The sequence below is a fragment of the Microbacterium sp. NPDC028030 genome (assembly GCF_040637855.1).
In the GTDB taxonomy this organism is placed as follows: Bacteria; Actinomycetota; Actinomycetes; order Actinomycetales; family Microbacteriaceae; genus Microbacterium.
In genome coordinates this window covers 55839-111323 of the sequence record NZ_JBEZXF010000004.1, presented here as the reverse complement: position 1 = coordinate 111323, position 55485 = coordinate 55839, and the positions used below count along the sequence as shown (strand labels likewise).

Annotated in this window: 56 protein-coding genes and 1 tRNA gene (2 of these 57 running past the window's edge); 31 read left to right on the top strand and 26 right to left on the bottom strand. The window is 68.6% G+C overall.

All coding sequences use genetic code 11. The annotated features are described in order from the left end of the window. The 3 genes in view from AB0E56_RS18635 to AB0E56_RS18625 are tightly spaced (at most 27 nt apart) and all read left to right on the top strand, a layout consistent with a single transcriptional unit that may run on beyond the window. Positions 1–35 carry the end of an adenosine deaminase gene (locus AB0E56_RS18635; RefSeq protein ID WP_359801473.1) on the top strand. The gene continues 1081 nt to the left of window position 1, outside the view, so only the last 35 of its 1116 coding nucleotides appear in the window; the start codon falls outside the window, past its left edge; it ends in the stop codon at positions 33–35. A 2-nt stretch (positions 36–37) separates the two neighbouring features. After that, positions 38–1144: a polysaccharide deacetylase family protein gene (locus AB0E56_RS18630; RefSeq protein WP_359801472.1), complete on the top strand. Its 1107-nt coding sequence runs from the start codon at positions 38–40 to the stop codon at positions 1142–1144. A gap of 27 nt (positions 1145–1171) precedes the next feature. Beyond that, positions 1172–2044 (top strand): PfkB family carbohydrate kinase, encoded by an 873-nt coding sequence (locus AB0E56_RS18625; protein WP_359801471.1) that lies wholly within the window; start codon positions 1172–1174, stop codon positions 2042–2044. 3 nt (positions 2045–2047) lie between these two features. Here AB0E56_RS18625 and AB0E56_RS18620 read toward each other — a convergent pair whose 3' ends face one another. The 10 genes from AB0E56_RS18620 to AB0E56_RS18575 form a co-directional block, all read right to left on the bottom strand. Then, positions 2048–2794, bottom strand: coding sequence for an alpha/beta hydrolase (locus AB0E56_RS18620; protein ID WP_359801470.1), 747 nt, complete (start codon positions 2792–2794; stop codon positions 2048–2050). Between the two features lie 9 nt (positions 2795–2803). Continuing rightward, positions 2804–3769: an SDR family oxidoreductase gene (locus AB0E56_RS18615; protein ID WP_359801467.1), complete on the bottom strand. Its 966-nt coding sequence runs from the start codon at positions 3767–3769 to the stop codon at positions 2804–2806. Then, the gene (locus AB0E56_RS18610; RefSeq protein WP_359801465.1) at positions 3769–4719 is read right to left on the bottom strand and encodes a bile acid:sodium symporter family protein; all 951 of its coding nucleotides are present in this window, start codon (positions 4717–4719) and stop codon (positions 3769–3771) included. Before AB0E56_RS18610 ends, AB0E56_RS18615 begins: the two co-directional genes overlap by 1 nt. After that, the gene (locus AB0E56_RS18605) at positions 4716–6008 is read right to left on the bottom strand and encodes an NAD(P)-binding domain-containing protein (protein ID WP_359801462.1); all 1293 of its coding nucleotides are present in this window, start codon (positions 6006–6008) and stop codon (positions 4716–4718) included. Before AB0E56_RS18605 ends, AB0E56_RS18610 begins: the two co-directional genes overlap by 4 nt. An 88-nt stretch (positions 6009–6096) precedes the next feature. Next, positions 6097–7254 carry a mannitol-1-phosphate 5-dehydrogenase gene (locus tag AB0E56_RS18600; RefSeq protein WP_359801461.1) on the bottom strand — a complete coding sequence of 386 codons (1158 nt, stop codon included), beginning with the start codon at positions 7252–7254 and terminating at the stop codon, positions 6097–6099. After that, a complete protein-coding gene (locus tag AB0E56_RS18595) occupies positions 7251–7685 on the bottom strand; it encodes a PTS sugar transporter subunit IIA (protein WP_359801459.1) in 435 nt (144 codons plus the stop codon). Before AB0E56_RS18595 ends, AB0E56_RS18600 begins: the two co-directional genes overlap by 4 nt. Beyond that, positions 7682–9316 carry a PTS mannitol transporter subunit IICB gene (locus AB0E56_RS18590; RefSeq protein ID WP_359801458.1) on the bottom strand — a complete coding sequence of 545 codons (1635 nt, stop codon included), beginning with the start codon at positions 9314–9316 and terminating at the stop codon, positions 7682–7684. Before AB0E56_RS18590 ends, AB0E56_RS18595 begins: the two co-directional genes overlap by 4 nt. Further along, the gene (gene ptsP, locus AB0E56_RS18585; RefSeq protein WP_359801455.1) at positions 9313–10998 is read right to left on the bottom strand and encodes a phosphoenolpyruvate--protein phosphotransferase; all 1686 of its coding nucleotides are present in this window, start codon (positions 10996–10998) and stop codon (positions 9313–9315) included. The genes AB0E56_RS18590 and ptsP overlap by 4 nt, the downstream gene beginning before the upstream one ends. Then, complete coding sequence (locus AB0E56_RS18580) at positions 10995–11276, bottom strand: HPr family phosphocarrier protein (protein ID WP_220173476.1); 282 nt, start codon at positions 11274–11276, stop codon at positions 10995–10997. The genes ptsP and AB0E56_RS18580 overlap by 4 nt, the downstream gene beginning before the upstream one ends. Continuing rightward, complete coding sequence (locus AB0E56_RS18575) at positions 11273–11590, bottom strand: hypothetical protein (protein WP_359801454.1); 318 nt, start codon at positions 11588–11590, stop codon at positions 11273–11275. The genes AB0E56_RS18580 and AB0E56_RS18575 overlap by 4 nt, the downstream gene beginning before the upstream one ends. A 165-nt stretch (positions 11591–11755) precedes the next feature. Here AB0E56_RS18575 and AB0E56_RS18570 point away from each other — a divergent pair, with 165 nt between their 5' ends. Next, positions 11756–13678 carry a PRD domain-containing protein gene (locus AB0E56_RS18570; RefSeq protein WP_359801452.1) on the top strand — a complete coding sequence of 641 codons (1923 nt, stop codon included), beginning with the start codon at positions 11756–11758 and terminating at the stop codon, positions 13676–13678. Positions 13679–13688: 10 nt separating this feature from the next. Here AB0E56_RS18570 and AB0E56_RS18565 read toward each other — a convergent pair whose 3' ends face one another. The 3 genes from AB0E56_RS18565 to AB0E56_RS18555 are packed head-to-tail and all read right to left on the bottom strand — an operon-like array spanning position 13689 to position 16455. Beyond that, positions 13689–13952 carry an HPr family phosphocarrier protein gene (locus tag AB0E56_RS18565; protein ID WP_359801449.1) on the bottom strand — a complete coding sequence of 88 codons (264 nt, stop codon included), beginning with the start codon at positions 13950–13952 and terminating at the stop codon, positions 13689–13691. 2 nt (positions 13953–13954) lie between these two features. Continuing rightward, positions 13955–15625 carry a phospho-sugar mutase gene (locus AB0E56_RS18560; protein ID WP_359801447.1) on the bottom strand — a complete coding sequence of 557 codons (1671 nt, stop codon included), beginning with the start codon at positions 15623–15625 and terminating at the stop codon, positions 13955–13957. Further along, a complete protein-coding gene (locus AB0E56_RS18555; protein ID WP_359801445.1) occupies positions 15622–16455 on the bottom strand; it encodes a purine-nucleoside phosphorylase in 834 nt (277 codons plus the stop codon). The genes AB0E56_RS18560 and AB0E56_RS18555 overlap by 4 nt, the downstream gene beginning before the upstream one ends. 48 nt (positions 16456–16503) lie before the next feature. Between AB0E56_RS18555 and AB0E56_RS18550 the strand changes: the two genes are divergently transcribed. Further along, the gene (locus AB0E56_RS18550) at positions 16504–17952 is read left to right on the top strand and encodes an NAD(P)H-quinone dehydrogenase (RefSeq protein ID WP_359801444.1); all 1449 of its coding nucleotides are present in this window, start codon (positions 16504–16506) and stop codon (positions 17950–17952) included. A 63-nt stretch (positions 17953–18015) separates the two neighbouring features. Here the strand turns inward: AB0E56_RS18550 and AB0E56_RS18545 are convergent, their stop codons facing one another. Together AB0E56_RS18545 and AB0E56_RS18540 are read right to left on the bottom strand one after the other, a co-directional pair. Next, positions 18016–19782: a biotin carboxylase N-terminal domain-containing protein gene (locus AB0E56_RS18545; protein WP_359801442.1), complete on the bottom strand. Its 1767-nt coding sequence runs from the start codon at positions 19780–19782 to the stop codon at positions 18016–18018. A gap of 78 nt (positions 19783–19860) precedes the next feature. After that, on the bottom strand, positions 19861–20499 hold the full coding sequence (locus AB0E56_RS18540; RefSeq protein WP_359801538.1) for a Maf family nucleotide pyrophosphatase: 639 nt from the start codon (positions 20497–20499) through the stop codon (positions 19861–19863). Between the two features lie 23 nt (positions 20500–20522). Here AB0E56_RS18540 and AB0E56_RS18535 point away from each other — a divergent pair, with 23 nt between their 5' ends. The 5 genes from AB0E56_RS18535 (at position 20523) to AB0E56_RS18515 (ending at position 26223) form a co-directional block, all read left to right on the top strand. Further along, positions 20523–21770, top strand: coding sequence for a TRAM domain-containing protein (locus tag AB0E56_RS18535; RefSeq protein ID WP_359801441.1), 1248 nt, complete (start codon positions 20523–20525; stop codon positions 21768–21770). 46 nt (positions 21771–21816) lie between these two features. After that, positions 21817–22476: a response regulator transcription factor gene (locus AB0E56_RS18530; RefSeq protein ID WP_359801439.1), complete on the top strand. Its 660-nt coding sequence runs from the start codon at positions 21817–21819 to the stop codon at positions 22474–22476. Then, positions 22466–23701: an ATP-binding protein gene (locus AB0E56_RS18525; protein WP_359801437.1), complete on the top strand. Its 1236-nt coding sequence runs from the start codon at positions 22466–22468 to the stop codon at positions 23699–23701. Before AB0E56_RS18530 ends, AB0E56_RS18525 begins: the two co-directional genes overlap by 11 nt. After that, the gene (locus tag AB0E56_RS18520; protein ID WP_359801435.1) at positions 23698–24708 is read left to right on the top strand and encodes a hypothetical protein; all 1011 of its coding nucleotides are present in this window, start codon (positions 23698–23700) and stop codon (positions 24706–24708) included. The genes AB0E56_RS18525 and AB0E56_RS18520 overlap by 4 nt, the downstream gene beginning before the upstream one ends. Before the next feature lie 315 nt (positions 24709–25023). After that, the gene (locus tag AB0E56_RS18515) at positions 25024–26223 is read left to right on the top strand and encodes an ROK family transcriptional regulator (protein WP_359801432.1); all 1200 of its coding nucleotides are present in this window, start codon (positions 25024–25026) and stop codon (positions 26221–26223) included. A 31-nt stretch (positions 26224–26254) separates the two neighbouring features. Here the strand turns inward: AB0E56_RS18515 and AB0E56_RS18510 are convergent, their stop codons facing one another. The 4 genes from AB0E56_RS18510 to AB0E56_RS18495 all read right to left on the bottom strand — a co-directional run bounded on the left by AB0E56_RS18510 (position 26255) and on the right by AB0E56_RS18495 (position 29960). Continuing rightward, positions 26255–26497 carry an acyl-CoA carboxylase subunit epsilon gene (locus AB0E56_RS18510; RefSeq protein ID WP_359801431.1) on the bottom strand — a complete coding sequence of 81 codons (243 nt, stop codon included), beginning with the start codon at positions 26495–26497 and terminating at the stop codon, positions 26255–26257. After that, the gene (locus tag AB0E56_RS18505; protein WP_183150443.1) at positions 26494–28092 is read right to left on the bottom strand and encodes an acyl-CoA carboxylase subunit beta; all 1599 of its coding nucleotides are present in this window, start codon (positions 28090–28092) and stop codon (positions 26494–26496) included. The genes AB0E56_RS18510 and AB0E56_RS18505 overlap by 4 nt, the downstream gene beginning before the upstream one ends. Positions 28093–28174: 82 nt before the next feature. Beyond that, positions 28175–29191 (bottom strand): hypothetical protein, encoded by a 1017-nt coding sequence (locus AB0E56_RS18500; protein WP_359801428.1) that lies wholly within the window; start codon positions 29189–29191, stop codon positions 28175–28177. 76 nt (positions 29192–29267) lie between these two features. Continuing rightward, on the bottom strand, positions 29268–29960 hold the full coding sequence (locus tag AB0E56_RS18495; protein ID WP_183150442.1) for an NTP transferase domain-containing protein: 693 nt from the start codon (positions 29958–29960) through the stop codon (positions 29268–29270). Positions 29961–30207: 247 nt separating this feature from the next. Here AB0E56_RS18495 and AB0E56_RS18490 point away from each other — a divergent pair, with 247 nt between their 5' ends. Genes AB0E56_RS18490 through AB0E56_RS18480 form a run of 3 tightly spaced genes read left to right on the top strand, consistent with a single transcriptional unit; the run spans position 30208 to position 33957 of the window. Continuing rightward, on the top strand, positions 30208–32109 hold the full coding sequence (locus AB0E56_RS18490) for an ABC transporter ATP-binding protein (RefSeq protein WP_359801425.1): 1902 nt from the start codon (positions 30208–30210) through the stop codon (positions 32107–32109). Then, on the top strand, positions 32085–33650 hold the full coding sequence (locus tag AB0E56_RS18485; RefSeq protein WP_359801424.1) for a hypothetical protein: 1566 nt from the start codon (positions 32085–32087) through the stop codon (positions 33648–33650). The genes AB0E56_RS18490 and AB0E56_RS18485 overlap by 25 nt, the downstream gene beginning before the upstream one ends. Positions 33651–33690: 40 nt before the next feature. Next, positions 33691–33957, top strand: coding sequence for a DUF3039 domain-containing protein (locus AB0E56_RS18480; RefSeq protein ID WP_028503536.1), 267 nt, complete (start codon positions 33691–33693; stop codon positions 33955–33957). 1 nt (position 33958) lies between these two features. Here the strand turns inward: AB0E56_RS18480 and AB0E56_RS18475 are convergent, their stop codons facing one another. Then, positions 33959–35284, bottom strand: coding sequence for a nicotinate phosphoribosyltransferase (locus AB0E56_RS18475; protein ID WP_359801423.1), 1326 nt, complete (start codon positions 35282–35284; stop codon positions 33959–33961). A 63-nt stretch (positions 35285–35347) separates the two neighbouring features. On the opposite strand from AB0E56_RS18475, the gene murI reads away from it, so the two are divergent. The 4 genes from murI to AB0E56_RS18455 all read left to right on the top strand — a co-directional run bounded on the left by murI (position 35348) and on the right by AB0E56_RS18455 (position 38620). After that, positions 35348–36178 (top strand): glutamate racemase, encoded by an 831-nt coding sequence (gene murI, locus AB0E56_RS18470; RefSeq protein ID WP_183150440.1) that lies wholly within the window; start codon positions 35348–35350, stop codon positions 36176–36178. Between the two features lie 54 nt (positions 36179–36232). Next, a complete protein-coding gene (gene rph, locus AB0E56_RS18465; RefSeq protein ID WP_359801421.1) occupies positions 36233–36970 on the top strand; it encodes a ribonuclease PH in 738 nt (245 codons plus the stop codon). 2 nt (positions 36971–36972) lie between these two features. Continuing rightward, entirely contained in the window at positions 36973–37566 is a 594-nt protein-coding gene (rdgB, locus tag AB0E56_RS18460; protein WP_359801419.1) for an RdgB/HAM1 family non-canonical purine NTP pyrophosphatase, read from the top strand. 133 nt (positions 37567–37699) lie between these two features. Further along, the gene (locus AB0E56_RS18455) at positions 37700–38620 is read left to right on the top strand and encodes a cation diffusion facilitator family transporter (RefSeq protein ID WP_359801416.1); all 921 of its coding nucleotides are present in this window, start codon (positions 37700–37702) and stop codon (positions 38618–38620) included. A gap of 25 nt (positions 38621–38645) precedes the next feature. Here AB0E56_RS18455 and ligD read toward each other — a convergent pair whose 3' ends face one another. Beyond that, positions 38646–40613 (bottom strand): non-homologous end-joining DNA ligase, encoded by a 1968-nt coding sequence (gene ligD / locus AB0E56_RS18450; RefSeq protein WP_359801414.1) that lies wholly within the window; start codon positions 40611–40613, stop codon positions 38646–38648. 58 nt (positions 40614–40671) lie between these two features. Here ligD and AB0E56_RS18445 point away from each other — a divergent pair, with 58 nt between their 5' ends. Continuing rightward, complete coding sequence (locus AB0E56_RS18445) at positions 40672–41481, top strand: Ku protein (protein WP_359801412.1); 810 nt, start codon at positions 40672–40674, stop codon at positions 41479–41481. 35 nt (positions 41482–41516) lie between these two features. Here the strand turns inward: AB0E56_RS18445 and AB0E56_RS18440 are convergent, their stop codons facing one another. Then, positions 41517–42296, bottom strand: a complete 780-nt coding sequence (locus AB0E56_RS18440) for a VTT domain-containing protein (protein WP_359801410.1) — start codon at positions 42294–42296, stop codon at positions 41517–41519. Positions 42297–42393: 97 nt separating this feature from the next. Then, positions 42394–42475, bottom strand: a tRNA-Leu gene (locus tag AB0E56_RS18435). A 124-nt stretch (positions 42476–42599) separates the two neighbouring features. On the opposite strand from AB0E56_RS18435, the gene AB0E56_RS18430 reads away from it, so the two are divergent. The 5 genes from AB0E56_RS18430 to AB0E56_RS18410 all read left to right on the top strand — a co-directional run bounded on the left by AB0E56_RS18430 (position 42600) and on the right by AB0E56_RS18410 (position 46966). Next, positions 42600–43787 carry an ATPase, T2SS/T4P/T4SS family gene (locus tag AB0E56_RS18430; RefSeq protein WP_359801407.1) on the top strand — a complete coding sequence of 396 codons (1188 nt, stop codon included), beginning with the start codon at positions 42600–42602 and terminating at the stop codon, positions 43785–43787. Then, positions 43784–44641, top strand: coding sequence for a type II secretion system F family protein (locus AB0E56_RS18425; RefSeq protein WP_359801404.1), 858 nt, complete (start codon positions 43784–43786; stop codon positions 44639–44641). Before AB0E56_RS18430 ends, AB0E56_RS18425 begins: the two co-directional genes overlap by 4 nt. Further along, positions 44638–45516 carry a type II secretion system F family protein gene (locus AB0E56_RS18420; RefSeq protein ID WP_359801401.1) on the top strand — a complete coding sequence of 293 codons (879 nt, stop codon included), beginning with the start codon at positions 44638–44640 and terminating at the stop codon, positions 45514–45516. Before AB0E56_RS18425 ends, AB0E56_RS18420 begins: the two co-directional genes overlap by 4 nt. 227 nt (positions 45517–45743) lie before the next feature. Next, complete coding sequence (locus AB0E56_RS18415; RefSeq protein ID WP_359801400.1) at positions 45744–46454, top strand: hypothetical protein; 711 nt, start codon at positions 45744–45746, stop codon at positions 46452–46454. Between the two features lie 2 nt (positions 46455–46456). After that, positions 46457–46966 (top strand): helix-turn-helix domain-containing protein, encoded by a 510-nt coding sequence (locus tag AB0E56_RS18410; protein WP_359801397.1) that lies wholly within the window; start codon positions 46457–46459, stop codon positions 46964–46966. Between the two features lie 104 nt (positions 46967–47070). Here the strand turns inward: AB0E56_RS18410 and AB0E56_RS18405 are convergent, their stop codons facing one another. After that, positions 47071–47643 (bottom strand): hypothetical protein, encoded by a 573-nt coding sequence (locus tag AB0E56_RS18405; RefSeq protein WP_359801395.1) that lies wholly within the window; start codon positions 47641–47643, stop codon positions 47071–47073. Between the two features lie 64 nt (positions 47644–47707). Between AB0E56_RS18405 and AB0E56_RS18400 the strand changes: the two genes are divergently transcribed. Continuing rightward, positions 47708–48637, top strand: coding sequence for a hypothetical protein (locus AB0E56_RS18400; protein ID WP_359801394.1), 930 nt, complete (start codon positions 47708–47710; stop codon positions 48635–48637). A gap of 15 nt (positions 48638–48652) precedes the next feature. Here the strand turns inward: AB0E56_RS18400 and AB0E56_RS18395 are convergent, their stop codons facing one another. Next, complete coding sequence (locus AB0E56_RS18395) at positions 48653–49522, bottom strand: DNA-processing protein DprA (RefSeq protein WP_359801392.1); 870 nt, start codon at positions 49520–49522, stop codon at positions 48653–48655. Continuing rightward, positions 49519–50325: a hypothetical protein gene (locus AB0E56_RS18390; RefSeq protein WP_359801390.1), complete on the bottom strand. Its 807-nt coding sequence runs from the start codon at positions 50323–50325 to the stop codon at positions 49519–49521. The genes AB0E56_RS18395 and AB0E56_RS18390 overlap by 4 nt, the downstream gene beginning before the upstream one ends. A gap of 588 nt (positions 50326–50913) precedes the next feature. Between AB0E56_RS18390 and AB0E56_RS18385 the strand changes: the two genes are divergently transcribed. The 7 genes from AB0E56_RS18385 to AB0E56_RS18355 all read left to right on the top strand — a co-directional run. Then, positions 50914–51060 (top strand): hypothetical protein, encoded by a 147-nt coding sequence (locus AB0E56_RS18385; RefSeq protein ID WP_359801388.1) that lies wholly within the window; start codon positions 50914–50916, stop codon positions 51058–51060. Next, entirely contained in the window at positions 51057–51869 is an 813-nt protein-coding gene (locus tag AB0E56_RS18380; RefSeq protein ID WP_359801385.1) for a bifunctional DNA primase/polymerase, read from the top strand. The genes AB0E56_RS18385 and AB0E56_RS18380 overlap by 4 nt, the downstream gene beginning before the upstream one ends. Then, positions 51856–53247 carry a phage/plasmid primase, P4 family gene (locus AB0E56_RS18375; protein WP_359801383.1) on the top strand — a complete coding sequence of 464 codons (1392 nt, stop codon included), beginning with the start codon at positions 51856–51858 and terminating at the stop codon, positions 53245–53247. Before AB0E56_RS18380 ends, AB0E56_RS18375 begins: the two co-directional genes overlap by 14 nt. A 181-nt stretch (positions 53248–53428) precedes the next feature. Further along, the gene (locus tag AB0E56_RS18370) at positions 53429–53692 is read left to right on the top strand and encodes a hypothetical protein (RefSeq protein ID WP_359801380.1); all 264 of its coding nucleotides are present in this window, start codon (positions 53429–53431) and stop codon (positions 53690–53692) included. 187 nt (positions 53693–53879) lie between these two features. Beyond that, the gene (locus AB0E56_RS18365) at positions 53880–54206 is read left to right on the top strand and encodes a hypothetical protein (RefSeq protein WP_359801379.1); all 327 of its coding nucleotides are present in this window, start codon (positions 53880–53882) and stop codon (positions 54204–54206) included. Then, positions 54203–54577 carry a hypothetical protein gene (locus AB0E56_RS18360; RefSeq protein WP_359801378.1) on the top strand — a complete coding sequence of 125 codons (375 nt, stop codon included), beginning with the start codon at positions 54203–54205 and terminating at the stop codon, positions 54575–54577. Before AB0E56_RS18365 ends, AB0E56_RS18360 begins: the two co-directional genes overlap by 4 nt. Positions 54578–54674: 97 nt before the next feature. Beyond that, positions 54675–55485 carry the beginning of a tape measure protein gene (locus AB0E56_RS18355; protein WP_359801376.1) on the top strand. The gene runs 1040 nt beyond the window's last position, so 811 of the gene's 1851 nt are visible here — the first part of the coding sequence; the start codon lies at positions 54675–54677; its stop codon lies beyond the right edge, outside the window.

Sequence of the window (55485 nt, the reverse complement as noted above, 5' to 3'; positions counted from 1 at the left end):
TCGTGGAGATGATCGCCGAGGGATTCGACATCTGATCGTGGCTCCCGGGGGGAAGCCGCGCTCGCGCACCGCGACCGTCGTCGGCGTCTGCATGGCGGTCGTCCTCCTGGGCGGCGGCGCTGCGACCTTCGCGTGGGTGACCCGGGCACAGCCGGAGCCGATCCCGAAGGCGGGCACGGCGGCGCTCGCGCGCCCGTTGACGCCGGCGCAGCAGCTCGTGGCGGATGCCGACGACCCGCGGGCCTGCGCGGTGACTTTCGTCGGCGATGGTGCCCCCACCGCCCCCGTGCTGCAATGGCAGGAGGCCCTGTATCAGGGCCTGCCGATCCCGCAGTTGGAGGGTCGTGTGTTCGCCGGGTGGTATGCGAGTGCGGCGGATGCCGGGGCCTTCGCGGTCGACGGGCGCGTCAACGGCGCCGATCTCGTGATCTGCGACGACCAGCAGGTCGAGCTGTTCGCGGCATGGAAGACTCCGGAGGAGAACGCGGCGGACGGCGTGCGCGTGCCCATTCTCATGTATCACCAGTTCACGGCCGACCCCGACGGTGAGCAGGGCTGGCTGCGCGGGAACTACGCCTACATCGGCGACTTCGACGCGCAGATGACACACATCGCGACGACGGGCTTCTACCTGCCGACGTGGGACGAACTCAGCGCGTTCATCGACGGGCGGCTCTCGCTCCCCGCCCGGAGCGTGATCATCACGGACGACGACGCCGACCAGACCTGGTTCGACCTCGCGGTGCCGGTCGTCGACGAGCACCGCCTGCTCGCCACCTCGTTCATGGTCACCGCGTACCGCTCCGACCCGGCGCCGTCGATCTACGTCCTGCGCCGATCGCACACGCACGACATGCACCAGGCGGGTGACAACGGCAAGGGCCGGATGGTCAACTGGACCGCCGAGCAGATCGCCGCCGACCTCTCCGTCTCGGGCGACACCCTGGGCGTGCGCGAAGTCATCGCCTATCCGTTCGGGCACTACGACGACAGGGCGAAACAGGGCGTCGCCGCGGCCGGCTTCGAGCTGGCGCGGACGATCGAGCCCGGCTACGTCACGGTCGGCACGGACAAGCTCGCGCTCCCCGTCGTGCGGATCGACTACGGCATGGGGCTGGACGAGCTGGTGTCGCGCATCGGCTGACCTCCGTCGAGGCGGCAGGATGGTCGCATGCCCGCCTCCGTCTTCATCGCCGGCCCCGCGTCCTGGAACACCATCGTCGTGCTCGACCGGCTTCCGGAACCGGTGCCGCACATGCAGTTCGCGGAGGAGACGTGGGAGACGGTCGGTGGTACCAGTGCCGGCAAGGCGCTGAGCCTGACCGCGCTGGGGCGCGCGGTGGACCTGTACGCGCTGGCCGGATCGGATGCGGCGGGCGAACGGGTGCGGGCAGCGCTGCAGGCCGGTGGTGTACCGGTGCGCTGGGGCGAGGGGGCCACCGAGCGGCACCTGAACCTCATGACGCGCGACGGCGCCCGCGTGTCGCTGTACCTTTCGACGCCGACGGCGACCGCGGGCGAGGATGATGCCTGGGTTCGCGACCGGATGAGGGAGGCAGGGGCGGTCGTGCTCGACCTCGCCGCCGAGCCGCTGCGGCTCCTGCCGATGGCGCGGGAGACCGGAGTCCCGATCTGGGTCGATGTGCACGACTACGACGGTGAGACCGAGTTCCACCGCCCATTCCTCGCCGCGGCGGACGCGGTGTTCTGCAATGCGGATCGCCTCCCGGACCCGGTCGCGTTCCTTCGTGCGCGCATCGCCGCCGGTGCCTCACTCGCCGTGTGCACGCTCGGGGCCGAGGGTGCGGTGGCCGTCGATGCAGAGGGAGTCGAACATCGGGTGGCGGCCGCGCCCGTCGAGGTCATCGACACGAACGGTGCGGGCGACGCCTTTCTCGCGGGCGTGCTCGATGCCCGACTCGACGGGGCCGAGGTCGCCGTCGCGCTGGAGGCCGGGGCACGGACGGCCGCATCCGTGTTGCGCTCGCGTCACCTGCATCCGCTGATAGATGGGGTGCTCGATGCCGGAAGTGCGGCGTCGTGAGCGTCAGGGGGCGAGAGGCGCGAGGAACTCGTCGGTGAGTCGCGTGACCTCGTCGTGCATCTCCTCCGTCGAGATCGTCGGGGTACCGTCGCCCGCCTGGGGCCCATAGTCCCCGAAGGAGGCGTGCGATGCCCCTTCGATCTCCACCATCTCGGCGTCGGCGGGCAGCAGGTCCCGCGCGTCGGCGATCTTCTCCGGAGTGGAGAGACCGTCTTCGCTGCCGGAGATGCTGAGCACAGGAAGACCGCTGTCCGATACATCGGTCGCGCAGTACGAGCCGAAGAGCACCAGCGCGTCGGCATCCGCGGCGAGCTGGCAGGCGCGGACGCCGCCCAGCGAGTGACCGCCCACGCTCCACACGTCGATATCGGGTGCGGCCGAGGTGAAAGCGTCGAGTCCGCGCGGATCGAAGAAGGCCAGGTTCAGCCAGGGACGCGTGATCACGACCGTGACCCCGTCTTCGGCGAGCCCCTGGAGGATGGCGGCATAGCCCCAGGGGTCGACCTTGGCGCCGGGGATGAAGACCAGCCCGACATCCGACCCGCCGTCGGCGGGGGCGAGCACGATGCCCTCGTCCGCGTCGGTGACCGTGATCGCGGGGTTCTCCCGCACGGTCGCGAGGGGTTCCGGCTCCGCGGCCATGACGCCGATCTGGGTGTACGCGACGACGCCCCCGACGGCGAGCACCACCACGATCGCGAGGCTCCACAGCACGCGCTTCAGGATCCGGCGGCCACGCTTCTTCTGCACCCTTCAACGCTACTGCGCGGCGGGGTCGCTCCGGACCACGTCGGGGTGCGTGCGCAGGTACTCCTCGAACGCCTCGCGAGAGGTGCGCGTCGGCTCGTAGCCGAACACCTCTCTCAGTCGCCGGTTCGCGAGCACCGGTCGGTAGCGCAGGAACGGGACCTTCTCCGGGCCGTGCGCGGTGAGGTGCAGCATCCGTCCCAGCCGCAGGCCCACGCTCAGCGCCCACGCCGGGATCACGAGCTGACGTTTGTGCAGTCGTGCGGCGATCTCGGGCACCGTCATCCGCCCGTCGCCGGCGACGTTGTAGATCCCGCACGGTCCTTCGGTGGCGGCCTTCACCATCACCGCCGCCACGTCGTCCACCCAGACGAAGACGAACGGCGAATCGGAGCCGGCGATGCGGAGCAGGCGTGGTCCGTTCCAGAGGCCGGTGATCTGGTTCCGCACGGACGGACCGAGGATCGTCCCGATCCGGAAGATCACCTGCTCGAGTTCGGGATGCGACCGCCGGTGCTCGGCGAGCATCTCCTCGACGAGTCGTTTGTGCCGCGCGTAGGGGAAGGCATCGTTGCCGCGCAGCGGCTGGTCCTCGTCGATCCACTCCGGGTTGTCGGCGTGATACCCGTACGCGGCGCCGGAACTCGAGACCACGATCCGGCGAACGCCCGTCTGGACGCATGCGGCGAGGACGTTCGCGGACCCCGTCACGTCGACCCGGTACTCCGCCTCGACATCGCGCCCCGGGTTCACGATGGCCGCCAGATGGACGACCGTGTCGATGCGGTGCTCCTGCAGCAGCGGGGCGAGCGCTGCGGGATCCGTCACATCGAGGATCGCGTCGATGATGCCGTCGCGCGGCGAGCCCGTCCGCAGATCCGCGGAGACGACGACGTCCACGTCATCCCGCGCGGCGAGGGCCGCAGCCACGTGCGAGCCGAGGAAGCCCCCGCCTCCCGTGATGAGCACGCGCGACATCAGGCGGCCTCGACGGCGGTGCGACCGCTGGCGTCTCCTGACGGCGACCCCGTGCGCTTCTTCGTGTGTCGGGCCCAGAGTCCGGCCAGCACGAGACCGGCGATGATGTCCCAGATGCCCCACCAGCCCGCGACGATGGCCATGCCGCCGAGTCCGTCGAAGAACAGGAACACGAGCCCGAGCCCGAGGCCCGCGTTGCGGATGCCGACTTCGAACGTCATGGCCTTGCGCTCGCGGGTCCCGAGTCCGCCGACGACCGCTGTGCCGTAGCCGAGCGCGAGGGCGACGGCGTCATGGACGGCGACCACGAGCAGGATGATGCCCAGCACCTGAACGAACACGGCCCAGTTGCCGACGAGAGCGGCGATGATGAACCCGAGGAGCGCGATCAGGCTGAACCACTTCACGAAGGGCTGCACGCGCGCGCTGAACCCGGGGGCCTTGGCCCTGAGGAAGAGTCCGAGCGCGAAGGGGAGGCCGACGATGAGCAGGATCTCGAGCAGCATCCGCCACGGGTCGACCGCGACGTCACGCAACAGGGTGCGTGCGGTGGGATGAAGCGAACCCCAGAACGTGATGCTGAGCGGCATCGCGAAGATGTAGATGAGGTTCCCGACCGCGGTGAGCGAGACGGACAGGGCGACATTGCCGCCTGAACGATGCGTGAGGACCTGGGAGATGTTCCCCGGAGGGCAGCACGCGACCAGCAGCATCCCGAGGGCCATGGAAGGCGGCACCGGCAGCGCGAGGGTCAGCAGGAACGTCGCGATCGGGAGCAGGAGGAGCTGAGCGAGGATCGCGATCGCGAACGGCCGGGGGTGCTTCGCGACGACGCGGAAGTCGCTCGGCGCGGTGTCGAGCGCGATCCCGAACATGATCAGGCCGAGCACCACGTTCAGGATCGTGAGGGTCCCCGGCGTGAAGGAGAGGACGACGTCGTCGACGTTCATGCGCGTGCCTCCAGCGCTGCCTGCTCGTGCCGCACCGCTCGACGGTAGGCGTCTTTGTTGACGTAGTAGGCCATCCTGTCCAGTCCGAGGTAGTGGTACCCGCCCGTGACGTCGGGCCAGGCGGCCCCGGTGACGCGTGCGCGGAAGCGGTCGGCGCGCGCGGGGTCGTTCTCGACGGCCTCGAGGTATGCGCCGAGAAGGTCCGCCTGCTCGTAGCGGCCCTGCCATCCGATGCCGGAGGCCTCGATCATGCCCATCACGTACAGGCCGTTGAACGACGAGGGGAACACGTTGAGGAATAGGCGTGGCGAGGCGCCGCGCCAGTGCAGGTGCTGTCGGTCGACGAAGGGGTAGTCGAGGGCGTACCCCGTGGCGAGCAGCACGAGGTCGTAGTCGTCAGCGCTGCCGTCGCGGAAGTGCACGGTCGACCCGTCGAAGCGGTCGATGTCGGCGCGGATGCGCAGGTCGCCCTGGCCGAGGTGGTTCAGGATCAGGGTGTTCACGATCGGGTGCGACTCGTAGATGCGGTAGTCGGGCTTCGGGAAACCGAACCGCACCGGGTCGCCGGTGAACGCCCGCAGCACCCGGCTGTCGAGCGCCTGTTTGATCCGTGCCGGGAGTGGACGGCCCTGGTTGAGGGTGTCGCTGGGCTTCCCGAACAGGTATCGGGGGACGAAGTAGTACCCGCGGCGGACGCTCATGTCGACGGAGACGGCGTGATGCACGGCATCCACCGCGATGTCGCAACCGGAGTTGCCCGCGCCGATCAGCAGCACGCGCTTGCCGCGGAGCTGCTCGGGCGACGTGTAGGCGCTGGTGTGCAGCAGTTCGCCCGCGAACTCACCGCGGAAGGTCGGCACATTGGGTTCGGCGAGCGTGCCGTTGGCGAGCACGACCCCGGTGTACCAGCGGGTCTCCTCGCCGTCGGGGCCGATGCTCGTGAGGTCCCACCCGCCGTCGCGGGGCTCGAGGCGCGCGACCCTGGTCGAGAACCGGAAGAGACCGGTGAGGTCGAAGTGGTCGGCATACTCCTGGAAGTACTCCTTCAGCACCCGGTGCCCCGGGTAGTCGACGCGCGACCGCATCGGGAACTCCGCAAACTCGGTCGTGGTGCGCGACGAGATCAGGTGCGCTGACTCGTACATCGTGCTGCGGGGGTTGGTGATGTCCCACAGCCCGCCGACCCCGTGCGAGGCCTCGTAGCCGTCGACGTCGATCCCGCGCCTGCGCAGTGCGCGCGCTGCGGCCAAGCCGGACGGTCCCGCGCCGATCACGGCGTATCTGTTCATGCTGCTCCCCGCACGTCGCTGTGCTCTGAAAACGCCCCCGTCCTCCCGATCGTATCGGGTGGACGGGGGCGTCGATTCCGGAGCGGCGTCAGCCGATGCCGAGGTCTCGCTGACGAGCGGCCACGGCGTCCCGCACGTGCGGGAACAGCGGATGTTCCGGTTCCAGCCCCGTCGTGCGCGCCGTGAACGCGGCGGCCTCTTCGGTGCGCAGCAGCTCCTGCAGCTCGACCGACTGCTCGTCGGCCGGATCGTCGAATGCGAGGGCCGCGCCGATGGCGGCGACCAGCGCCTCGGTCGGCAGCGAGCGTTCTGCGGCCATCGCGGCGGGGCCGACGAAGCGCTCGTGCCGGGAGATCTTGCGCAGCGGCTGGCGACCCACCCGCTGGACCGTGTCGACGAGCTCGGGGTTGCGGAACCGGTCGAGGATGGCAGCACGGTAGGCGGCGAGATCGAGAGGATCGAGTCCGTGCTCGGCCGCCAGCACGGCGGACGTCTCTTCGAGGGCCGCCGAGACGGCCACCGCGATCGCCGGATCGGCCAGCGCGTCCGAGATGCGTTCGATGCCGGCGCGCGCGCCGAAGTACGCGGTCGCCGCGTGCCCGGTGTTCACGGTGAAGAGTTTGCGCTCGATGTAGGGCGCCAGGTCGCCGACGAAGTGCGCGCCGGGGATGCTCGGCGGCGTATCGCCGAACGGACCGGACTCGATCGCCCACTCGAAGTAGGGCTCGACCGTGACGTCGACCCCGGCTCCGGGCGGCTGTGCAGGGACGATGCGGTCCACCGCGGTGTTCGCGAACACCGCACGACGCAGCAGCGCCTCGGCATCCGCACCCGCGGCCGCGGTGACCTCGCGCCGCAGCAGGTCCGTGGCTCCGATCGCGTTCTCGCACGCCATGACCTGCAACGGGGCGGCGTCGGGGGAGCGGAGCGCGAGCCCGGCGACGATGGACGGCGCCACGAACCGCAGCACGGTCGGGCCGACGGCGGTGGTGACGACATCGGCCGTCGACACCTCCTCGGCCACGCCTGCGGGATCGGTGCGGCTGTTCACGGCGCGGAACCCGGTCACGACGTGATCGGTCCCTCCGGGGCCGGCCTCGTGCACGGTGTAGGAGTCGACCGCATTGATCGCGTCGACCAGGGCGTCCGCGACGTCGGAGAAGACGACCTCGTACCCGCCCTGGCGCAGCAGCAGACCGACGAACCCGCGCCCGATGTTGCCGGCCCCGAAGTGGACCGCCTTCATCCCTCGTTCACCTCCGAGAGGAGGGCGTAGAGCTCCTCGGGGGTCTGCGCCGCCGTGAGACGTGCCACATCGTCCTCCTCGGAGAACAGGATCGCGATGCGCGACAGGATCTCGAGGTGCTCGTCGCCGACGCCGGCGATGCCGATCACGAAGGTCGCCGGATCACCCGACCAGTCGACGCCGCCGTCGTAACGGACGACCGAGAGGGCCGAGGCGAGGATCGCGTCCTTCGCGTCGTTGGTGCCGTGCGGGATCGCGAGGCCGTTGCCCATGAAGGTCGACACGGTCTCCTCACGCTGTCGCATCGCATCGACATACGCCGGGGTGACGGCTCCGGCGGCGACCAGGATGTCCGTCGCCTCCTGGAGCGCCTCGTCACGCGTGGCCCCTCCGGGGTGGATGCGGACCTGTTCGGGGTTCAGAACGCTCATTCCGTGTCCTTTCGCTGCTCGCGCACCATCTCGACGACCTCTTCGTACTTGGGCGAGTTCATGAAGTTGTCCACCGAGACGTGCACCGAGTTCGGCGACTTGGCGGTCGCGCGTTCTGTGAGCTGCTGCTGCGTGATCACGACGTCGGCGGTGCCGTCGAGGTTGGCGATCGCCTGGTTGGTGACCACCACGTCGTCGATCCCGGCCTTCTTGAGCTTGTTGCGCAGGACGCTGGCGCCCATGGCGGACGATCCCATCCCCGCGTCGCACGCGAACACGATGCGCTCGATCGGCGCCGCGGCCACGGCGGTCGTGCTCGGCGCCGCGACGGTCTCGGGTGAGGCGGATGCGGTCGACGTGCGCAGGGCGTCCATGGCGACGGACGACTTGCCCTTGTTGGCCTCGGTCTGCGCGATCGCAGCTCCGAAGGTGTCGCCCTCGGCCTCGAGGTCGCGCTTTCGCGACGCGCGCAGGATCACTCCGGTGATGAGGAACGTGACCGTCGCAGCGATGATCACCGACAGGTACACGACGAGGAGGTTGCCCGCGCCGGGGCCGATGGCGGCTGCCGTCACCGCGATGATGCTCCCAGGGGCGGCCGGGAAGGCCAGACCGCCGCCGAGCACCATGTTCGTCGTGACACCGGCCGCGCCACCCGCGATGAGGGCGAGGATGGTGGTCGGCTTGCTCAGCGCATATGGGAAGTAGATCTCGTGGATGCCGCCGAAGAACTGGATGATCGCCGCGCCCGGCGCCGACGCCTTCGCCGCCCCGACACCGAAGAAGGTGAAGGCGAGCAGCAGGCCGAGGCCCGGGCCGGGGTTCGCCTCGATGAGGAACAGGATGGACTTGCCGGTCTCGGTGGCCTGCTCGATACCCAGCGGCGTGAACACTCCGTGGTTGATGGCGTTGTTGAGGAACAGCACCTTCGCCGGCTCGACGATGATGGACACGAGCGGCAGCAGGTTCAGTGACACGAGCCAGTCGACCGCAGCGCCGAGTGCCGCGCTGACGCCGAGCATGACCGGTCCGAACGCGAAGAAGCCGACGATGGCCAGCAGCATGCCCAGGATGCCGGCGGAGAAGTTGTTCACCAGCATCTCGAAGCCGGGGCGGATCTTGCCGTCCCACAGCCGATCCACCTGCTTCATGAGCCACGCCGCGATCGGCCCCATGATCATCGCTCCGAGGAACATCGGGATGTTCGTGCCGACGATCACGCCGACCGTCGCGATCGTCGCGACGACACCGCCGCGCTCGCCGTAGACCATGCGTCCTGCGGTGTTGGCGATCAGCAGCGGCAGCAGGTATGTGACCATCGGCCCGACCAGTCCGACGTACGCGAGGATGTTGCCGTCGGCGCTCTCCGCGACGGCCGTCATCGCGCCCTGCCAGCCGATCACGGCGGAATCGCCGCCGCCGCCGATGATCTCGGCGACTCCCGCCCAGTGCCAGTCGAACGGGCTCTCTGCCCCGAAGAAACCCTTGGGGATGAAGAGCATCGTGATGAAGCCCCAGGCGATGAAGGCTGCGATGTTCGGCATGATCATGCCGGAGAGGAACGTGCCGAAGCGTTGCACGCCCACGCGGAGGCCGCCCGGTCTGGTGGCGGCAGGTGACGTCGTCGTCATGATGTCGTCTCTTTCTCATGGAGGGGGAGGGCCGTGGCGAGCGTCGCCGCGGCGGTTCGGGCGGAAGGGGCGTCGTCGGCGGCCAGGGCGGCCTCGGCGAGACTCCGCGCCTCGGACAGGGTGTGCTGGGACAGGGTGTGCCGCACATCGGCCAGGGCCGATGGCGCCATCGAGAGGCTGGTCGCGCCGAGGCCGACCAGGACCACGGCGAGCAGCGGGTCGGCCGCGGCCTCACCGCAGATGCCGACGGGCTTGCCGAGACGCGTCCCGGCGTCGCCCACCTCGCGCACCAGGCGGAGGACGGCAGGATGCCACGGGTCCTGGAAGCCTGCGACCGATCCGAGCATGCGGTCGGCCGCCATCGTGTACTGCGTGAGGTCGTTGGTGCCGATCGAGGCGAAGTCGGCGTGCGCGAGCACCCTGTCGGCGAGCAGGGCGCTCGCGGGGATCTCCACCATGACGCCGGCCGTGCGCAGCCCGTACTCGCGGGCGAGCCCGGTGAAGTACCTCGTCTCCTCGACCGTGGCGACCATCGGCGCCATGACCCAGAGCTCGGCTTCGGTCTCGGCGTCGGCCTCGGCGAGGGCGGTGAGCTGTTCGCGGAGGATGTCCTCGCTCGCCCGCAGCGCCCGAAGACCACGGAGCCCGAGCGCGGGGTTCTCCTCGTGCGCATCGTTGAGGAAGGCCAGCGGCTTGTCGGCCCCGGCGTCCAGCATCCGCACCACGACCTTCTGCCCGGGGAACGCGGCCAGCAGTTCGCGGTACGCCTCCCGTTGCTGCGCGATCGTCGGTGCCTGCGCCGAGGAGAGGAACAGGAACTCGGTGCGGAACAGCCCGACGCCCTCGGCCCCCCGAGCGACCGCATCTGCGGCGTCTGCGGGCTTCCCCAGATTCGCGAGCAGTGCGACACGCGTGCCGTCGGCGAGGGCGCCGGGAGTCAGCGGGGCGGAGTCCGCGGAGCGACGAGCGGCTGCGCGCTGAGCCGCGCGAGCCTTCTCGTCGTCGGTGGGCTCTCGCGTGATGACGCCGGCAGCCGCGTCCACGATCACCGTCTCGCCTGTCTCGAGCATGTCGCCGTCTGCGGCGCCGACGATCGCGACGATGCCCTTCTCGCGGGCGAGGATCGCGGTGTGCGATGTGGGACCGCCGTCGGTGGTGATCAGGGCGAGCACCTGATCGAGGTCGAGCAGTGCGGTGTCGGCGGGCGCGAGGTCGCGTGCCACGAGCACGAACGGGTGCCCGGGCGCGGGTACCCCGGGGGCGTCGACGCCCCGAAGGTGCGCGAGCACGCGCTGCGCGATGTCGTCGAGGTCGGCCGCCCGCTCGCCGAGGTAGCCGCCGACGGCCTCGAGAGTGGCGCGGAATCCGGCGAAGGCGTCGTGCACGGCCCACTCGGCGGTGGCGCCGCCGTCGATGCGGGCATCCACCTCGTCTTGGAGGGTCGGGTCCTCGGCGATCATCGCCTGCGCCTCGAGCACCTCCTGCGCCGATCCGCCCGCAGCCTGACCGCGCGCGTTCAGCTCCTCCGCGACGATCGACACGGCCTCGCGGACACGGGCGCGCTCGGCGTCCGCGCCCGCGGTGCTCGGCGTGTTCTCGGGCGCCGGCATCGCTTCGGACATGCGCACGACCGGCCCCTGGGCCACCCCGAGGCCGATGCCGACGCCGCGCAGCTCGCTCATCCGGCGGCGTCCTGGTCGTGGTCGGTGGTGAGCAGCTCGGTGAGGGTGTCGAGCACGTCCTCCGCGCCGTCGCCCTCCGCAGTGAGGGTCACGTAGTCGCCGTGCTCGACGGCGAGGGCGATGACGCCGAGGATGCTGGCGGCGTTCACGGGCTTGCCGGAGTCCTTGGCGATCGTCACCGCGACGCCGGAGTCCTTCGCCGCCTGGGCGAAGAGCTTCGCGGGGCGGGCGTGCAGTCCGTGCGAGGAGCCGATGCGGACGGTGCGGGTGGCGGTCATGGTGTTCCTTTCGGGGTGTCGCCGGCGGCGGCGAGGATCGAGCGGGCGAAGACGAGCGTGCGCGACCCGTCGCGGTCGGCGAAGACGTCGGCCGGGAGCACGGCGACAGGGGCGCTCACAGTGCCACGGATGGCTTCCACCCGCTCACCGAGGTGAGGGCCGACGAGGATGAGATCGTGGTCCGCGTCGATGAGCGAACTCTCCATGCCGGCCGCCGCCTCCCAGTCGAGACCGGCGGCCGCTGCCGCGCTTCGCAGGCGTTGCGCGACGAATGTGCTCGACGCCCCGGCGCCGCACACCACGAGGATCTTCATCGATTCCCACCTTCCTGAGAACAGTCTGTGAACCGGGAGGGGCACGGCGCCAACACATTCCTTTCCGCCCCCGCGGAACTGCGCTTTCCGCCCGGGAGTGCCGGCATGCTGACATCATGGAGACCACGTCGAGACAGTGCGGTCAGCACGCGGAAGGGGAGCACCATGTCGCGCCAGCGCCAGGACCAGCTCCTCGCGACGCTCCTGCGCCAGGAGGGATGGTCGACGGCCGGAAGCCTCGCGGACCTGCTGGGTGTCACGCCGCGGAGCATCCGCTCCTACGTCGCCGCGCTAAACGCGCGCACCCCCGGTGCGGCCGCGATCGAATCCGGTCCGGCGGGGTATCGCGCAGGGTCAGGGGCGCGCGGTGCGCTGCGCACGCGGCAGATGGGGGACTCGGCGCCCCGTGACCGGCTGCACGCACTCGTCCGTTCACTCCTGGACGAGCCGAGCGGGATCGACGTGTTCGACACGGCCGACGAACTGCACGTCAGCGAAGCGACGCTCGAGGCCGACCTCGCACGAGTGCGCGGGCTGCTCGAAGGAACCGACCTCCTGCTCGAGCGCGACCGCGAGATCGTGCGGCTGCGCGGCGACGAGGCGGCTCAGCGGCGGCTGCTCAGTCGACTCGCGCACGACGAGATGGACGACGCCTCGTTCCACCCCGAGACGTTCCGCCGCGCGCTCTCCGGCTCCGCGGTCGCCGCCAGCGCCGTGGGGCCGTTCAAATCGGCCCTGGTGCGTGACCTCGGCGAGCTGGGGTACTACGTGAACGAGCTGGCGATCGCCGACGTGCTGCTCCATATCGCCATCGCGGCGGACAGGGTCGCCGCGGGCCACGCTCTCGAGGCGCCTCCGGTCGGAGCCCGCGAGGAGATCCCCCGGGTCGCAGCGGTGATCGCCCGACTCGCCGCCGAGCACTTCTCCGTCGGTCTCGGTGACGGCGACAGCAGCCATCTCGCGTCGCTCGTGCTCACCCGCATCGTCGCGCCGGGGGAGGACGCCACTCGCGAGGTCGCGCGCAGCGGGGTCGACGCCTCCGTGGAGGACGCGGTGCGCGCCGAGCTCGCCAGGGCGGCCGACGACTTCCAGGTCGACCTCGTCGACGAGACGTTCGTGCTCCGGCTCGCGTTGCACGTGCAGAATCTCCTGCGCCGCGCGGAGGAGAGCGCCCTGACACGCAATCCGCTCACGCGCTCGCTCAAGACGAGCTATCCCATGATCTTCGAGGTCGCGGTGTCGATCGCGAGCGGACTGCACGACCGCGTCGGCACCCCCATCCACGACGACGAGATCGCCTACATCGCCATGCATGTCGGCGGCCGTCTCGAACGCAGCAGGAAGGCCGAATCGATCCTCACGGCGACGATCGTGTGCCCGGGATACCAGGAACTGCACGAACTGCTGCGCTCCAGCGTCGACCGTTCGCTCGGCTCCGCGATCGAGGTCACCAGCGTGGTCACGAACGTCGACCCCGACTGGGCGTCGTTCGAGACCGACCTCGTGCTCAGCACGATCGAACCGGGGCGGCCGGGAGACCGGTTCGTGCGTATCCAGCCGTTCCTGACCGATGCCGATGTCGACCGCATCCAGCAGGCTGCCGCGCGCGTGCGACGGAGCAGGCGGCTCACACGGCTCCGCGGCGAGCTCGCCCGTTACTTCCTGGCAGACGCGTTCGTCTTCCCGCTGCCGGACGAGGGGGAGGAGGCGATCATCCGCCGCCTCGGAGGCCTTCTGATGCAGGCCGGACTCATCGGCGAGGACTACATCGAGAACACCATCGTGCGCGAACGGATGTCATCGACCGCGTTCACGGATGCGCTCGCCGTCCCGCATGCCCTGCAGATGACCGCCACGCGCACGGCGATCGCCATCGGCGTCGCCGACGGCTCAGCGGCGTGGGGCGGTGGACGCGTGCAGGTCGTCGCCCTCGCCGCGTTCAGCGAGGGCGACCGTGCGGCGTTCCAGACCGTGTTCGAGCAGCTGGTCGAGGTGTTCAGCGAACGCGAGAGCGTGCAGCGGATCGTGCGGAGAGGATCGACCTTCGAGGCGTTCCTCGATGAGCTCGTCGCCGTGATCGACGGCTGAGCCCCGCGCATCACTCCCGGGGGGCGAGCACCTCGGCGAGTTGATCGAGGACGGCCTCCGAGGTGTCGGAAGCCGCGGTCTCGAGCACCACCGCATCGCCGGACGCGATCCCGAGGTCCATCACCGCGAGGACGCTGCTCAGGTCGACCGTCGTGCCGTCCGCCGTGCGCAGCGTCACCGTCGTGCCGTGCGACTGCGCGAGCCGGACGAGCTCGGCCACCGGCCGGGCGTGCGCGCCGTTGTGCGCGCTGACGATGAGGCGACGCGTCGGCATGGTCAGGAGCGTTCGTCGAGCATGGTCCGCACGCCGGCCTCGAGTTCCGCCACGGCCGCGCGTGCGCCCTCTGCGGTGTCGGCGCGGGCGTCGATGTAGACCTTGAGCTTGGGCTCGGTGCCGCTGGGGCGCACGATCACGCGTGAACCGTCGCCGAGGATGTACCGCAGCACGTCGCCGGAGGGACGCCCGGGGGCAGCCTGCAGCAGATCCTCGGCCGACGTGATCGAGCGACCCGCGATATGGGTCGGGGGGAGCGTGCGCAGAGCGAGCATGACGGCGCCGATGACCGAGAGATCGTCGACGCGCACCGAGACCTGTCCGCTGGCGAAGTGCCCGTAGGTCTCGCCCAGCTCGGCGAGGAGGTCGACCAGCGTCGCGCCGCGATCGCGTGCCTCGGCGGCGAGACCCAGCACCGCGACGGCGGCGGACACGCCGTCCTTGTCGCGGACCGTGTCGGGGTTCACGAGGTAGCCGAGGGCCTCCTCATAGCCGAACACGAGGCCGGGGGCACGCGAGATCCACTTGAAGCCGGTGAGCGTCTCGTGGAAGTCCAGCCCGTGGTGGGCGGCGACGGCACCGAGGCCGGGGGACGAGACGAGCGAGCAGGCGAGCGAGGCGCCCGGCGTGCCCTCGGCGGCACGGGCGGCTCTCGCGCCGAGCAGGAGACCGACTTCGTTGCCGGTCAGTCGACGCCAGCCGTCGGGTGCGGTCTCGTCCGGCACGGCGACGGCGAGTCGATCCGCGTCGGGGTCGTTGGCGAGGATGAAGTCCGCCTTGACCCGGCGGGCCCTGACGAAGGCGAGATCCATCGCCCCCGGCTCCTCGGGATTCGGGAAGGATACCGTGCGGAAGGTCGCATCGGGAGTGAGCTGCTCATCGACGACGAAGGGCTGCGGGTATCCGGCATCCTTCACGATGCGGGAGAGCGTCTCCCACCCGACACCGTGCATCGCGGTGTACACCCAGCGCATCCCGGTGGCGCCTGCCGGCGCGGGGGCCACCGCAGCGGTCGCGGCGATGTACGCCTCGACGACCTCTTCTCCGGCCGTCTCGTACGCGATGGAGCGCGGCAGCTCCGCGACGGATCGGCTGTCTGCCACGCGCTGGATCTCCGCCGCGATCTCGGCATCCGCGGGAGCGACGATCTGCGAACCCTGGTCGGCGCCACCGAGGTACACCTTGTAGCCGTTGTCGTTCGGGGGATTGTGGCTGGCTGTCACCATCACTCCCGCGTCCGCGCCGAAGTGGCGCACGGCGAAGGCGAGCACCGGGGTCGGGAGCAGGCGGGGCAGCAGGATCGCACGCAGACCAGCGCCGGCGAAGAGCTCGGCGGAGTCGGTCGCGAACACGCGCGAGTTGCGGCGGCCGTCGTAGCCGATGACCACGGTGGGGGTCGCATCAGGCGTCCTCGCGCACAGATACGCGGCGAAGCCCGCAGCGGCCTGCGCCACGAGCACGCGATTCATCCGGTTGCTGCCGGCACCGAGTTCCCCGCGGAGTCCTGCGGTGCCGAACGCGAGACGCGTGCCGAACCGATCGTCCAACTCGGCGAGCGCGGCGTCATCGCCGGCGGACGCACGAGTGATGAGGCCGGCGAGCTCGTCGCGGGTCTCGTGGTCGGGGTCCTGCCGCAGCCAGGCGCGCGCCTGGACGAGCCGATCCTCGCTCACAGCGCCTCGACCACCCTGGCCAGCAGTGCGGAGATCACCGGCTCGGCTTCACGTCCGGCCTCGATCACCTCGGCGTGGCTCAGCGGGGTCTGCTGGATGCCCGCGGCGAGGTTCGTGATGAGCGAGAAGCCGAGGATCTCCATGCCGGCCTCGCGCGCGGCGATGGCCTCGAGGGCGGTCGACATCCCCACGATGTGACCGCCGATGTGCTTGGCCATCTGCACCTCGGCCGGGGTCTCGTAGTGCGGTCCGCGGAACTGCGTGTACACACCCTCGTCGAGGCTCGGGTCGATGCTGCGGGCGATGTCGCGCAGGCGCTTCGCGTACAGGTCGGTCAGGTCGATGAAGGTCGCGCCCTCGAGAGGGGAGTCCGCGGTGAGGTTGATGTGGTCGCTGATCAGCACGGGCTGACCCGGCTTCCAGGTCTCGCGGATGCCGCCCGCGCCGTTGGTGAGCACCATGATCGCAGCGCCCGTCGCGGCGGCGGTCCGCACGCTGTGCACGACGCGGCGCACGCCGTGATCTTCGTAGTAGTGCGTGCGCGCGCCGATCACGAGGACGTTCTTGCCGCCGGGGGTGCGGATGCTGCGGAGCGTTCCGACGTGGCCCTCGAGGGCGGGCTTGGAGAAGCCGGTCACCTCGGTGGCGGGGATGGTCGCGACGGTCTCGCCGATGATGTCGGCGGCCTTGCCCCAGCCGCTGCCGAGGGTGAGGGCGATGTCGTGCTTCTCGACGCCGGTCAGACGCGCGATGTCTGCGGCGGCCTCGGCGGCGACCTCGAACGGGTTCGCGGTCGGGTCGTCGAGGGGGTTGCTGTGCGTTTCAGGCATGGATCCACTCTAGGAAGGTGCAGGCTCGGGGGCCAGGATTGGGGAAGAATGGATTCCATGTCTTCCACCACTTTCGAGCGCACTCAGCGCGTCGCCGTCCTCGGCGGCGGTCCCGGCGGTTACGAGGCGGCCCTCGCGGCCGCTCAGCTCGGGGCCGAGGTCACCCTGGTCGAGCGAGTGGGTGTCGGCGGATCGGCCGTGCTCACCGATGTGGTGCCATCCAAGAGCCTCATCGCGACCGCCGACGCGGCCGTCGCGATCTCGGAGGCCAGCGACCTCGGGGTGAACTTCTACGCCAAGGGAGAGAACGGCAAGCCGCTCAAGCCCGAGATCGCCATCAACCTCGCCGCCGTCAACAAGCGGCTCATCGCGCTCGCCGGGCAGCAGTCGGAGGACATGCGCGCCACCCTCCTCGACGCCGGAGTGCGCATCCTCTCCGGTCACGGCCGGCTCGAGGGACCGACGGCGATCGTCGTGTCGACCGGTCAGGGCGGGACCGACTTCGATCGGGTCGAGGCCGACACGATCGTGGTCGCGGTCGGCGCATCGCCCCGCGAGCTCGACTCGGCCAAGCCCGACGGCAAGCGCATCCTCACCTGGACGCAGCTGTACGACATGAAGTCGCTCCCCGAGCACCTGATCGTGGTCGGATCCGGCGTCACGGGGGCGGAGTTCGCCTCCGCCTACATGAACCTCGGAGCGAAGGTCACGCTCGTCTCCAGTCGGGATCAGGTGCTCCCCGGCGAAGACAAGGATGCGGCGAGCGTCCTGGAGAAGGTGTTCAAGCGCGGCGGCATGCAGGTGCTCTCCAAGTCCAGGGCCGACAAGGTCGAGGTCACGAAGGACGGTGTCACCGTGACGCTGTCCGACGGGCGCACCGTCGACGGCAGCCACTGTCTCATGGCGGTGGGTTCGATCCCGAACACCGCGGGCATCGGCCTCGAGGAGGCGGGTGTCGAGCTCGACGACTCGGGTCACGTGCGGGTGAACAAGGTCGCCCGCACGTCGGTCCCGAACGTCTACGCAGTCGGCGACTGCACGAACTTCTTCCCGCTGGCCTCAGTCGCCTCCATGCAGGGGCGCACCGCCGTGTTCCACGCGCTGGGCGACATCGTGATCCCGCTCGAACTGATCAAGATCACCTCGAACATCTTCACCGCTCCCGAGATCGCGACCGTCGGCTACGGGGTCAAGGACGTCGAAGACGGCGTCGCGGACGGCATGGTCTACAAGCTCCCGCTCGCGGCCAACCCCCGGGCGAAGATGATGGGCATCAAGGACGGCTTCGTCAAGCTCATCGCCCGCAAGGGCTCCGGCACCGTGATCGGCGGCGTCATCGTGGCGCCCAAGGCATCCGAGCTGATCTACCCGATCGCGGTCGCCGTCGAGCGACGACTGACGGTCGATCAGGTGTCGCGCGTGTTCGCGGCGTACCCGTCGCTGTCGAGCAGCATCACCGACGCCAGCAGGGCGATGCACCTCGTCAACATCTCCTGAGCGCTGCGGACATGACGAAGGCGCTCCACCTCGGTGGGGCGCCTTCGTCGTTGCGAGTGCGGGTCAGCTGATCGTGAGCAGCTGGTGTCCTGCCGAGACCGTGGCGCCGGCGTCCGCGTTGATGTTGCCGATGACGCCGTCCTTGTGCGCCTGCAGCGGCTGCTCCATCTTCATGGCCTCAAGCACGACGACGAGGTCGCCCTTGACGACCTGCTGACCGTCTTCGACGGCGATCTTGACGACCGTGGCCTGCATGGGCGACTTCACGGCGTCGCCCGATGCTCCCGCGTTGGCGGTGGTGGCGTGGCTGCGGCGCGACGGCGGTACGGCCGCCGGGCGCCCTGCCGCACCAGGAGCGACGGCGACACGGTCGGGGAGGCTGACCTCCAGGCGCTTGCCCGAGACCTCGACGACCACGGTGTGCCGCGCCTCGGACGGGACCTGTGCCTCGAGCTCGCCGTCCCACGCCGGGATGTCATTGACGAACTCGGTCTCGATCCAGCGGGTGAAGATGCCGAAGTCGCCGTCTTCGGCGGTGAACGCGGGGTCGCGCACGACCTTGCGGTGGAACGGGATCACGGTGGGGAGTCCGGCGACCTCGAACTCGTCCAGCGCGCGACGCGAGCGCTCCAGCGCCTCAGCCCTGTCCTTGCCCGTGACGATGATCTTCGCGAGCAGCGAATCGAACGCCCCGGAGACCGCGTCGCCCGCCGTCACTCCCGAGTCGAGGCGGATGCCCGGACCGCCGAAGGTCTTGAAGACGTGGATCGGACCGGGCTGGGGGAGGAACCCGCGACCCGGGTCCTCGCCGTTGATGCGGAACTCGATCGAGTGGCCCTGCGGCTTCGGGTCGTCGTAGTCGATGGTGCCGCCGGCGGCGATGCGGAACTGCTCGCGCACCAGGTCGATGCCGGTCACCTCTTCGGAGACCGGGTGCTCGACCTGCAGGCGGGTGTTCACCTCGAGGAACGAGACCGTGCCGTCGGCGCCGATCAGGAACTCGCAGGTGCCCGCGCCGACGTAGCCGACCTCCTTGAGGATGGCCTTCGACGCGGAGTAGAGGAGGTCGTTCTGCTCATCCGTCAGGAACGGGGCCGGAGCCTCCTCGACGAGCTTCTGGTGGCGGCGCTGCAGCGAGCAGTCGCGCGTCGAGATGACGACGACGTTGCCCGCGGCATCCGCCAGGCACTGGGTCTCGACGTGGCGGGGCTTGTCGAGGTACTTCTCGACGAAGCACTCGCCGCGGCCGAACGCCGCGACGGCCTCCCGCGTCGCGGACTCGAACAGCTCGGCGACCTCGTCGAGTTCGCGCGCGACCTTGAGGCCGCGTCCGCCGCCGCCGTACGCCGCCTTGATCGCGATCGGCAGACCGAACTCCTTCGCGAAGGCGATGACTTCGTCGGCGCCGGAGACCGGGCCGGGGGTGCCGGGAGCAAGAGGTGCGCCGACCTTCTCCGCGACGTGGCGGGCGGTCACTTTGTCGCCGAGAGCCTCGATCGCCTCGGGTGAAGGACCGATCCAGGTCATCCCGGCGTCGATGATGGCGCGGGCGAACTCGGCGTTCTCCGCGAGGAACCCGTAGCCGGGGTGGACCGCGTCGGCGCCGGCGCGGCGGGCGATCGAGAGGATCTTCTCGATCTGCAGGTACGTCTCGGCGCTGGTGGAGCCCCCGAGCGCGTACGCCTCGTCGGCGAGACGGGTGTGCAGGGCGTCCCGGTCCTGGTCGGCATAGACGGCGACGGAGGCGATCCCGGAGTCACGGGCGGCGCGGATGATGCGTACGGCGATCTCGCCGCGGTTGGCGACGAGCACCTTGGCGATAGCAGGCATGGTTGCCAGCCTAGCGAGAAGGACCCCGATCCCTTTGACGACTCCCCACAAGAAAGACGCGAAAACGTGGAGGGGAGTCTACGACCACAGGTCGGTCCACTGGACTCCGAGCTCCGCGGCCAGGCGCCGCACCGTCGACAGGGACATCCCGACCACCGTCGACGGATCGCCGTCCACCCGGGTGATGAAGGCTCCGCCGAGGCTGTCGACGGTGAAGGCGCCGGCGACGAGAAGCGGCTCGCCGGATGCGACGTATGCGTCGATCTCGGCGTCGCTCACATCCTCGGCGAACGTCACCGCCGCCTCAGCGACGGCGGTGGCTTCCCTTGGCGTCTCGCCCGGCGCGATGCGGAAGACCGAGTGGCCGGAGTGCAGCACCCCGGTGGCGCCGCGCATCTCCCGCCAGCGGCGGGTCGCCTCCTCCGGGGTGTAGGGCTTGCCGTAGACCTTCCCGCCGATCGCGAACATGGAGTCGCCGCCGATCACGATGCCGTCGAACTCGCCGGCGGCGGCCAGGTTCTGCGCGACCGCAGCGGCCTTGGCGCGGGCGAGCAGCAGCACCAGCTCCGGGGGAGCGAGCGGAGCGCCGCGCTCGGCCTCCGCCGCTGCGGCGACCGCGTCCTCGTCGACGTCCGGCGACGCCGTGAGCGGCTCGATTCCGGCCTGGCGCAGCAGCATCAGTCGTGCGGGGGACGTGGAGGCGAGGCAGACGCGCATGTGCACCACCGTATCCTCGAAGGATGACTTCCTCCGCAGCCGACGTGCTCGAACTCGACATCACCGGCATCGCGCACGGCGGCACGTTCGTCGCCCGGCATGAGGGCCGCGTGGTCTTCGTGTCCGATGCGATCCCGGGGGAGCGCGTCCGTGCCCGACTGATCGCCCCTCCGGAGGGCTCGGATGCCGCGACACGCAGCTTCTGGCGCGCGGAGACGATCGAGGTGCTCGACGCGTCAGAACACCGACGGCCGCACATCTGGCCCGAAGCGGACCTGTTGCGCGATCCCGCGGAACGCCCAGGCGGCGCGGATCTCGGTCATATCGACCTCGACCACCAGCGCCTGCTCAAGCGCCGCGTGCTGACAGAGGCGCTCGACCGGTTCGCAGGCCACGGCCTCGTCGCCCCGGAGATCGAAGCCGTCGCGTCGGGCGACGGCACGGGATGGCGCACACGGGTCACCCTGCATGTCGATGATGAGGGCGTCGTCGGTCCCTTCGCTGCGCGGAGCCACCATGTCGTCCCCGTCACCTCGTACCCGCTCTCGCGGCCCGCCATCGCCGAGGCGGCGCTCGCACTGGGCGGAGAAGCGCCGGGGCGCATCGAGCTCGTCGAGCCGGCCGACGGCGAGGTGCGCGTGATACGACGCGAAGAGACCGAGCGGCCCGCCCGCGTGGCTCGGGGCTTCCGGCGGCGTCCGACCCCCGAGGTGATCCAGGAGGTGGTCGGCGATCGCCGCTTCCAGGTCGACGCCACGGGATTCTGGCAGGTGCACCCGCGAGCCGCGTCCGTGCTGGACGCAGCGGTGTACGGCATCCTTGACGGGCATGTGGACCCCGAGCGTACGCACTACGACCTCTACGGCGGCGTCGGGCTCTTCGCGGCGACCCTCGCCGATCTCGGGGGAACCGACATCGTGACGGTGGAGTCGAGCGCGCGGGCAACGCAGCACGCCGTCGAGAACCTGGCTCCGGTCGATGTCACCGCGGTGACGGCACGCGTCGACAGGTTCCTCGCATCGCGCACGGGCGCCGGCCGCACCGGAGCCGTGATCCTCGATCCGCCGCGCGCCGGTGCCGGCCGTCAGGTGGTCGAGGCGGTGCATGCACTGTCGCCCGAAGCCATCGCGTATGTCGCGTGCGACCCTGTGGCGCTCGCACGTGACCTCGGCACCTTCCGCACCCTCGGATGGAACGTGGACCGTCTTCGCGGTTTCGACCTGTTCCCCCACTCGCATCACTTCGAGGTCGTCGCGCTGCTCACGAGGTGACCGCCCCTCCCCGCGGGGTTCCGAGGCGACTCACTAGGCTGGGGGGATGAGCAGGGTGGCACTCATCGACGATCACGAGTCCGTACGCCTCGGCCTCGAGGCCGCGTGCGCGCGCGATTCGCAGACCGTCGTGTTCTCGGGAAGCACCGTCGTCTCCTACCTCGAGTGGCGTGCCGCGTCGAGGTCTGCTCCCGCTGACGTGGTCGTCCTCGACCTCACCCTCGGCGACGGCACCACCGTGACCGAGAACGTCACATCGCTGGTGAGCGACGGGGCGAGCGTCGTCATCCACAGCGTCGCCGATCGTCCTGCCGCCGTCCGCGAAGCGCTCTCGGCCGGAGCGGCGGGGGTCGTCAGCAAGTCCTCGGCCCTCGACGACGTCCTCGACGCGATCCGGACGGTCGCGCAGGGCGAGGCGCTCAACAACGTCGAGTGGGCCAGCGCGGTCGACGGCGATCGCGACTTCGCCGATGCGCAGCTCTCCACCCGCGAGCGCGAGGTGCTCCGGTTGTACGCGGCGGGCCTGCCGTTGAAGGCGGTCGCCGAACGGCTCGGCGTCGCCTACTCCACGGCCAAGGAGAACATCACCCGCATCAGGGTCAAGTACGTCGAGGTCGGCAGGCCGGCGCCCACCAAGGTCGATCTCCTCCGCCGGGCCATGGAAGACGGCATCGTCGCGGCCGACGGGGCATCGAGTGCCCGCTGACCCGCTCAGCATCCGAGATGCCTGGAGCAAGATCCCCTCTCCCGGCGGCACCGAGACGGAGTTCGAGCGCTTCACCGGGAAGCGCATGGAGCGCATTCTCGCGATCGTGGTCGCACTCGGCTCCGCGGTGCTCGGTGCGCAGGCGCTGATCGGCGCGGTGAACTCGCTGTCGCGGGCCGATGTCGTGCACATCGTGATGCTGGTCGTGGTGTTCGTCCCGCTCGCCGCGATGCTGGTTGCCTGTCTGATCGGCCGTGGCGTGCGCACCTTCTCCGGTGCGTTCGCCGTGGTCTACGTCCTCGCGCTCGCCGCCTGGCCGACGGTCGTCGACCCTGCGGACAAGAGCGCCGGCGACCAGCCGTGGATCTTCTTCCTCGTGAACGTGGGCGTGGTGGCGGCGATGCTCGCCTTCCCGCTGTGGCTCCAGTTCGCCTGGGCCGCCGGGATGCCGCTGGTCTACGGCTATGTCCGTCTCGTGCAGGGGGAGTTCTCCCGGGAGTTCTGGGTGACGACCGCGTTCGATGTGTCTTTCACGTTGATCCTCGGCGTCGTCATGATCTCGCTCGGCTGGATGTTCCGTTCCGTCGCCGCGGGGGTCGACGAGGCCAGGGCGCAGGCCGTGTCCTCGTACTCGACCGCCGCCGCTGCTGCCGCCGCCGAAGAGGAGCGCGTGGCGATGTCGGCGTTGATGCACGACAGCGTGCTGGCCGCGCTCATCGCCGCCGAGCGGGCCGAGGGCGACCGCGCGGAAGAGCTCGCGGTGGCGATGGCGCGCGAGGCTCTCACCCGCCTCGCGAACACGGAGGCGGCCGTCGCGCAGGAGGGGAGCGATGAGCCGGTCGGCACGGCGCAGATCGTGGTCGAGCTGCGCCGTTCGCTCTCGGAGCTCGGTGCCGACGCCGTGGTCGAGGAACGCGGGGGCATCGGGCTCATCCCCGGTCGGGCAGCGAGGGCTCTCGTGCTCGCCGCGCGGCAGGCGATCGGCAATGCCGTGGCGCACGCACATGGGCGGGGTCTGCACATCGTCGCGGAGGGGCATGGCGACGAGGGGGTCGCGGTCACGGTGTCGGATACCGGACCGGGCTTCGACGTCGAAGCGATCGGCGCGGATCGTCTCGGGATCCGCGCCTCGATCTTCGCGCGCATGGCCGGTGTGGCCGGGACGGCGGACATCCGCTCCGACGAGAACGGCACGATCGTCACTCTGGGGTGGGAGCGCTCATGAACCGCACTGTGCGCAGTGTCGCCACCTCGCTCGCGGTCGGGTTCGCCCTGTACTTCGTCGCTCGGGGAGTGTGGTGGATCGAGCAGCCAACGGCGCCGCTGCTGATGGTCCTCGCGATCGGCGTGTACCTGGTGGTGGTGAACATCGCGATCCTGGGTGATGCGACATCGGTGCGCATGCCTCTGTGGTCGGCGGTGCTGGCGCTGCTGGCAGCGGCGCTGATCCCGACGCTGGTCACCTTCTCGCTCGAGCCCGCCGACCGGACGGCGCCCTTCGCCACCTGGTACATCGGTGCGCTCGGGCTGCTCGGCGTCGTGTGCGTGGTGCGCCGTCGCTTCCTGATCGGCTGGTTGGTGCTCGTGGTGCTCGTGGTCGCCGCATCCGCGTACCTCGGCGTCGGCGTGGCCCTCACCCTCGGTCTGGTCGGTTCGATCATGTGGGTCGCCGTCGCCAGACTGCTCGTGATGTTCTGGGACCGTGCGGTGCGCGACACCGAGCGTCTCGCCGAGATCCAGCAGGCGGTCTCGGCCTGGCATGCCACGCAGCGGGTGCGACAGCGCGAGAGGCGTCTGCGCACCCAGTTCGCTCTCGCCGTGGCCGGGCCCGTGCTGAGTCGGGTCGTCGCCACGCGGGGAGCCCTCGACGACGGCGAACGACGGGAGGCGCGTCTTGCGGAGGGGAGACTGCGCGACGAGCTGCGCGGCGCCGACCTCCTCAACGATGCCGTGCGCAATGCGATCGATGTCGCGCGCAGACGCGGCGCCGTCGTCACCGTGTTCGACGAGGGCGGGTTCGACGGCATCGATGAGCCTCGTCGCGGCGCGATCAGAGACGAGCTCGCCGCGACGCTCACCCAGGCCAAGGCTGCGCGCATCATCATCCGTTCCGCGCGCGATCCTCGCGTCGCGGTGACCGTCGTCGGCCGAGCCGGAACCCGCTCCTCCGGCGACGATGACGCAGTCGACCTGTGGCACGAGATCCCCAGGGACCCCGCTACCGCAGACTGATCACGGCAGCCGTCGCGCGCACATCCTCGGCTCCGGCCTGGGGAGGTGACCGGAGTCGAGGATGCTGAGAGAGTGGGCGAGGGGCGGCGAATCCGCCTGCCCCTCGCCGTGCGGACAGTTACCCGAAAACCGTCCGCTGGTGGCCGATCAGCGTCTGTCTACCCTGGGACAGAGAGACCAGCCGAACGCGAAGCGTCCCACTCAGTCTGAAGGGTCGCGCACGCGTTGTCTGTAGGTATTTTGGGGGACACGGTTTCCACGCCGATGAGGGATCATTGGACGATGGGAATGCGTCGAGGCACCAATCTTCCGCGGATGGGTGACTTCAATCAATCCGTCGTGCTGGAGGCCGTCCGCCAGTCGGACGAGGGGCTGAGTCGTATCGAGCTCGCTGCCGCGACGGGACTGTCGGCGCAGACGGTCACGAACATCACGAGGCGCCTCCTGGACGACGGATTCATCCGCGAGGCGGGTCGCACGATCAACGGTCCCGGCAAGCCCCGCGTCACGCTGCGCCTCGTCCCGGACAGTCGCTTCTCGGTGGGGGTGCACCTCGATCCCGCGATCATGACGTTCGTCCTGCTCGACCTGTCGGGGACGGTGGTGCGGCGCATGAGCGTGCGCACTCCTGCGAAAGAGCCTCGACAGATCGTCGCCGCCATGGCGACGACGATCGAGGCGCTGATCACCGCGTCCGGAGTGGATCGGACACGGATCGCGGGGGTGGGCGTGGCCGCGCCCGGCCCGCTCGACGTCGAGAAGGGCACGGTGATCGATCCGCCGAAGCTCCTCGGCTGGCACCGGGTCCCGCTCCGAGCGGTGCTCGCGGAGGCGACCGGGATGCCGGTGGTGCTGGAGAAGGACACGACAGCAGCAGCCGTCGGCGAGCTCTGGAGGCGAAGGGCTTCCGCCGACGACTCGTTCGTCTTCGTCTATCTCGGCACCGGGATCGGGACGGCCGTGGCCAGAGACGGCAGGGCGATCCTCGGGAGCACGCGCAACATCGGCGAGGTCGGGCACGTCATCGTCGATCCGGACGGACCCGCGTGCACATGCGGTTCGCGCGGGTGTGTCGAGGTGGTGTGCACCCCGCAGGCGATCGTCGAGCAGGCCGAGCGCGCGGGCGTGTTCCGCGATGACCGCGAGGGGAGCGATGTGGAGGCCGTCGACGGGCGCTTCACCGAACTGTGCGAGCGCGCCGCCGCGGGCGATGCCTCCGCCGTCGGCGTACTGCGCCAGGCGGCGGTGCACATGTCGGTGCTGGTCGCTGCGCTGACGAACATGCTCGACGTCGATCGTGTGGTCTTCGGCGGACCGTTCTGGTCGCGGCTCGCCGGGGTGTATCTCCGCGAGATCCCCGAGAGACTCGCGCGCGCGAGTGCGACACGTGCGGTGCGAGAGATACCCGTCGACGGAACGGTCGTCGGAGACGACGTCGGCGCGGTGGGCGCAGGATGCGTCGTGCTCGATTCCGTGCTCAGCCCGCGCGCATCGGTGCTGCTGTTGGACGGCTGAGACCATCGCGGCAGCCTCGATCGGCATCGGCTCAGCCGGAGAAGCGTCCCCAGGGGATGTCCCGACGCAACGGTCGTCGGAGGGGACGCTGCGTGCGGGTCCAGGCCGAGACGGACGGCTCCTCCGCGACAGCGTCGGCGGCCTCGGTCGCGTACGCCTCACTGATCACGGCGATGAGCGCGGCGAGCTCTTCCTCGGTCGCCGTCCCGCGCGTGATCTCCAGCATCGGCGCAACAGGATCCGATGCCGCACCGGGGGCTTCCTGCCTGGTCACAGCGGGATGTTCCCGTGCTTCTTGGGCGGCAGCTCCGCGCGCTTGCCGCGCAGAGCGCGGAGGGCCTTCGCGATCGAGACACGGGTGTTCGCCGGCTCGATGATGCCGTCGAGCTCACCGCGCTCCGCCGCGAGGAACGGCGAGGCCACGTTGTAGGTGTACTCGTTCGCGAGCCGGGTGCGTACCGCGGCCACGTCCTCGCCCGCTTCCTCGGCCTTCTTGATCTCTCCGCGGTAGAGGATGTTGACGGCGCCCTGGCCGCCCATGACGGCGATCTCGGCCGTGGGCCAGGCGAGGTTGACGTCGGCGCCGAGCTGCTTGGAGCCCATCACGATGTACGCACCGCCGTAGGCCTTGCGCAGGATCACGGTGACCAGGGGCACGGTGGCTTCGGCGTAGGCGTACAGCAGCTTCGCGCCGCGACGGATCACGCCGGTCCATTCCTGGTCCGTGCCGGGAAGGTAGCCGGGAACGTCGACGAGGGTGACGATGGGGATCGAGAACGCATCGCAGAAGCGGACGAAACGACTGGCCTTCTCTCCGGCCTCGATGTTCAGCGTTCCGGCCATCTGAGACGGCTGGTTGGCGATGACGCCGACCGAGCGGCCCTCCACACGGCCGAACCCGATGACGATGTTCGGTGCGAACAGCGGCTGGACCTCGAGGAAGTCGCCCTCGTCGACGACGCGCTCGATGACCGTGTGGATGTCATAGGGCTGATTCGTCGAGTCGGGGACGATCGTGTTCAGCGTGCGGTCGGCATCCGTGGTCTCGAACTCGAACGCGCTCTCGTACGACGGGAGCTCCGCCATGTTGTTGTCCGGCAGGAAGCTCAGCAGCGTGCGCGCATAGTCGAGAGCGTCGTCCTCGTCTTCAGCCAGATAGTGCGCGACGCCGGAGCGGGTGTTGTGCGTGTACGCGCCACCGAGCTCTTCCATGCCCACGTCTTCGCCGGTGACCGTCTTGATGACGTCGGGGCCCGTGACGAACATCTGACTGGTCTTGTCGACCATGATCACGAAGTCCGTGAGCGCCGGCGAGTACACCGCGCCTCCGGCTGCGGGGCCCATGATGATCGAGATCTGCGGGATGACGCCGGATGCGCGGGTGTTGAGGCGGAAGATCTCGCCGTACTTGCCGAGCGCGACGACCCCCTCCTGGATGCGTGCGCCGCCCGAATCGAGGATGCCGATGCAGGGCATGCCGCCCGCGAGAGCGAACTCCATGATCTTCACGATCTTCTCGCCGGCGACCTCGCCGAGCGATCCGCCGAAGGTCGAGAAGTCCTGCGAGTAGACCGCCACGGTGCGGCCGTTGATGGTCCCGACGCCGGTGACGACCGAGTCGCCGTACGGGCGGGAGCGGTCCATGCCGAACGCGGTGGTGCGGTGGCGCACGTACTCGTCGAACTCGACGAAGCTCCCGGGGTCGACGAGCAGCTCGATGCGCTCACGGGCGGTCATCTTGCCCTTCGCGTGCTGCTTCTCCTTCGCCTTCGCTTCTGCGTCGACGACGGCTTCGGTGTAGCGAGCGCGCAGGTCCGCGATCTTGCCGGCGGTGGTAAAGAGGTCGGGCTTGTCCGTCACGGATTCCACCCTAGCGTCGGGTCGCCTCGGTCCGTTGGATGCTCGGCACAACGAGGTGGCCGATCCTTTGGCGACGAGCGTGCAGTGTGCCTCAGTCCGCCGGCTCGTTCCGATCGCGCTCCGTCGAGGGCGTGGAGCCCGAGAGGGACGTGAGGTCGTGGTCGCCGACGTCATGGGCGTTCGTCTCGAGCTGCTCGACGGCGGCTGTGCGTCGGCCGGTGGCCAGCTCGCCCACGCGGTGTCCCACCCAACCGGCGCCTCGGGCCACGGTGCCTGCCGCGCCCGCGACCGCGTTCCCGGCGTAGCGGGCGCCGCGGAGCATCCGCAACTCCAGCTTCTCGGCCCCCGGCACGGGTTCCAGCTCGATCGGCAGGTCGATCGGAGCGGCGCCGAACGCCTTGTGCGAGGTGGTGAGCACGCGGCGTCCGAGGATGTGGTTCCCCGCCCCTCCGACCGCGGCGCCGATGCCGAACGGAAGAGCCTTGCCGATGACCGAGGCGCCACCCTTCGCCGCGAACTGCTTCACGAACATGCTCTTGAGCTGGTCGACGAGCGGTCCGACGGCGGCGCGGGGGAGCGACTTCGTGACGAGCTCGCCCCAGTAAGATGACCTGCTCCCTCCTCGTCCTGCGATCTGACCCGCGAGCTGACCGACCAGGTCGACGCCCTCCTTGCCGAGCATGAGCGTCATCACAAGAGCCCTGGCTCTGTCGGGGTTGGCGACCGCGATGCCGTGCACCTCGGCGACGGACTGGGCGAACAGGGCCGTCGACTCCACGAAGCCCACGGTCTCGACGCCCGAGAGCGCGAGGGTGACGCCCGTGCCGATGCCGGGGACGACCGCGGTCGCACCGACAGCGGCGCCCCCGGTCGTCACGGCGGCGAGGTAACGCCGCTCGAGGATCCGGATGATCTCGGCCGGGGACGCCTGAGGATTGCGCAGACGGATGCTGCGGATGTGCGCGAGGACGAGCGGGCGCTGGATGGACAGGACCCTGTCGAGTCCGCGCACCATCATCGGATGCTCGGGAGAACCCTGGGGCGGCACGCCCTTGTCCCACGGGGCGTCATCCGGAAGGGAATGGATCTTGTGCACCTTGGGGGTCATGGAGCGATCCTACGAAGCCCGACCGCGAAAACGCCGAAAGCCCGGCTCCTCGAGGAACCGGGCTTTCGTGAGCGGATCAGACGAAGAGGTTCGCCCGCTCGAGGTCTTCGGCGAAGTCGACCTCGACCGCGTACAGGTCGGAGACATCCATCGGCTCGAGGAGCAGACCGTCTTCGGCGATCGCGAGCTCGAGGCCGCGCTCGAAGTAGTCCTGATCCTCGACGCGCTGCAGCTGGCGCATGAACGCCTTCTTGTGCGTGGAGGAGATGTAGTTGATGCCGACGGCCTCGCCGAGCCCGCCCTTGACGGTCTTGGACAGTTCGTTGATGAAGCCTTCGGCCGTGACCGTGTACTTCACCTCTTCGTCGCTGACCTTGGAGGTGTTGACGGTGACGAACGACTGGTCGCGCTCGATGTACGCCGCTGCACGACCGAGGATCATCGGGTCGAAGACCACGTCGCCGTTCATCCACAGAACGCCACCTCGTCCCGTCGCGCCGAGGGCGCGGAGCAGGCTCTTCGAGGTGTTGGTCTCGTCGTAGCGCTCGTTGTGGACGTAGTTGACCGAGGGGAAGGCGTCGATGATGGTCTCGGCGCGATATCCGACGACCGTCGTGATGCGCGCGTCGGAGCCGAAGGCGGCGCGGATGTTGTCGTGCTGCTGGCCCATGATCGTGCGGCCGTCGCTGAGTTCGGTGAGCGGCTTGGGCAGCGCACGGCCGAGGCGCGAGCCCATGCCTGCGGCGAGGATGACGGTCTGAAGAGTCACGAGTGCTCCTAAAGGAAGTTGTGTTCACGGTCGGTTCACCGACCAGACACTTCGTCGTGCCGCGTTCATGCTAGCGATTCAGGCTGGGAAGCTCCGGGTCCTGGCGTCCCCGTTGCCATTTCGTGACCGAGTACACACCGGACGCACAGGGTCCTCTTCGGATTCGGCTCCCGCGCGGATCTTCGGATCCGGAGCGGAATATTGCGCGGCGGCTTGGCTTGCGGCCGCCCGTTGATACCGTAGGACGGTGACTTCCTCCCCTGACGACCGCACCGCCCAGGTGGACGATACCGAGACCGTGCCGGGAAAGGCAACGGTGAAGCGCACTCCGGCCGCGAAGCGGCCCGTCGACACGCCGTCCGAGGCGGCGAAGAAGACCCCGACGGCGAAGAAGACCGCTCCTGCGAAGAGCGCCTCGGCCGCGAAGAGGACGCCCGCGGCGACGGTGAAGACCACCGCCGGCGCACGCCCCTCGGCACCGTCTGCGCGGTCCGCGACAGGGAAGACCGGAGCTGCGAAGACGGGGGCGTCGAAGACCGCTACGACGAAGGCCGCCACCGCGAAGGCAGCCGCCGAGAAGGCGGCGCCGTCCGCCGAGGTCGTGGTGGAACCCCTGACGAAAGCCTTGGACCGTCCGTCCGCTGCTCCGCGGACAGCGGCGGCCGCGCGTACGGCTGCGGCGAAGAACACGGCTGCGCGGGCGGCTAAGAAGCCTGCGACGGCGGCCACGGCCAAATCCGGTACGGCCAAGACCGGTGCTGCCACGTCCGGTGCGGCCAAGACCGGTGCGGCCAAGACCGGTGCGGCCAAGGCCGGTGCGGCCACGCCCGGTGCGGCCAAGACTGCGGCCGCCAAGTCGGCTGCAGCGAAGTCAGCCGCTGCGAAGTCGGCGGCCGCGAAGTCCACCGCCCGTTCTGCGACGGCGAAGACCACGGCCGCGAGATCAGCGGCGGCGAAGGCTGCCGCCACCAGGGCCGCGAAGGCGGCCGCGGCCAAGGCTGCCGCGGCCGATCCCGATGCGACGCCTGCAGCAGAGATGGCTCCCGCCGCCGAGCCGACCCCTGTGGTCGAGTCGAGCTCCGTGGTCGAGTCGGACGCTGTGGTGGTCGAGTCGGACCCGGTTGTCGAGTCGGCCCCGGTTGTCGAGGCGAGCTCCGTGGTCGAGTCGGACCCTGTGGGCGAACCTGACTCTGTGGCCGAGGCTGCATCCTCTGCTTTGATGGCGGAGGAGGGGGAGAGGCCCGTGGCGAGATCCGACGATGACAGCGAACCGACTCTCGTCGCCGAGCCCGAACCCGCGCCGGAGGTGGAGCCCGAAGCCCGTGTGAGAGCCGAATCGGAGGCAGGCGCCGACGACACGGCGGCCGGCGGCGTCGAAAGCGGTCCGGACGCCGAGGCGATCAGCATCCGCGGACTCGTGAAACAGTTCGGCGACAATCGGGCCGTCGACGGCATCGATCTGACGGTCCCCGCCGGGTCGTTCTACGGCATCGTCGGTCCGAACGGTGCGGGCAAGACGACCACGCTCTCCATCGTCGCCGGCCTCCTGCGCGCAGACGAAGGCAGCGTCGTGATCTGCGGCATAGACCAGTCGGCGCAGCCTCAGGCGGCGAAGCGACTGATGGGCGTGCTCCCTGATCGACTCCGCACCTTCGATCGCCTCACCGGGCGTCAGCTGCTCTATTACTACGGACTTCTGCGGGGGCTGCCCTCGGATGTCATCGAGAAGCGCGCGACCGATCTGGCCCGCGCGTTCGACCTCGGAGACGCCTTGAGCCGGGTGGTCTCCGACTACTCGGCGGGCATGACGAAGAAGATCATGCTCGCCGGAGCGATGATCCACTCGCCGCGCGTCCTCGTGCTCGATGAGCCGTTCGAGTCGGTCGATCCGGTCTCCTCCGCAGTCATCCTCGACATCCTGCGCGCCTATGTCTCGCACGGCGGGACGGTGATCCTCTCCAGCCACGGCATGGACCTGGTCGAGCGTGTCTGCTCTCGGGTCGCGATCATCGTCGGCGGCGAAGTGCTCGCGGAGGGCACCATCGACGAGGTGCGCGCGGGCCAGACGCTCGAGGCGCGCTTCGTCGAACTCGCCGGGTCCAGCGGAGAGGTGGAGGGTCTCGAGTGGCTGCACACGTTCTCCGACTGAGATTCGCGCTGCTGCTCGGGTCGTTGCGCGGCGATCGTCGGGTTCGCACCCTTCTCGTGTTCGCTGCCGTCGTCATCGTCACCGTCGTGGTCTGTCTCGCGGTGTTCAGCCTCACCGACGCCTCGGTTCCCGTCGCACGGGCGGTCACCGTCCTCGGCGGCGGCGCACTTCTTCTCGGCTTCCTCGTCGGCCCGATCCTCGTCGGCGCCGTCGACCAGCTCGATCCGCGGCGCTTCGCGGTGTTCGGCGTGGACGAGCGGCAGATGCCGTGGGTGCTGATCCTGGCGTCCTTCGTGAGCGTGCCGAGCCTCGCCCTCCTTGCGGTCTACATCAGCGTCTGCGTCGTCGCCGTGTCCGCCGGCACACCGTGGCCCCTCGCGGTGCTGTTCACCGTCGTCGGGGCGGTGACCACGGTGCTCATCGCTCGGATCGGGATGGCGATCAACGCCCTGCTGCTTCCGGAACGGCGCTCCCGTGAGCTCACTGCGCTCTTCGCGCTCGCGCTGCTCGTGATCGCCTTCCCCGTGGCGGTGTTCCTTGGTTCGTTGCGCTGGGACGGCCATGTGCCGGAGTCGCTGGCGACACTGTCCGCGGTGCTGGGGTTCACGCCGTTCGCCGCGTCGCCTGCGTTCCTCTTCTCGGCTGCGGAGGGGGAGACCGGGGCAGCCTGGGCGAGCGGCATCGTCGCGATCCTCACGATCGGTGTCCTCTGGCTGGTGTGGTCCTCGCTGGTCCGCCGCCTCCTCACGACCACCGAGCGTCCGGTCGCCTCGCGAGAGCGCACCGGTCTCGGCTGGTTCGGCCTTCTGCCGTCGAACGCGTTCGGGGCGATCGCCTCCCGGAGCCTGGTCTACTGGCTTCGCGATCGCCGATACATCATGAACATCATCGTCGTCCCGGTCGCCGGGGTGCTCACCGTGCTGCCGCTCATCGTCGCGGGCGTGCCGCTCGAAGTGGCCGCCCTCGTGCCCGTTCCGGTCATGGCGCTGTTCTTCGGCTGGCTTCCGCACAACGACGTCGCCTACGACTCGACCGCACTGTGGACCCACGTGGCCAGTGGCGTCCGAGGGCTTCCTGATCGTCTGGGACGACTGGTCCCCGTCCTGCTGGTGGCCATCCCGGTCCTCGCGATCGCCGTGCCGCTCTCGCTCCTCCTCGTCGGCGACTGGAGTCTGCTCCTGCCGCTCGGCGGTCTCGCGGCGAGCCTGCTCTTCTGCGCGCTCGGAATCTCGAGCATCGTCTCGGTCGTGGCGCCGTACGCGGTGTCCCGGCCCGGAGACAGTCCGTTCCAGCAGCCGCAGCGGCCGACCTCCCGCGGCGCCTACGGTCCGGCCGCGGCGTTCCTCGGGGCGATCGTGCTCAGCGTGCCGACCATCTGGCTGTTCGCAGCCTCGATCGTCGAAGGGTCCGCATACGCGCCCGCGGCGTTCTGGGTCGGACTCCTCGTCGGACTGGGCGTGTTCGCAGCGGGAGCGGTCATCGGGGGTCGCATCTTCGAGCGCAGCGGCGAGCGGCTCATGGAGTTCGTCGAGACCGCATGAGGGCGGCCCGCGAGGCGCACGACGACGCTAGACTCACGGGATGAGTACTCCGCTGGACAGCCCCGATCAGGGCGGCGTGGCAACGCTTGATCGCGAACTGGAGGAGCTTCTCCGTGAGGAGAACCTCGAACCGGGCGACCATGAGCGCTTCTCGCATTATGTGAAGAAGGACAAGATCCTCGAGTCGGCGATCACCGGCAAGCCGGTGCGCGCACTGTGCGGCAAGAAGTGGACGCCGGGCCGCGACCCCGAGAAGTTCCCGATCTGCCCCACCTGCAAGGAGATCTACGAATCGATGGTCGGCTGACCTAGTCGGCGTCGACGTACACGGTGGGGATCGCCGGGTCGGACTTGCTGAGCGCGAGCGCGCGCACCGGAAGCTCTTCGCGCACACGCAGGTGATGCGATCGCGCGGCAGCAGTCCCCTCGATCCCCTCGTAGGCGGTGTCGATCTCTCCTGCCTCCACGAACGTCACCTGCAGCGCGCGCCCGTCCGGATGCTCGCTCGCCGTGTCGATCTCTTCGAAGCCGTCCGAGACCACGACGGTCTCCGACGTGGCGACACCGTCGACCAGAGTGCGGAAAGCGGCCTTGCGCCCACCCTGCGACCCCTTGTCCGCCGAGGCCTTCGCGACGCCGATCCACGCCCCGGTCGCGTCTTGCCGTGCCACCAGCTTGTAGACCATGCTCGCGGTCGGATAGCCCGATCCGGTCACCACCGACGTGCCGACACCGTACGCGTCGACGGGTGACGCGGCGAGGGCCGCGATCGCGTATTCGTCGAGGTCGCTGGTCACCGTGATGCGCGTCGACGTCGCTCCGAGTTCGTCGAGTTGCGCGCGGACGTCGGCTGCCACGATCGGCAGGTCGCCGGAGTCGATCCGTACGCCGCCGAGCCCTGTGCCTGCGACGCGGATGGCCGTCTCGACTCCGGCGCGGATGTCGTAGGTGTCCACGAGCAGGGTCGTTCCGACACCCATGCTCTGCACCTGTGCGCGGAAAGCCTCTTCTTCCGTGTCGTGCAGGAGAGTCCAGGAGTGCGCTGCCGTCCCCATCGTCGGGATGCCCCAACTCCGCCCGGCTTCCAGATTGCTCGTCGCTCCGAAGCCGGCGATGTAGGCCGCGCGCGCCGCAGCGACCGCCGATCGTTCGGCAGCGCGTCGCGAACCCATCTCGGCCAGAGGGCGCTCACCCGCGGCGATGCTCATCCGCGATGCCGCGGTCGCGACGGCGGAGTCGTGGTTGAGCACGCTCAAGGCGAGGGTCTCGAGCACCACGGCGTCGGCGAAGGACCCCTCGACCGTGAGGATGGGGGAGCCAGGGAAGTACAGCTCGCCCTCCCGGTAGCCGCGGATCGACCCCGTGAACCGGTAGTCCTCGAGGTACTTGAGGGACGCCGCATCGACGACCTCCTCGTCGCGCAGGAACCGCAGTTCGTCCTCCCCGAACCGGAACTCGCGCAGGAGCCCGAGCAGACGTCCTGTTCCCGCCACGACGCCGAATCGGCGACCCCCGGACAAACGCCGCGAGAACAGCTCGAAGACGCTCGGCCGGAACGCCGTGCCGTCGCGGAGGGAGGCAGCGAGCATCGTCAGCTCGTAGCGGTCGGTGAGCAGCGCCGTCGACGTGGTCATGCGCTCAGCTTAGTGAGCGTGCTGATACGCGCGGTGGGCCGCGCGCGGGTAGGCTGGGTAGTCATGAACGACGCGCCGATCGGGATCTTCGACTCCGGTGTCGGCGGGCTCACGGTGGCGCGGGCCATCCGCGCCCAGCTGCCCCGCGAGTCCTTCGTCTACATCGGCGACACCGCCCACTCGCCGTACGGGCCCAAGCCCATCGCGGACGTCCGCAGGTACGCCCTCGAAGTGCTCGACACCCTCGTGGATCAGGGCGTGAAGATGCTCGTGATCGCGTGCAACACCGCCTCGGCCGCGATGCTCCGTGATGCGAGGGAGCGCTACGACATCCCGGTCGTCGAGGTCATCGGTCCCGCTGTCCGCCGTGCTGTCTCCACCACGCGCAACGGACGCGTGGGCGTGATCGGCACGGTCGGCACGATCGGATCGAGGGCCTACCAGGACATGCTCGAGGTGAACGAACGTCTTCAAGTCTTCACCGCCGCCTGCCCCCGGTTCGTCGAGTTCGTCGAGGCGGGGATCACGGGTACGCCCGAAGTCCTGGCGGTCGCCGAGGGGTACCTCGCACCGCTGCGAGATGCGGGAGTCGACACGCTCGTGCTCGGCTGTACCCACTATCCGTTCCTGCGGGGCGCCATCAGCTATGTCATGGGCGAGGGGGTCACGCTGGTCTCCAGCGACGACGAGACGGCCGGTGACGTGTATCGCCAGTTGGTGCGGGGCGACCTGCTCGCCTCGCCGAATGCCACAGCCACCTATGTCTACGAGGCCACCGGCGCCTCGACCGACGATTTCACCGCCCTGGCCAATCGCCTGATGGGGCGCGAGGTGCGCGATGTGCAGCTCGTGCAGACCGGTGTGATCTCCGTTCCCCGCACCGCCTTCGAGTAAGACCTCCCTCGAATCGTCCCGTCCGATTCGCTCACCCCGACCCGAGAGAAGCACATGACCGACATCGTCCGCGTCGACGGCCGTTCCACCGACCAGCTCCGCGAGATCACCATCGAGCGCGGCTGGAGCACACAGGCTGAGGGATCGGCTCTGATCAGTTTCGGGGGTACGAAGGTGCTGTGCACCGCGTCGTTCACGAACGGCGTGCCCCGCTGGTTGACCGGCAAGGGCAAGGGCTGGGTGACCGCGGAGTACGCGATGCTCCCTCGGGCGACCAACAGCCGGAACGACCGCGAGAGCGTCAAGGGACGCATCGGCGGCCGCACGCATGAGATCTCCCGCCTCATCGGCCGGGCGCTGCGCGCCGTCGTCGACACGAAGGCGTTGGGCGAGAACACGATCGTCATCGACTGCGACGTGCTGCAGGCCGATGGCGGCACCAGGACCGCCGCCATCACCGGCGCTTACGTGGCACTGGCCGACGCGATCGAGTGGGGTCGTGACAAGAAGTTCATCGGCAGGAACTCGACGCCGTTGCTCGACTCCGTCGCGGCCGTCTCGGTGGGGATCATCGATGGCGAGCCCATGCTGGACCTGGCATACACCGAGGATGTGCGCGCGGAGACCGACATGAACGTGGTCGTGACCGGTCGTGGGCTGTTCGTCGAGGTGCAGGGCACGGCGGAGGGCGCGCCGTTCGACAAGCGCGAGCTGGATGCGCTGCTCGAGCTCGGCCTCGCGGGCTGCGAGGACCTGAAGGGCAAGCAGCTCGCCGCGCTGGCGGGGGAGTGACGATGCAGGTCGTGCTCGCGACGCACAACCCGCACAAGGTCGCGGAGTTCCAGCAGATCGTGGCGCGGACGCGTCCTGACCTCGAGGTCATCGGGTACGACGGTCCTGAACCCGTGGAGGATGGCGTGACGTTCGCCGAGAACGCCCTGATCAAGGCCAGGGCGGCATCGGCGCACACCGGACTCGCGGCATTGGCCGATGACTCCGGGATCTGCGTCGATGTGCTCGGCGGGTCTCCCGGCGTGTTCTCCGCGTACTGGGCGGGGCAGCAGAAGGACGCGTCCGCGAATCTCGAGCTGCTGCTCGATCAGCTGCGCGACATCGCCGATCCCCATCGCGCGGCGCACTTCACCTCGACCATCGCGCTGGTCCTCCCCGACGGGAGAGAGCGTGTCGTGGAGGGGCGATGGCCAGGACGGTTGGCGCACGCCGCTTCGGGCGGGGGAGGCTTCGGCTACGACCCGATCTTCATCCCCGACGGGCAGCCGACGGGGAACGAGCGCACCGTGGGCGATTTCACCGCGGAGGAGAAGCAGTCGCAGTCCCACCGGGCTCGCGCGTTCTCCGAACTGGTGCCACTGCTCGCCGCACTCTGATCCGCCGACGGCGTCGTCGTGCTCACCTCCCGGAGCACTCGTGGGTCAACCCCTGGTGACGCTGAGAATCGTTACCCTTCCCGACTAGTCCTGATCGGCCTGTCGACCCGGTCGCGCGGTCTAGCCTGGTGGCATGCACGATCACGCACCCGCCCCCGGCGGCATCCGTTCGGCCAGCAGCCGACGCCTGCTGGCGATCTCGCTGTCGCTCACCGCGACAGTGATGATGGTGCAGGTCATCGGCGCGCTCCTGACGGGCTCGCTCGCGCTGCTGGCGGACGCCGCGCACATGTTCACGGATGCCTCCGCTCTGGTGATCGCCCTGATCGCCGCCACCGTGGCCGCGCGACCGGCAGACGACCGGCGCACCTTCGGCTACCAGCGCGCCGAGGTGTTCGGCGCCCTCATCAACGCCGTGATCCTGATCGCGCTCGCCACCTGGGTCGCGGTCGAGGGCATCGGCCGGCTGGTGAATCCGGGCGACGTCGAGGTCGCGGGTGGGCTCATGCTGGTCGTGGCCGTGGTTGGTCTGCTGGCGAACGCCGTGTCGATGTGGCTGCTGAGCCGCGCGCAGCGCACCAGCATCAACGTGCGCGGGGCGTATCTCGAGGTGATGGGCGACCTGATCGGATCTGCGGCGGTCATCGTGGCCGCCATCGTCATCCTCCTGACCGGATGGATGCCGGCCGACGCCATCGCGTCCCTGTTCATCGCGGCGATGATCATCCCACGGGCCGTCGCGCTGCTCCGTGAGGTGTTCTCGGTGCTCGCGGAGTCCGCGCCGAAGGGGACGGCGGTCAGCGAGATCCGAACACACCTCCTCGGCTACGGCGGCGTCGTCGGCGTGCACGACGTGCACGTGTGGCAGTTGACGCGAGGCGCACCCGTGTTCACGGCGCACGTGAGCGTCGACCCGCAGCTGTTCGCGGACGGGCGTTCCACGCAGCTGCTCGCCGACATGCAGGCGTGTCTCGCGGATCACTTCGACGTCGAGCACTCCACCTTCCAGATCGAGCCGGCCGAGCAGTCCGACTGCGAACCGCACCACGCCTGAGCGGAGCCGGTGCGATGAGCCTCGGTCAGGACTCGACGACGATGTCGCCCGGTTCCTTGTCGGGGCGCAGCCCGCGCCACCGCGCATGGCGCAGCACCCCATCGGGTGTCCAGTTCGCGAACTCGACCTCACCGACCAGTTCCGGACGCACCCAGAGCGCATCGGAGGCGTCGAGGGCGGGGACGCCGCCGAGCGGTGCATCCCGGATCCGCAGCGGTTCCAGCCGTGCGAGGAGATCACGGAGGATACGGTCGGTGAATCCGGTGCCGACGCGTCCCACATAGCGCAGTCGGGGCGACGCACCCGCGGACGAGGACCCCCGCTCCGGCACAGCGAGCAGCAACGAGCCGAGTGTGCTCTCCCTGTCTCCCTTTCCCGGACGGATCCCGACGATGACCGCTTCCTGCATCCGGGTGTGCTTGAGCTTGAGCCAGGAGGGGCTCCGCTGACCGGGGCGATACCTGGACTGCGGATCCTTGACCACGACCCCTTCGAGTCCGAACTCCCCGCTGGCCGCGAGCGCCGCGTCGACATCGTCGAACACGGGAGGGAGCTGAACGGGTGCCTCGAGACCGGAGACCACGTCTTCGAGCAGGGTGCGGCGCTCGCGCAGCGGCATCCCGGTGAGGTCATGCCCGTCGAGGCGCAGGAGGTCGAACACCATGTACACGATCGGCGTGCGCACCACCTCGCGTTCGATCTCGCGTGGCCGGGTCAGGTGCATCCGGTTCTGCAGCAGGGAGAAACTCGGTCGCCCATGACCGTCGAAAGCCACGATCTCCCCGTCGATGACGGCGTCCGCGACCGGGAGGAACGGGGCGCCGTCCGCGGTGAGCTCCGGGTACCGCGCCGTGATGTCGGTGCCGCGACGCGCGTGGAGCAGCATCCGGCCCTCCGCCCACGTACCCATCGCCCGGATGCCATCCCACTTCACCTCGACCCACGAGGGTGCACTCAGGGCGCGTGCCATGCCGGGCGTGCCGTTCTCGGCGAGCATCGGGGAGAGCGTGGCGACGGTGGTCGCTGCCGTCCGAGCCGGCGTCGGTGCGCTGCGCGGATGGCGGGAGGCGCGATGCGGCGGAGGAGCGGACGCAGGCGCAGCGACGAGAGGCCGGAGCGCCGCGAGGGGATCGACTCCGGCAGCGGCGCGGGCGAGCACCTCGTCGAGGTCGAGCTGCGCGAGCTCCGGGTCATCGAGTTCTTCCCAGGTGCGGGGAGCCGCGACCCAGGGCTGCGCGCGGCCTCGCAACGAGTAGGGCGAGATGGTCGTCTTCTTGCCGTTGTTCTGGCTCCAGTCGAGGAAGACCTTGCCGCCGCGCACGGCTTTCGACATGACACTGGTCGCGAGGTCGGGATGGTCGTTCTCGATGAGGCGGGCGAGTTCCTTCACCACGGCGGAGATCTCGTCGCTCGTCTGCTCGCCGGGAAGCGCGGCGTAGAGATGGATGCCCTTGCTGCCGCTCGTCACGGGGAACGGATCGAGGCCCATGTCGGTCAAAATCCCTCGGGCGATACGGGCGACCTCAGCGCACTGATCGAGAGCGACACCCTGGCCGGGGTCGAGGTCGAGCACGAGCCTGTCCGGTCGCCCGGGCAGGCCATCGGGCGCGAAACGCCACTGCGGGACGTGCAGTTCGATCGCCGCCACCTGCGCGAGCCAGACGAGGGTCGGCACATCCTCGACCAGGGGATACTCCTTCGGGCCGTCGGAGTGCTGGATCGCCTGCCGGAGGATCCAGTCGGGCGCCCCTGGTTCGAGCTGCTTCGTGAAGAAGGCATCGGCCGGAGCATCCGCGGTGCCGACGCCCTCGACCCAGCGCTTGCGGGTGACGGGTCGGCCGTCGAGGAGCGGGAGGATGAGCGGTGCGATCTGCGTGTAGTACGCGATGATCTCGCCCTTGGTGGTGCCGGTGGCGGGGTAGACCACCTTGTCGAGGTTGGTCACGCGCAGTCGGCGGCCGTCGATCTGCACGATCTGCCCTTGTCCGACCATGCAGCCAGCGTAGTCAAGGGTCTGGTCGCGACGGCTCCGCCTGGTGTTCACTGGTGTCATGAGGACCATCTGGAAGGGCGCGCTGACGTTCGGGCTCGTGAACGTGCCGGTGAAGGTATATTCGGCGACCGAGGACCACGACGTCCCACTGCACCAGGTGCACGAGAAGGACGGCGGACGCATCCGCTACCAGCGCACCTGCGAGGTCTGCGGCGAGACCGTGGCGTACGCCGACATCGATCGCGCCTACGTCGACGACGGGCAGACCGTCGTGCTCACGAAGGACGATCTCTCGGCGCTCCCCGCCGAGAAGAGCCGGGAGATCGACGTCGTCGAGTTCGTGCCGTCGGATCAGGTCGACCTGCTCACGCTCGACAAGCCGTATTACCTCGAGCCCGATTCGAAGTCCCCGAAGGCGTACGTCCTGCTGCGCAAGACGCTGGAACAGACGGACCGCACCGCCATCGTGCGATTCACCCTTCGCCAGAAGACACGGCTCGCCGCGCTCCGCGTGCGGGGGAAGGTCCTCGTGCTGCAGACGCTGCTGTGGGCCGACGAGGTGCGCGAGGCGGAGTTCCCGGCGCTCGACGAAGATGTGCGGATCTCGAAGAAGGAGCTCGAGTTGTCGGCATCGCTCGTCGACAGCTACTCCGCCGACTTCGACCCGGAGGAGTTCGTCGACGAATACCAGAAGGAGCTCCGCACCCTCATCGACGCGAAGATCGAGGCGGGCGACACGTTCGACGTCGCCGAGACGTTCGGCGAGGCGGAGAAGGCTGCGGAGGGTGGTGAGGTCATCGACCTCATGGAGGCGCTGCGCGCCAGCGTCGCCCGCACCAAGGAGGAACGCGCGAAGAACGCCGGCTGAGCGATGCCGGTGCCCTTCGGGCGTCTACGGCGCGGTCAGTGCTTGCCGTCGCCGTCCAGGTCGGGGGCGCGGTCGAACACGTCGGTGTCGAGGACGAGCTCCTGCGCCTCTTCGGCATCCGTCACGACGTCTTCGCCCGCTGCCGCAGCCTTCTTCGCCTTGTGCCGCTCCGACAGGTAGTGCCACAGCGTGACCAGGGCGGTACCGCCCACCGCCGCGAGGAGGATGAGGTCGATGTAGCTCTCGACGAACTCGGCGACCGGCGGGATGAAGCCGATCAGATAGCCGAACATCGTGAGTCCGAAGCCCCAGAGCACCGCACCGATCAGGTTGTAGAGCGTGTACTTGCGCCAGGGCATGTGGCCGACGCCGGCCGCAACGGGGGCGAAGGTGCGCACGATCGGGACGAAGCGCGCCAGGATCACGGTGATGCCGCCGAAGCGCTCGAAGAACGCGTTCGTGCGCTCGACGTTCTTCCTGCTGAAGAGGCCCGACTCCTTGCGCTCGAAGACGGCGGGACCGCCCTTGTGGCCGATCACGTAACCGACCTCGCCGCCCACGAAAGCCGCGAGTCCGATGAGCAGCGCGACGAACCAGACGTTGATCCCGAAGACGCCGTGCTCCGAGCCGGCGATCGGGTGCGAGAGCAGGCCGGCGATCACGAGGAGCGTGTCTCCGGGGAGGAGGAACCCGACCAGCAGGCCCGTCTCGGCGAACACGATGAAGCACACCACGAGCAGCGCCCACGGCCCGGCGGTGCCGATGATCGTCGCAGGATCGAGCCAGGGGATGAGAGCGGTCGGTGCGTGCAGCATGGATTCGAGCACTGGGGGAGTCCCGTCGGTCGTGAGTGGTCGGCGGTGCGGCTGAGCGACGAAAGCGGCGGCCTGCGGCAGGCACCATCGTCTCTCGTGCGGAAGGTGGGACTTGAACCCACACGCCCTGGGGCACAGGAACCTAAATCCTGCGTGTCTGCCAATTCCACCACTCCCGCGCGGTGGGTTCATTCTAGTTGCCGCCGTAACCGCATGCCTGGAGATCGGCCCGCAGTCGTGCGCGGTCCTGATCCCTGTGGATAACTTCGGGCCCCTGCGTCGGGAACTTGCGAGGATGCCGGGGTGAGTCATCCCGCTGCCCTGGTCGCCGAACGCGTGCGGGTGCGACTGCGGGCCGAGGGCATCGACCCCGGCGTCGATCCGGCCGCTGCGACGCGGATCGCACGCGCGGAGGTGCGCCGGCACGATGACCTCGCCGTCACCCGGGGCGATGGACTCATCGACGACGAAGAGGCGTGCGTCCGCGATGTGTTGGCTTCGCTCAGCGGTTTCGGCGCCCTGCAACCGCTCCTCGACGACCCCGACATCGAGGAGATCTGGCTCAACGGCACGGGATACGTGCACGTGGCGCGCGGCGGGAGGGGCGAGCGGACCGCGGTGCGCCTCGATGACCCCGCCGTGCGCGACCTCGTCGAGCGGATGCTCCAGTCGACGGGCCGACGCGTCGACATCAGTCAGCCGTTCGTCGACGCCTCCCTGCCCGACGGCTCGCGGCTGCACGTGGCGATCGCGGATGTCGTGCGCGGAGGCTGGGCGGTCAACGTCCGGAAGTTCCTGCCGAAGTACCGGTCGCTGGAGGCGCTCGTGGAGCAGGGGATGCTGCCGTCCTCTGTCGCAGAGATGCTCCGGGATGCGATGGACGACGGCCGCACCGTGATCGTCTCCGGTGCGACCCACGCCGGGAAGACCACCCTGTTGGGTGCGCTGCTCGCCTCATGCGCGGCCACGCAGCGCATCGTCACGGTCGAGGAGACATTCGAGCTGGCGGTCGTCGGCTCCGACCTGGTCGCGCTCCAGGGACGCCAGCCGAGTCTGGAGGGCACGGGTGAGATCACCCTGCGCCGACTGGTGAAGGAGGCGCTGCGCATGCGGCCGGATCGCCTGGTCGTCGGCGAGGTGCGAGACGCCGAGGCACTCGATCTCGTGCTGGCGCTCAACACCGGCGTACCCGGCGCCTGCACGGTGCACGCGAACTCCGCGACGGAGGCGCTCGAGAAGCTCAGCCTCCTGCCGCTCCTCGCAGGCCGGAACATCGACCGCGCGTTCATCGCGCCGGCTCTGTCCGCATCGGTCGACCTCGTCGTCCACTGCGGTCGCGGTCGCGACGGACACCGCAGAGTGCAGGAGGTCATCGCGCCGACCGGCTCGGTGGAGGGCGGCATCATCCGGACCAGCAGTGTGTACCGCTCCGCCTCCTCTGCTGACGATCTCGCCTCTCGTCGGCGAGGCCAGACCGAGGTCGCCTCGTGACGTTCCTGCTCGGGGCCGCGCTCGCCGCCGGCGTGCTGCTGTGCATCTCCCCGTGGATGTGGCCGCGCCGTGCCGATGACACCGTCGCCTCGAGGTCGGGACGCCTCACCCGGCTGATCGGAGAGGCCGGGCTCGAAGCGCTGTCCTCGCGCACCCTCGTCACGGGGATCGTCGCGGCGGGAGGCATCGCCGCGTCCGCGGTCTGGCTCATCACAGACCTGGCCGTACTCGCGCTGCTCGCGGGAGCGGCGGGGGCGGCGGCACCCATCATGTTCCTGCGCGGTCGACGCATGCGCCTGCGGAGACTGCGGCGCCAGCTCTGGCCCGACGTGTGCGATCTGCTCATCGCGTCCATTCGCGTCGGTCTCTCGCTCCCCGATGCGGTCGCGAGTCTGGCGGAGTCCGCACCCACGATGCTCCGGCCGGCTTTCGCCGTGTTCGCGAGAGACCTTCGCGCGAGCGGCAGATTCGAGACGAGCATCGACCGGCTGAAGGCATCTCTGGCCGACCCCATCGCCGACCGGATCGTCGAGACGCTGCGGATGGCCCGGCAGGTGGGCGGAACGGAGCTGATAGGCGTGCTCCGGGCGCTCTCGACGTCGGTGCGGGCGGATGCCGCGCTGCGTGGCGAGGTCGAGGCGCGACAGTCGTGGATCCGCGGAGCCGCGGTGCTCGGCGCCGTCGCGCCATGGGTCATCCTCGGTCTGCTCGTGCTGCGCCCCGAAGGGGCATCCGCGTACGGGACGCCGGAGGGGGTGCTCGTGATCTGCGGGGGCGCCGCGATCTCGGTGGCCGCTTTCCAGATCATGGTGCGCATCGGTCGACTCCCCGAACCCCGGAGGTGGTTCGGGTGACCGGGGTCTCCTCTGTCGCCGCCGCGATCCTCATCGGTGGAGCCTTCGCGGGAGGTGTCCTCAGCCTGCTCTCCGTCCTGCCGCGCTGGCGGGCTGCGTCTCTTCCGGTCCGCGTCGGTCCCTATGTCCGCGATGTGGTGCCCGACGATGACCTTCCGCGCGGGGCGCTGCCCACCGCGGGTGCTCTCCCCGCGAGCACCCGCACGGTCTGGGCCGTGATCCGAGACGGCTTCGAGCGGATGATGGGCGGGGGAGAGGCGCTGCGGCGACGCCTCGCTCAGGCGGGTGTGGCGATGGAGCCAGCGGCGTTCCGGGGCAGGCAGCTCGGATGGGTGGTCGCCGGCATCGGCGCGGGCGCTGCGGTGCTGATCGTGCTGGCCGTGATCGGGCGGCTGACCGTCCCGACGAGCGGATTGCCGCTGCTGTGCGGTGCGCTCGCCGCCGTCACCTACGACATGCAGCTCTCCGCGCGCGCCAGGGCTCGGCGCACCCGACTCACTGATGAGCTCCCCACGACACTGGAGTTCCTCGCGCTGTGTCTGTCCGCGGGCGAGGGGTTCCTCGAATCGCTCCGCCGCGTCGCTGCGGTCGGGTCCGGCGAACTGACCGCGGAACTCCGACAGGTGGTGCTCGCGGTCGGCACCGGATCGCCTGTGGCCGACGCCCTCGGCGAGCTGTCGCGGCGCCTCGAACTGCCCGGGCTGTCGCGCGCGATCGATCAGGTCATCGCCGCACTCGAGCAGGGGGCGCCCCTTGCCGCCGTCCTGCACGCCCAGGCGGGCGACGCGAGGGAAGGCGCGAAGCGCACCCTCATCGAGCAGGCAGGCCGCAAGGAGATCCTGATGCTCCTCCCTGCTCGGTCGGCTTGCATCTGACGCCCCGGTCACCCTCCCGAAGTTCCCGTTCGAGGTCTCCCTCCGGCACATCGCAGAGGCCGCGTGATGCGCTCTCTCGACGTGGTGACTTGTGCCGCGAAGTCGCGCACGGTTTTGTCGCGCCCGAAAGCTCCCGCCAGCAACGGCTGACGGGTCACCCAGGGCGAAGTCCACCCAGGACCGAAGGTCCACCCAGGGCGCAGTCCACCCAGAGAAACGAGATTCAAATGACCACCAACACCGCACCCTTCGTGCAGGCTTTCACGACTTTCCGCCGCTCGGTGGCGCAGGCTGTGGACTTCCAGAACCCGAACTACACGAACTCCGCGCTGCACCGCGAGCGGTTCAAGCAGCTCATGGACGCCCGCGCCGCGCTGCTCGACCGGATCCCGGACGCGAAGGACGCCGACTCGGATGCGCAGATCGCCGAGGTGCTGGACGGCCTCGCGCCGAAGAACGCCGACGAGGTGGCGCTCCAGGAGGCGGAGTGGCGCAAGGTTTCCGCGCTGGTGACCGCTGGTCGGTCGCTGGAGGCGCTCATCCGCGCAGCGAACCCGCTCCGGCTCGCGGCGATCGCACAGTGGATCGAGGTCTCCCCGGAGGCGCTCGCATCGACCGACCCATCGGGCGTGATCGCCGAGGTCCGCGAGCTGGTGTTCCAGCAGCTGGTGGAGCATGGCGTCCCGGCCGCTGTCCGGGTCCGCGATCTGACGGCCGACGCGAACATCGTGGCAGCGTGGCGCAAGGTGCTGAGCGAGGCGCTGGAGGGCGCGGTCTCGCTGGGTACCATGTCGCGCATGGCGCATCTGGATCCGCAGGGATACGCGGCGCTCGGGGTCGACGAGAACCTGGATCGTGACATCCAGATCGACTTCAAGGTCGAGAAGCTGGACGGTCTGAACCTCCGCCGCGACACGATCCCCGCAAAGCAGGCGTGATCGTGTCCGCGCGTCAGTCGGGGGTGCGGACGCCACCGGAGGTGGAGGCGGAGATCGTGCGCCTGGTCCGCGATGGGCTGACGCGCGGTCAGGTCGCGAAGGCTGTGGGCGTCCACCCCGCGACGGTCTCTCGGGTTGTCCGTGATACTGAGGGGCTGGAGTTCGCCCGCACGGGCTCCAGTTCCTCGGGCACCCCGGCAGCTATGGCGAAGGCTCGGGGAGTGCAGAGCGAGTACGCGCGGAACCGACGAGCGGCACTGTCCGATCGGATCCTGGATGCCACGGAGAAGACCCTCGATCTGCTGGAGAATACGACGGCTCCTCGGGAGCGGCAGTTCCTCTCCCAGGCGCTCCGCAATCACACGGCGGCATACGCAGACCTGACGGCGCAGGACGCGAAGGCGGCTCCGGACCTCACCGCGGTCGTTTCCCTCTTTGACCGATTCATGACTGGGGCCGAAGCGGTTGTCGCGGCAGCTGGTCCCGCACGCCCCGGTCTCATCCAGGACTGACGCTCCGCGCCTCTCACTTGAATCGAGAAGGCCCGGCACCCCTCGGAGGGCGTCGGGCCTTCTCGATGTCCAGGAAGACCCCACCGGAGGCCGGGGAGAACCGCTCAGTGCTCCTCTGCGAGTTGCCGGGCTTCTTCCTCTTCCTTAGCCTTGGCCTGGAGCTTGCGCGACTCGACCAGTATGAAACCAAGCTGCCGCGCGCACTCGTCCGCCGAGTCCTCGCCCCGGGCATATCGGTGGAGCTGTCCGGACACTCGACCTGCAGTTCGTACCACGGCGATATCGCTGGGGCCGAAGTCTTTGAGCACGTTCGCGATCATCCGGTCGGCGGGCTGCCCGAGGACGTATACATCGGAGATTCGGTCGAGTGCGGCTGCTTGGTACTTCGACTTTTCCCACCCTGGGACGGCAACGTAGCTACTCAGCGCCCCGCATATGGCCAACCACCGACGGGCTGCCTCGGCCTTCTCGGTTCGGTCGAGCTCAGCCTGGCGCGCTGCATGAGCGAACTCCCGCTCCGACTCACGATCCAGCCGATCCTGCTCTCGTTCCTGCTTGCGGTCCTCCCGCTCGCGTCGCCGCAGGTCCAGAGAGAATAGCCACGCTGCAAACGCGCCGATGACAGCGCCGCCGAGGGCTCCCCACATCGTGGCCCAAAAGGTGTCCCAGAACTCCATGTCCGTACCTTAGCGATATGGTTCACGTGGGGGCGTCGACTGCCCCTCGACCGGCGCGCGCCGCGTGAACAACGAAGAAGTTGGGGAGTTTTGTATGCGTGTTACCAAGACCTTCAGTATCGCTAATCCGGTGCCGTTCGTGGACGTGCATGTCCATCGGGATAATCTGCTGTTCCTGGACCCGAGCGCGATTCGAAACGGTAAGGGTAAGTACGCGACTGCGGCGAACAGCGCCCTCGTCGCCTTCTTCGGCGAAGTGCTGAGGCTTCGGCTTTCAACTGCCTCAGGCGACCATGTGAAGGGTCAGGAGTTGCTCGGACACCTTCATGAGCCTAATGAAACCCGTCTCGGGATGAGCGTCAAGAGCAAGTTTGGAAGAGCGTTCGGAGACGAGGAATCGAAGGACCTTTGGGATCTACTCGATAAGAGCCACGAGGCCAGGATCGCAGTCTTGACGCGGCTCGAACACCTGAGGCTGTTCGCAGACGGAGTCGGATATGACCTGATTTCTGATGCGACCACACGGATCGTGTTTCACGTCCTCGCGGATTTCACAGCAGACATGATGAACACCTACCCCAGCCTCGCTGCGGGAGCTGCGACGGACGAGTACGACCTCTTCGACCCTGCATCCTTGACGTGGAAGAAGCGCAACCTCACACTTCCGGTCGCGGACGGGCGGCCGTTGCTGCTCGTGCCCAAGGAATGGGTCTACTGGCGACTGTTGATGGACGTCTCCCCGTTCTACAACCGATACGCGACTGAGACTCTTCAGATCGAGCAAACGGTGATCGGATCCGATGGGAAGGCCCGCAAGCCTTCCAAGAAGAAGCTCAACGAGAGTAATCCCGATAAGCGAGAGCTGAACCGTAAGCAGGCAACCAAGTACAAGGAGCAGGACAATCGCAACCTTGTTGATGAGTATCAGCAGGAAGTTGACTCCGACTTCGCTCCTCTGACGGATGACGACATCCGAAATCGCACTGAACTCTGAGGGTCTCAGAGGTTCTTAGAACAACGGGGGCGCGTCAATCGGGGCTACCGAGGAATGCACCTCATCGAGGGCGTCGCTGAGTTCGTTAGTGGTGCGGATCGCCTTCGCGCCCTTGTTGATCAGGATGCGGTTACCCATCGGAGTGTCCTCGCCGAAGTCCACGGCGAGGACTGGCCGACCAAGTTGGATCGCGCCCTCGCCAGCAGCCAGGGTGCCGCCCTTCTCCCCAGCTTCAATGACCACGAGCGCCTTCGATAGACCGAAGATGATGCCATTGCGTGCCATAGCGGCGTGAGCTTGCCATGTCTGGCTCGGGGGGAACTGGGATACGACGAGAGTGCGATCCCAGTTGAAGTCGTCGGCGAAGTTCTTCTTCACTCGGAAGTAGTTGAACCCCTCGGCGAGCACGATCACAGTGCTGCCCCCGTTCCGTAGAGCGGCGAGGTGAGTTGCCGTGTCCACACCGGCGGCGTACCCAGAAACGACAGACATGCCCTTGTTAGTAACCAATTCACCGCATCGCCCTGCGGCTTCAAGCCCCTTGGCGCTCACGTGACGGGAGCCGCACATACCGACTCCATCCGTGTAGAGCAGGTCTTTGTTGCCTCGGTAGAACAGGATGGGGGCGATGGGTTTGTCGTTCTTCACGAGGATTTTCGGGAAGTCCTCGGCGCGGAAGATCACAGCGTTAATGCCAGCGCGCTGCATCTCGTCGGCCTTGGCCTCTACCTCCACTCGCGCCGATTCCGAGAGACCGGCGAGAGCCTCTTCGAGAACGTCGAGACCCCCAGCCCGTAATGCGCGGGTGATCTGACCGGGCGTGCGCAACTCCGCGAACCCGGCGAGAGCGAGTTCGAGCGTGTGCACGGAATTCAACAGTGTCACCACCTAATAGTCCTCGCGACGGTTAGCGACAGGGCCCTGTCGGCTCCGGCACGCTTGGCGGCGGCAGCAGCGCCGCTCGCGCTGCCGCCAGTGTGGTACACGTCGTCCAGCACGATGACATCGCCAGTGAGCTGCCCTTCCACGGTGAACACGTCAGTGAGGTCCTGCGGCGTCTCCTTCTGCTGCGGCCGAGGTCCGGGGGAGGAGGTCTCCACGAAGGGGATACCGACCTTCGTGGCGACCTCGCGAGCCAGTATCTCGCCGAAGCTCTGGCCGTCAGCCTTGTGGCCCGGTGCCGTGACAATCGCGGTTGCGTTGGCGTACAGGGGATGATGCTGGATCACATTGACGAGCGCGTCGATCATGAGGCGGCGCGAGTTGCGCGAGTTGCTCCATGTCGGTTCGCTCGCGTGCTTGGTCGTCCAGATCCAGTACCCGGCCGGAGTCCGTTCAAGCTCATCTTGATCGTTCGGCCGGTTGTACATGTCGAGGGTAATCGCGACGTCCACGTAGTCCGGCGCAGGAATGCTGAGCACCGAAGATAAGTTCTGCATGGTGGTTTCGAGGGAGTCGGGTGCCCCGTCTCGGAACAGGAAGCCATGTGTGTAATCGTCTGCGACGTGTTCGGCGAGCGCTCGTGACTCGCACGAGCTGCCAAAGATCATCTGTATTTGGTCGGCGATCCAATCCGGGCAATCGACTACGAGCGCCGTGCCCCGTCGCACGTCCGTGATGCGGTACTTCGCAATCTTGTCGCCGCGCCGTTCCCAGTGCAGCCCCTTCCAGATGATGTCTTGACTCATCTCGTCCCCTTTGCGCCTTAGCCGAACGATACACGCGACCGCGGACATCGTCGTGGGGCGCTCCGGTTTCGACGGTTCATGGGCGTCCCTGCTGCAAGTGGCCGTCGACGTGTCTTCAAGGAAATCCCAGTCCAGCGAAATAAAATGGACTCGGAGTCACTGTGGTGGACGTGAGACACCCGCCGCGAACCCTGTTGTGAGACCCCCGTCCTAGAGGGCGGGGGTCTTGCTGTATCCCGAGCGATACGCGACACGCCGACGAGTACCCCACTCATTTTCCGCCGGGTACTCGGCTGATAAAATTGGATGCGAAGACGGCGCTCAGCGCCAACAAACGAGAAAGAGAACTCACCTCCAGGCGTAGGTGAGGGCGAAGGGACCCGGCACCGTAGACCGGCAGCGAAGCACCAGAAGGTGCCGTAGCTAGACGCCAGGACCTTAGGGGTTCTGACTCTTGTCTCGTTCAACATTTCATTCTGACGTCTCATCTGACTGGGACGCTCGCCCATTGCCTACGGAGGACGTAGCTCGCTTCCTGCAGCTGCTGTTCGCTCCCGCCGTTGACGCACCCGCAGGGGGCGATCCGCGATGACGCTGCTGCATCTCTCGCCCGAGTCGCGAGAAGCGCTCCATGACCACGTGTTCTACGGATCGGTCACCGTTGCACTGGTAGTCCTCGGGTCGGCCGCGAGCGTCGTCCTCGGCTTCCTCATCCAGGCAGGGGCACTCCGATGAACTACCTGGAGATCGCCCTCGCCAACGCCTCCAACGGATACCCGACTTTCCCGGTCCGTCTCGACAAGCGGCCGCTCTGGGGCTTCACCGACTGGGAAAACCTCGCAAGCACGTCGCCCACAGTCATCCTCAAGTGGTGGGAGCGGCACCCGGCCGCGATCCCCGCCGTCACGCCCGGCCGAATCGACAAGACCGTGGTCGACGTGGACCGCAAGCCCGGCAAGCCAGACGGCTGGGAGTCGCTCATCGACCGTCGCGTCCATGTGCCGCCGACGACCTTCCGAGGTGCGTCGGTCTCGGGGCTCGGATTGCACCTCTGGTTCCGCGATCTCAGCACCTCGATCAACGGGCTCCTGCCCGGTGTCGACCGTAAGAGCCGAGGCGGGTACGTCGTCACGCCCTACCTGCTTCCGCCCGTGTCGCAGATCAAGGTACGAGTACCTCTCGCGTTGCAAGGCGGCAAGGTCCGCGAAGGTGCGACTGGGATGCCCTATTCCGGTGGTGTCGTCGCTTGGTTCGGTGATCACTCCGGCCTCACGCCGTCCCATGCAGTGCAGCGGGTCGTCCGCCGATTCACCGGGGCAAAGGCCGAGACCTTCGCCGGTCATGAGCTGCTGCTGGAAGTGCAGACCCACCTGGTTCTGCTCGGCGTGGAAGGCCACGGCGGCGTCCCCGAGGCACTAGACCGCCTCGCGACCATCTGGGCCGACACCCCACACACGTCCGCGGAAAACCCCGTCGCGGAATGGAACAACGCCCTCGCCGGGGCAATCGAGAAGTCCGGAGGGGCAAAGCATGGCAACCACTGACGCCGACATCGCACGAGCGCTCGCGCAGGCATGGGCGGACGAATACGCGAACACAGAGTCGGGGTGGCTCCGGCAGGAGAACGGGATCTGGCGACCGCTCCCGCGCGAGTCGCTGCTCGCCGCCGTATCGGACTGGATCTGCTCCAACGTGCAGTCTCCCGACCCGCGAGAGATCCACATGCTCCGGTCCGCGAAGAAGGCCCAGGCAGTCCTGTCGCTGCTGTCCGGGAGGCTCACCATCCCGATCGCCGCATTTGACGCCGATCCGTTCGTGCTCAATTGCCCTAACGGGGTTGTGGACCTGCGAACGGGCAAACTCCGTCCGCATCGGCCCGTCGACAGGTTCACCCGTTGTGCCGGGGTCGAGTATCACCCCGAGGTAGACCGTTCGAAGTGGGATCGCGCGCTGGAAGCAGTGCCTGAGGACACGCGGAGTTGGCTCCAGCTGTCGTTCGGTGTGGCCCTGTTCGGGAAGCAGTCAGACAACGCCCGCGTGGTGATCCTGAACGGCGGCGGGCAGAACGCCAAGACGACCATCGCCTACGGGGTCCGGAAGGCGATGGGCACATACGGGATGAGGCTCGATCCCGAGGCAATCAGCTCCAGCGCTCGAACGAATCCCGAGTACCACATGGCCGACCTCAAAGGGGCACGGTTCCTCCTCGCCGAGGAGCTGGAAGACAAGATGCTCAACGAGTCGGTGCTTAAGCGGATCACGGACTCCGGAGAGGCCAAGGGCCGGCACCCAGCCGGTCGGCCGTTCTCGTTCACGCTGACTCACGACCTGTTCATCTCCACAAATTCCTCGCTTCGGCTCCGGAACGTCAACCGTGGAACCGTCCGCCGGTTCGCCGAGGTACCGTTCCCGTTCACCTTCAAAGACCAGCCGGTCGCGGAGAACGAGCGCAAGCGCGACCCGTCGATTAAGGCATGGTTCGAAACCGCTCGCGAGGAAGTGCTCGCGTGGCTCGTCGAGGGAGCGGTGCAGGCCCACAAGAAGCCGCAGTTGCTGGACGAATCCCACCTGCCAACGTCGGTGAAGGTCACCACGGATCAGTGGGTGAACAGCCAGAACATCGCGCAGGAGTTCGTGACGCTGAGGCTGATCCGCGACGAAGGGCACTACATCGGAAACCGCGAGCTGCTGTCCGCCTACAACGAGTTCCGGCAGCAGCAGGGCCACCGCCTGGACGTGACCGTCACGACGATGCTCGGTGACCTCCGGGAAACCGTGATCGCCGACCTGGTGCCGAAGGGGGCTCAGCCCATGCGAGGTTCACGGTCGGGCGGTCGTGACCGTGTGGTGCTGGGTCTGCGACTCCGGCAGGCCAACGAGCGCGTGAACGAGCGCCTCGGCGACCAGATCGGAGAGTTCTGATGAACGCCGCATATCACCCCGTGCACACTGCACAGCCGACGGGGCAAGGGGTTTCTAACTCTCCCAAGTTGGGAGCTCTAGAGAAATCCCCCCGCGAGAAGTGTGCAGTGTGCACGCCCTCCCCAGCGGCAACAACCTTCTCATCTCTTCCCAACCTTTCGCGCGCGATGGAGGCGCTCTCATGAATGACAAGAAAATCAAGCCCGCCGTCCCGCAGTTCAAGATTCCGTCCTGGCTCCTCGCGCATGTCTCGGAGGTCAGGGCGTGGGGTCCTGTCGCGGGTGAGGCGACGACATGCTGGGTCGAGGGGTGCGAGCGCTCGCCGCATCTGCATGGTCTGTGCCGCCGCCACTACTTCCGTGCTGCAGAGACCTGGAAGCGTCCTCGCGTGCGCAACACGCAGCCGGAACGACCGTCCCGGCTCGAAACCAGTGGAGGCGAGTGATGTCGAAGCGTAAGCGCACCCCGACCGTGTGGGCCTTCACAGCCGCACTGATCGTCGCCTGGCTGGCATTCATCTTGACCGCAGTCCTGCATCACAACTAGACCCCCGGCGGCTGGAAGCGTCCCGCCCGGACGTCCGCGCCAGCCGCCGGGCTCGACAACAACAACAACGACCCGAGGAGGTCACCATGAACGAAGCAATCACCGAACATGTCGCAAAGCTCAGGGAGTGGGGCGAGTACCGCGACCGGTACCCCGTCCTCAAGGTGCCCTATGCGGAGCGCACGCTCGATCAGCACCTCCAAGAACGCAGCATCAACGACCTCTACTGGCGGCGGATCATGCTCCTTGGCGTTCATGACTTGTACGCGCGGGTGCTCGCGGTCGCGGCACGTCTTGGGGTTCAGCCCGAGGACATCCCCGGCGCGGAGGTTCTTACGTATCTCGACCGGTTCGTCCTGGAGTTCTACCACGACACCCACCGCGAGCGTTACCCGCTCGGGGGTGCTCAATGAGTCTCGATCCGTTCGAGCCGGTGCCGGTCGGCGATGACGCCCCGGCACTGGCTCCCGGCCAGGAGTGGGTGATCCCTGCCGGTCGCCCACTCGACCGGCTCGTCGTCCAAAGCATCCCCGACGACGCACCGGCCGTCGTGCGGGAGGGGCTAGCGCGCCGTCGCATCCAGGCGATCGAGGGGGAGTGTCCGTGTGGTGGCCCGATGGTCTGGGCCGACCAGCTCGACGATGACCAGCTGGCCAAGATACGCGCCCTCGGTCTGCTCGACGGCCACATGGTGCACGGCGTCCACTTCGGTGACTGCCCGGGCGGCGACCGGGTGCTGGTGCCCGCTCTCGCCGACTGGCACGCGGAGCATGACGCCGGGTAAATCCCGGCCGCACCCGACGTGGTGCGTTGTGCGGCGAAATCGGGGCGGGTTGGATCGCCCGCGATCCGCACTGGCAGCAACGAACTCTGGAGATCTCATGGCAATGGACATCGGGACGCTGGTCGCGAAGCTCAAGGTGGACGACGGCGACTTCGACAAGAAGACCGACAGCTGGTCCACCAAGGGCGCGGCGATCGGCTCCGCCTTCGGCAACCTCGCCGCTGACGCAATCGGTCAGGCGGCGGACATGCTCGCCGATTTCGTCGGTGATGCGGTCGCAGCGTCGGACGCGACCGACAAGTTCAAGCAGACCCTGGAGTTCGGCGGTCTCAGCACGGCCAAGATTGACGCCCTGACCAAGAGCACCCAGGCGTACGCCGACACCACGACCTACTCACTCGGCGACATCCAGTCCATCACCGCCACTCTGGCCGCGAACGGCGTCAAGGACTACGACACCCTCGCGATGAGTCTCGGCAACCTGAACGCTGCAGCGGGAGGCAGCTCGGAGACCTTCGGCCGTGTGGGGTCGGTCCTGACCCAGACGGCCGGTCAGGGCAAGCTGACCACCGAGAACTGGAATCAGCTCACGGATGCCATTCCGGGAGCCTCGGGGAAGTTGATGGATGCCCTGCTCCAAGCCGGTGCCTATACCGGCAACTTCCGGGAGGCGATGGAGAAGGGCGAAATCACCGCCGAGGAGTTCAACGCCGCGATTACTCAGCTGGGCACCGAGCCGATCGCCGTGGAGGCCGCGAAGTCCACCGAGACCTTCGAGGGGTCGGCGGGCAACCTCGCCGCCACGATCCAGGGGAAGCTGGTCGCCGCCCTCGATCTGGTCAAGGGGCCGATCACCGAGGTCACGAACTTCCTGGCCGACCTTATCGCCAACTCCAACGTGTTCATCC

What these genes read in the sequence shown, in the direction of transcription:
- AB0E56_RS18600 (WP_359801461.1), bottom strand. Translation starts at nt 7,254, where the DNA reads ATGAAGGCGGTCCACTTCGGGGCCGGCAACATCGGGCGCGGGTTCGTC.
- ligD (WP_359801414.1), bottom strand. Translation starts at nt 40,613, where the DNA reads ATGGTCGGACAAGGGCAGATCGTGCAGATCGACGGCCGCCGACTGCGC.
- AB0E56_RS18535 (WP_359801441.1), top strand. Translation starts at nt 20,523, where the DNA reads ATGACTTCCTCCGCAGCCGACGTGCTCGAACTCGACATCACCGGCATC.
- AB0E56_RS18360 (WP_359801378.1), top strand. Translation starts at nt 54,203, where the DNA reads ATGAGTCTCGATCCGTTCGAGCCGGTGCCGGTCGGCGATGACGCCCCG.
- AB0E56_RS18365 (WP_359801379.1), top strand. Translation starts at nt 53,880, where the DNA reads ATGAACGAAGCAATCACCGAACATGTCGCAAAGCTCAGGGAGTGGGGC.
- AB0E56_RS18610 (WP_359801465.1), bottom strand. Translation starts at nt 4,719, where the DNA reads ATGAACGTCGACGACGTCGTCCTCTCCTTCACGCCGGGGACCCTCACG.
- AB0E56_RS18380 (WP_359801385.1), top strand. Translation starts at nt 51,057, where the DNA reads ATGAACTACCTGGAGATCGCCCTCGCCAACGCCTCCAACGGATACCCG.
- AB0E56_RS18440 (WP_359801410.1), bottom strand. Translation starts at nt 42,296, where the DNA reads ATGCTGCACGCACCGACCGCTCTCATCCCCTGGCTCGATCCTGCGACG.
- AB0E56_RS18595 (WP_359801459.1), bottom strand. Translation starts at nt 7,685, where the DNA reads ATGAGCGTTCTGAACCCCGAACAGGTCCGCATCCACCCCGGAGGGGCC.
- AB0E56_RS18475 (WP_359801423.1), bottom strand. Translation starts at nt 35,284, where the DNA reads ATGACCACGTCGACGGCGCTGCTCACCGACCGCTACGAGCTGACGATG.
- AB0E56_RS18570 (WP_359801452.1), top strand. Translation starts at nt 11,756, where the DNA reads ATGTCGCGCCAGCGCCAGGACCAGCTCCTCGCGACGCTCCTGCGCCAG.
- AB0E56_RS18625 (WP_359801471.1), top strand. Translation starts at nt 1,172, where the DNA reads ATGCCCGCCTCCGTCTTCATCGCCGGCCCCGCGTCCTGGAACACCATC.
- AB0E56_RS18615 (WP_359801467.1), bottom strand. Translation starts at nt 3,769, where the DNA reads ATGTCGCGCGTGCTCATCACGGGAGGCGGGGGCTTCCTCGGCTCGCAC.
- murI (WP_183150440.1), top strand. Translation starts at nt 35,348, where the DNA reads ATGAACGACGCGCCGATCGGGATCTTCGACTCCGGTGTCGGCGGGCTC.
- AB0E56_RS18405 (WP_359801395.1), bottom strand. Translation starts at nt 47,643, where the DNA reads ATGGAGTTCTGGGACACCTTTTGGGCCACGATGTGGGGAGCCCTCGGC.
- AB0E56_RS18520 (WP_359801435.1), top strand. Translation starts at nt 23,698, where the DNA reads ATGAACCGCACTGTGCGCAGTGTCGCCACCTCGCTCGCGGTCGGGTTC.
- AB0E56_RS18370 (WP_359801380.1), top strand. Translation starts at nt 53,429, where the DNA reads ATGAATGACAAGAAAATCAAGCCCGCCGTCCCGCAGTTCAAGATTCCG.
- AB0E56_RS18455 (WP_359801416.1), top strand. Translation starts at nt 37,700, where the DNA reads ATGCACGATCACGCACCCGCCCCCGGCGGCATCCGTTCGGCCAGCAGC.
- AB0E56_RS18565 (WP_359801449.1), bottom strand. Translation starts at nt 13,952, where the DNA reads ATGCCGACGCGTCGCCTCATCGTCAGCGCGCACAACGGCGCGCACGCC.
- AB0E56_RS18415 (WP_359801400.1), top strand. Translation starts at nt 45,744, where the DNA reads ATGACCACCAACACCGCACCCTTCGTGCAGGCTTTCACGACTTTCCGC.
- AB0E56_RS18390 (WP_359801390.1), bottom strand. Translation starts at nt 50,325, where the DNA reads ATGAGTCAAGACATCATCTGGAAGGGGCTGCACTGGGAACGGCGCGGC.
- AB0E56_RS18550 (WP_359801444.1), top strand. Translation starts at nt 16,504, where the DNA reads ATGGATTCCATGTCTTCCACCACTTTCGAGCGCACTCAGCGCGTCGCC.
- AB0E56_RS18445 (WP_359801412.1), top strand. Translation starts at nt 40,672, where the DNA reads ATGAGGACCATCTGGAAGGGCGCGCTGACGTTCGGGCTCGTGAACGTG.
- AB0E56_RS18480 (WP_028503536.1), top strand. Translation starts at nt 33,691, where the DNA reads ATGAGTACTCCGCTGGACAGCCCCGATCAGGGCGGCGTGGCAACGCTT.
- AB0E56_RS18385 (WP_359801388.1), top strand. Translation starts at nt 50,914, where the DNA reads ATGACGCTGCTGCATCTCTCGCCCGAGTCGCGAGAAGCGCTCCATGAC.
- rdgB (WP_359801419.1), top strand. Translation starts at nt 36,973, where the DNA reads ATGCAGGTCGTGCTCGCGACGCACAACCCGCACAAGGTCGCGGAGTTC.
- AB0E56_RS18575 (WP_359801454.1), bottom strand. Translation starts at nt 11,590, where the DNA reads ATGAAGATCCTCGTGGTGTGCGGCGCCGGGGCGTCGAGCACATTCGTC.
- AB0E56_RS18375 (WP_359801383.1), top strand. Translation starts at nt 51,856, where the DNA reads ATGGCAACCACTGACGCCGACATCGCACGAGCGCTCGCGCAGGCATGG.
- AB0E56_RS18605 (WP_359801462.1), bottom strand. Translation starts at nt 6,008, where the DNA reads ATGAACAGATACGCCGTGATCGGCGCGGGACCGTCCGGCTTGGCCGCA.
- AB0E56_RS18540 (WP_359801538.1), bottom strand. Translation starts at nt 20,499, where the DNA reads ATGCGCGTCTGCCTCGCCTCCACGTCCCCCGCACGACTGATGCTGCTG.
- rph (WP_359801421.1), top strand. Translation starts at nt 36,233, where the DNA reads ATGACCGACATCGTCCGCGTCGACGGCCGTTCCACCGACCAGCTCCGC.
- AB0E56_RS18545 (WP_359801442.1), bottom strand. Translation starts at nt 19,782, where the DNA reads ATGCCTGCTATCGCCAAGGTGCTCGTCGCCAACCGCGGCGAGATCGCC.
- AB0E56_RS18580 (WP_220173476.1), bottom strand. Translation starts at nt 11,276, where the DNA reads ATGACCGCCACCCGCACCGTCCGCATCGGCTCCTCGCACGGACTGCAC.
- AB0E56_RS18530 (WP_359801439.1), top strand. Translation starts at nt 21,817, where the DNA reads ATGAGCAGGGTGGCACTCATCGACGATCACGAGTCCGTACGCCTCGGC.
- AB0E56_RS18555 (WP_359801445.1), bottom strand. Translation starts at nt 16,455, where the DNA reads ATGCCTGAAACGCACAGCAACCCCCTCGACGACCCGACCGCGAACCCG.
- AB0E56_RS18590 (WP_359801458.1), bottom strand. Translation starts at nt 9,316, where the DNA reads ATGACGACGACGTCACCTGCCGCCACCAGACCGGGCGGCCTCCGCGTG.
- AB0E56_RS18515 (WP_359801432.1), top strand. Translation starts at nt 25,024, where the DNA reads ATGGGTGACTTCAATCAATCCGTCGTGCTGGAGGCCGTCCGCCAGTCG.
- ptsP (WP_359801455.1), bottom strand. Translation starts at nt 10,998, where the DNA reads ATGAGCGAGCTGCGCGGCGTCGGCATCGGCCTCGGGGTGGCCCAGGGG.
- AB0E56_RS18500 (WP_359801428.1), bottom strand. Translation starts at nt 29,191, where the DNA reads ATGACCCCCAAGGTGCACAAGATCCATTCCCTTCCGGATGACGCCCCG.